The organism is Sporosarcina sp. BI001-red, from assembly GCF_003384035.1.
Lineage (GTDB): Bacteria > Bacillota > Bacilli > Bacillales_A > Planococcaceae > Sporosarcina.
Genome location: NZ_QQAK01000011.1, coordinates 57,672 through 115,342, shown reverse-complemented (window position 1 = coordinate 115,342; position 57,671 = coordinate 57,672). Strand labels below are relative to the sequence as shown.

General features: G+C 43.6%; 51 protein-coding genes and 1 pseudogene (2 of these 52 cut by a window edge). 36 read left to right on the top strand and 16 right to left on the bottom strand.

Annotated elements, in window-relative coordinates; genetic code table 11:
• The 8 genes from DVB69_RS07620 to DVB69_RS07585 form a co-directional block, all read left to right on the top strand.
• Window positions 1–412, top strand: partial view of an NAD(P)H-dependent flavin oxidoreductase gene (locus DVB69_RS07620; RefSeq protein WP_116018226.1) — the 3' portion only. It extends 605 nt beyond the left edge of the window; the window shows 412 of its 1,017 coding nt (coding positions 606–1,017); its start codon lies beyond the left edge, outside the window; the stop codon is at window positions 410–412.
• An 88-nt stretch (window positions 413–500) separates the two neighbouring features.
• Window positions 501–2,249, top strand: a complete 1,749-nt coding sequence (locus DVB69_RS07615; RefSeq protein WP_116018835.1) for a sensor histidine kinase — start codon at window positions 501–503, stop codon at window positions 2,247–2,249.
• Entirely contained in the window at window positions 2,239–2,970 is a 732-nt protein-coding gene (locus DVB69_RS07610) for a LytR/AlgR family response regulator transcription factor (RefSeq protein WP_116018224.1), read from the top strand. The genes DVB69_RS07615 and DVB69_RS07610 overlap by 11 nt, the downstream gene beginning before the upstream one ends.
• A gap of 132 nt (window positions 2,971–3,102) precedes the next feature.
• Window positions 3,103–4,590: a carbon starvation CstA family protein gene (locus DVB69_RS07605; RefSeq protein ID WP_116018222.1), complete on the top strand. Its 1,488-nt coding sequence runs from the start codon at window positions 3,103–3,105 to the stop codon at window positions 4,588–4,590.
• Window positions 4,591–4,690: 100 nt separating this feature from the next.
• Window positions 4,691–5,575 carry a DMT family transporter gene (locus DVB69_RS07600; protein ID WP_116018220.1) on the top strand — a complete coding sequence of 295 codons (885 nt, stop codon included), beginning with the start codon at window positions 4,691–4,693 and terminating at the stop codon, window positions 5,573–5,575.
• A 293-nt stretch (window positions 5,576–5,868) separates the two neighbouring features.
• A complete protein-coding gene (locus tag DVB69_RS07595) occupies window positions 5,869–7,062 on the top strand; it encodes a class I SAM-dependent rRNA methyltransferase (RefSeq protein ID WP_116018218.1) in 1,194 nt (397 codons plus the stop codon).
• Window positions 7,063–7,329: 267 nt separating this feature from the next.
• On the top strand, window positions 7,330–7,713 hold the full coding sequence (locus DVB69_RS07590; protein ID WP_116018216.1) for a hypothetical protein: 384 nt from the start codon (window positions 7,330–7,332) through the stop codon (window positions 7,711–7,713).
• A gap of 71 nt (window positions 7,714–7,784) precedes the next feature.
• Entirely contained in the window at window positions 7,785–8,339 is a 555-nt protein-coding gene (locus DVB69_RS07585) for a superoxide dismutase family protein (RefSeq protein WP_116018214.1), read from the top strand.
• 44 nt (window positions 8,340–8,383) lie between these two features.
• Here DVB69_RS07585 and DVB69_RS07580 read toward each other — a convergent pair whose 3' ends face one another.
• A complete protein-coding gene (locus DVB69_RS07580; RefSeq protein ID WP_233505353.1) occupies window positions 8,384–9,511 on the bottom strand; it encodes a CAP domain-containing protein in 1,128 nt (375 codons plus the stop codon).
• 283 nt (window positions 9,512–9,794) lie between these two features.
• Between DVB69_RS07580 and DVB69_RS07575 the strand changes: the two genes are divergently transcribed.
• Genes DVB69_RS07575 through DVB69_RS17555 form a run of 3 tightly spaced genes read left to right on the top strand, consistent with a single transcriptional unit; the run spans window position 9,795 to window position 11,122 of the window.
• Window positions 9,795–10,442, top strand: a complete 648-nt coding sequence (locus tag DVB69_RS07575; protein ID WP_116018212.1) for a pentapeptide repeat-containing protein — start codon at window positions 9,795–9,797, stop codon at window positions 10,440–10,442.
• Between the two features lie 39 nt (window positions 10,443–10,481).
• The gene (locus DVB69_RS07570) at window positions 10,482–10,958 is read left to right on the top strand and encodes a hypothetical protein (RefSeq protein ID WP_116018210.1); all 477 of its coding nucleotides are present in this window, start codon (window positions 10,482–10,484) and stop codon (window positions 10,956–10,958) included.
• On the top strand, window positions 10,955–11,122 hold the full coding sequence (locus DVB69_RS17555; protein ID WP_158541062.1) for a hypothetical protein: 168 nt from the start codon (window positions 10,955–10,957) through the stop codon (window positions 11,120–11,122). Before DVB69_RS07570 ends, DVB69_RS17555 begins: the two co-directional genes overlap by 4 nt.
• A 50-nt stretch (window positions 11,123–11,172) precedes the next feature.
• Here DVB69_RS17555 and DVB69_RS07565 read toward each other — a convergent pair whose 3' ends face one another.
• The 4 genes from DVB69_RS07565 to DVB69_RS07550 form a co-directional block, all read right to left on the bottom strand.
• Window positions 11,173–13,281 carry an MMPL family transporter gene (locus DVB69_RS07565; protein WP_116018208.1) on the bottom strand — a complete coding sequence of 703 codons (2,109 nt, stop codon included), beginning with the start codon at window positions 13,279–13,281 and terminating at the stop codon, window positions 11,173–11,175.
• 265 nt (window positions 13,282–13,546) lie between these two features.
• A complete protein-coding gene (locus DVB69_RS07560; RefSeq protein ID WP_116018206.1) occupies window positions 13,547–13,747 on the bottom strand; it encodes a cold-shock protein in 201 nt (66 codons plus the stop codon).
• A 159-nt stretch (window positions 13,748–13,906) separates the two neighbouring features.
• Window positions 13,907–14,905 (bottom strand): inorganic phosphate transporter, encoded by a 999-nt coding sequence (locus DVB69_RS07555; RefSeq protein ID WP_116018204.1) that lies wholly within the window; start codon window positions 14,903–14,905, stop codon window positions 13,907–13,909.
• Window positions 14,906–14,917: 12 nt separating this feature from the next.
• Complete coding sequence (locus DVB69_RS07550; RefSeq protein WP_116018202.1) at window positions 14,918–15,538, bottom strand: DUF47 domain-containing protein; 621 nt, start codon at window positions 15,536–15,538, stop codon at window positions 14,918–14,920.
• A 238-nt stretch (window positions 15,539–15,776) separates the two neighbouring features.
• Between DVB69_RS07550 and DVB69_RS07545 the strand changes: the two genes are divergently transcribed.
• The 9 genes from DVB69_RS07545 to DVB69_RS07505 all read left to right on the top strand — a co-directional run bounded on the left by DVB69_RS07545 (window position 15,777) and on the right by DVB69_RS07505 (window position 24,652).
• Window positions 15,777–16,310, top strand: a complete 534-nt coding sequence (locus DVB69_RS07545) for an NfeD family membrane protein (RefSeq protein WP_233505352.1) — start codon at window positions 15,777–15,779, stop codon at window positions 16,308–16,310.
• A gap of 26 nt (window positions 16,311–16,336) precedes the next feature.
• Window positions 16,337–17,911 (top strand): flotillin lipid rafts scaffold protein FloT, encoded by a 1,575-nt coding sequence (locus DVB69_RS07540; RefSeq protein ID WP_158541061.1) that lies wholly within the window; start codon window positions 16,337–16,339, stop codon window positions 17,909–17,911.
• 445 nt (window positions 17,912–18,356) lie between these two features.
• Window positions 18,357–19,055 (top strand): ABC transporter ATP-binding protein, encoded by a 699-nt coding sequence (locus DVB69_RS07535; protein WP_116018200.1) that lies wholly within the window; start codon window positions 18,357–18,359, stop codon window positions 19,053–19,055.
• Complete coding sequence (locus DVB69_RS07530) at window positions 19,045–20,367, top strand: ABC transporter permease (RefSeq protein WP_116018198.1); 1,323 nt, start codon at window positions 19,045–19,047, stop codon at window positions 20,365–20,367. Before DVB69_RS07535 ends, DVB69_RS07530 begins: the two co-directional genes overlap by 11 nt.
• Window positions 20,368–20,497: 130 nt before the next feature.
• Complete coding sequence (gene fumC / locus DVB69_RS07525) at window positions 20,498–21,880, top strand: class II fumarate hydratase (RefSeq protein WP_116018196.1); 1,383 nt, start codon at window positions 20,498–20,500, stop codon at window positions 21,878–21,880.
• Between the two features lie 84 nt (window positions 21,881–21,964).
• Window positions 21,965–22,474, top strand: coding sequence for a PCYCGC motif-containing (lipo)protein (locus DVB69_RS07520; RefSeq protein WP_116018194.1), 510 nt, complete (start codon window positions 21,965–21,967; stop codon window positions 22,472–22,474).
• Window positions 22,475–22,757: 283 nt separating this feature from the next.
• Window positions 22,758–23,264, top strand: a complete 507-nt coding sequence (locus DVB69_RS07515; protein WP_116018192.1) for a DinB family protein — start codon at window positions 22,758–22,760, stop codon at window positions 23,262–23,264.
• 131 nt (window positions 23,265–23,395) lie between these two features.
• Complete coding sequence (locus tag DVB69_RS07510; RefSeq protein ID WP_116018190.1) at window positions 23,396–24,052, top strand: Dph6-related ATP pyrophosphatase; 657 nt, start codon at window positions 23,396–23,398, stop codon at window positions 24,050–24,052.
• Between the two features lie 24 nt (window positions 24,053–24,076).
• Window positions 24,077–24,652 (top strand): hypothetical protein, encoded by a 576-nt coding sequence (locus DVB69_RS07505; RefSeq protein ID WP_116018188.1) that lies wholly within the window; start codon window positions 24,077–24,079, stop codon window positions 24,650–24,652.
• A gap of 82 nt (window positions 24,653–24,734) precedes the next feature.
• On the opposite strand, the gene DVB69_RS07500 is transcribed toward DVB69_RS07505, so the two are convergent.
• Window positions 24,735–26,357 carry an MFS transporter gene (locus tag DVB69_RS07500; RefSeq protein ID WP_116018186.1) on the bottom strand — a complete coding sequence of 541 codons (1,623 nt, stop codon included), beginning with the start codon at window positions 26,355–26,357 and terminating at the stop codon, window positions 24,735–24,737.
• A 266-nt stretch (window positions 26,358–26,623) separates the two neighbouring features.
• Window positions 26,624–27,163, bottom strand: coding sequence for a GNAT family N-acetyltransferase (locus tag DVB69_RS07495; RefSeq protein WP_116018184.1), 540 nt, complete (start codon window positions 27,161–27,163; stop codon window positions 26,624–26,626).
• Between the two features lie 218 nt (window positions 27,164–27,381).
• Here DVB69_RS07495 and DVB69_RS07490 point away from each other — a divergent pair, with 218 nt between their 5' ends.
• Window positions 27,382–28,776 (top strand): L-cystine transporter, encoded by a 1,395-nt coding sequence (locus tag DVB69_RS07490; RefSeq protein WP_116018182.1) that lies wholly within the window; start codon window positions 27,382–27,384, stop codon window positions 28,774–28,776.
• 455 nt (window positions 28,777–29,231) lie between these two features.
• On the opposite strand, the gene DVB69_RS07485 is transcribed toward DVB69_RS07490, so the two are convergent.
• Complete coding sequence (locus DVB69_RS07485) at window positions 29,232–30,407, bottom strand: class I SAM-dependent methyltransferase (RefSeq protein ID WP_116018180.1); 1,176 nt, start codon at window positions 30,405–30,407, stop codon at window positions 29,232–29,234.
• 45 nt (window positions 30,408–30,452) lie between these two features.
• The gene (gene nfsA, locus DVB69_RS07480; protein WP_147300765.1) at window positions 30,453–31,184 is read right to left on the bottom strand and encodes an oxygen-insensitive NADPH nitroreductase; all 732 of its coding nucleotides are present in this window, start codon (window positions 31,182–31,184) and stop codon (window positions 30,453–30,455) included.
• 73 nt (window positions 31,185–31,257) lie between these two features.
• Between nfsA and DVB69_RS07475 the strand changes: the two genes are divergently transcribed.
• Together DVB69_RS07475 and DVB69_RS07470 are read left to right on the top strand one after the other, a co-directional pair.
• Window positions 31,258–32,817 (top strand): FMN-binding glutamate synthase family protein, encoded by a 1,560-nt coding sequence (locus tag DVB69_RS07475; RefSeq protein WP_116018176.1) that lies wholly within the window; start codon window positions 31,258–31,260, stop codon window positions 32,815–32,817.
• A 153-nt stretch (window positions 32,818–32,970) separates the two neighbouring features.
• Window positions 32,971–34,608, top strand: coding sequence for an AMP-binding protein (locus DVB69_RS07470; protein WP_116018174.1), 1,638 nt, complete (start codon window positions 32,971–32,973; stop codon window positions 34,606–34,608).
• A gap of 152 nt (window positions 34,609–34,760) precedes the next feature.
• On the opposite strand, the gene DVB69_RS07465 is transcribed toward DVB69_RS07470, so the two are convergent.
• Window positions 34,761–35,237 carry a nucleoside deaminase gene (locus tag DVB69_RS07465; RefSeq protein ID WP_158541060.1) on the bottom strand — a complete coding sequence of 159 codons (477 nt, stop codon included), beginning with the start codon at window positions 35,235–35,237 and terminating at the stop codon, window positions 34,761–34,763.
• Between the two features lie 168 nt (window positions 35,238–35,405).
• On the opposite strand from DVB69_RS07465, the gene putP reads away from it, so the two are divergent.
• The 3 genes from putP (at window position 35,406) to hflX (ending at window position 38,981) form a co-directional block, all read left to right on the top strand.
• The gene (gene putP / locus DVB69_RS07460; RefSeq protein ID WP_116018170.1) at window positions 35,406–36,890 is read left to right on the top strand and encodes a sodium/proline symporter PutP; all 1,485 of its coding nucleotides are present in this window, start codon (window positions 35,406–35,408) and stop codon (window positions 36,888–36,890) included.
• Window positions 36,891–36,980: 90 nt separating this feature from the next.
• Complete coding sequence (locus DVB69_RS07455; RefSeq protein WP_158541059.1) at window positions 36,981–37,667, top strand: VOC family protein; 687 nt, start codon at window positions 36,981–36,983, stop codon at window positions 37,665–37,667.
• A gap of 39 nt (window positions 37,668–37,706) precedes the next feature.
• The gene (hflX, locus tag DVB69_RS07450; RefSeq protein ID WP_370452939.1) at window positions 37,707–38,981 is read left to right on the top strand and encodes a GTPase HflX; all 1,275 of its coding nucleotides are present in this window, start codon (window positions 37,707–37,709) and stop codon (window positions 38,979–38,981) included.
• A 99-nt stretch (window positions 38,982–39,080) separates the two neighbouring features.
• On the opposite strand, the gene DVB69_RS07445 is transcribed toward hflX, so the two are convergent.
• Window positions 39,081–40,799 (bottom strand): ABC transporter ATP-binding protein, encoded by a 1,719-nt coding sequence (locus DVB69_RS07445; RefSeq protein WP_116018164.1) that lies wholly within the window; start codon window positions 40,797–40,799, stop codon window positions 39,081–39,083.
• A gap of 219 nt (window positions 40,800–41,018) precedes the next feature.
• Here DVB69_RS07445 and DVB69_RS07440 point away from each other — a divergent pair, with 219 nt between their 5' ends.
• From DVB69_RS07440 to DVB69_RS07425, 4 genes and pseudogenes are all read left to right on the top strand, one after another.
• Window positions 41,019–41,948, top strand: coding sequence for a DUF6612 family protein (locus tag DVB69_RS07440; protein ID WP_116018162.1), 930 nt, complete (start codon window positions 41,019–41,021; stop codon window positions 41,946–41,948).
• Between the two features lie 166 nt (window positions 41,949–42,114).
• Window positions 42,115–42,342 (top strand): annotated as a pseudogene (locus DVB69_RS17795) (ABC transporter); the annotation flags it as partial.
• Window positions 42,343–42,643: 301 nt separating this feature from the next.
• Window positions 42,644–44,590, top strand: a complete 1,947-nt coding sequence (locus tag DVB69_RS07430) for a flagellar assembly protein A (protein WP_116018160.1) — start codon at window positions 42,644–42,646, stop codon at window positions 44,588–44,590.
• A gap of 93 nt (window positions 44,591–44,683) precedes the next feature.
• Complete coding sequence (locus DVB69_RS07425; RefSeq protein WP_199562823.1) at window positions 44,684–45,919, top strand: MFS transporter; 1,236 nt, start codon at window positions 44,684–44,686, stop codon at window positions 45,917–45,919.
• A 30-nt stretch (window positions 45,920–45,949) separates the two neighbouring features.
• Here DVB69_RS07425 and DVB69_RS07420 read toward each other — a convergent pair whose 3' ends face one another.
• The 5 genes from DVB69_RS07420 to DVB69_RS07400 are packed head-to-tail and all read right to left on the bottom strand — an operon-like array spanning window position 45,950 to window position 51,596.
• A complete protein-coding gene (locus DVB69_RS07420) occupies window positions 45,950–46,462 on the bottom strand; it encodes a glycosyl-4,4'-diaponeurosporenoate acyltransferase CrtO family protein (protein WP_116018158.1) in 513 nt (170 codons plus the stop codon).
• 24 nt (window positions 46,463–46,486) lie between these two features.
• Complete coding sequence (locus DVB69_RS07415) at window positions 46,487–47,614, bottom strand: glycosyltransferase family 2 protein (RefSeq protein ID WP_233505351.1); 1,128 nt, start codon at window positions 47,612–47,614, stop codon at window positions 46,487–46,489.
• 52 nt (window positions 47,615–47,666) lie between these two features.
• Window positions 47,667–49,172: a phytoene desaturase family protein gene (locus DVB69_RS07410; protein WP_116018156.1), complete on the bottom strand. Its 1,506-nt coding sequence runs from the start codon at window positions 49,170–49,172 to the stop codon at window positions 47,667–47,669.
• Window positions 49,173–49,203: 31 nt separating this feature from the next.
• On the bottom strand, window positions 49,204–50,061 hold the full coding sequence (locus tag DVB69_RS07405) for a phytoene/squalene synthase family protein (RefSeq protein ID WP_116018154.1): 858 nt from the start codon (window positions 50,059–50,061) through the stop codon (window positions 49,204–49,206).
• A gap of 14 nt (window positions 50,062–50,075) precedes the next feature.
• Entirely contained in the window at window positions 50,076–51,596 is a 1,521-nt protein-coding gene (locus DVB69_RS07400; RefSeq protein ID WP_116018152.1) for a phytoene desaturase family protein, read from the bottom strand.
• Window positions 51,597–51,828: 232 nt separating this feature from the next.
• Here DVB69_RS07400 and DVB69_RS07395 point away from each other — a divergent pair, with 232 nt between their 5' ends.
• The 6 genes from DVB69_RS07395 to DVB69_RS07370 all read left to right on the top strand — a co-directional run.
• On the top strand, window positions 51,829–52,704 hold the full coding sequence (locus DVB69_RS07395; protein ID WP_116018150.1) for a MerR family transcriptional regulator: 876 nt from the start codon (window positions 51,829–51,831) through the stop codon (window positions 52,702–52,704).
• A gap of 96 nt (window positions 52,705–52,800) precedes the next feature.
• The gene (locus tag DVB69_RS07390; RefSeq protein WP_116018148.1) at window positions 52,801–53,496 is read left to right on the top strand and encodes a uracil-DNA glycosylase; all 696 of its coding nucleotides are present in this window, start codon (window positions 52,801–52,803) and stop codon (window positions 53,494–53,496) included.
• A gap of 18 nt (window positions 53,497–53,514) precedes the next feature.
• Window positions 53,515–55,284 carry an ABC transporter ATP-binding protein gene (locus DVB69_RS07385; RefSeq protein ID WP_116018146.1) on the top strand — a complete coding sequence of 590 codons (1,770 nt, stop codon included), beginning with the start codon at window positions 53,515–53,517 and terminating at the stop codon, window positions 55,282–55,284.
• 172 nt (window positions 55,285–55,456) lie between these two features.
• A complete protein-coding gene (locus DVB69_RS07380) occupies window positions 55,457–56,050 on the top strand; it encodes a DNA-3-methyladenine glycosylase (RefSeq protein WP_116018144.1) in 594 nt (197 codons plus the stop codon).
• 75 nt (window positions 56,051–56,125) lie between these two features.
• Window positions 56,126–56,641 carry a type 1 glutamine amidotransferase domain-containing protein gene (locus DVB69_RS07375; RefSeq protein ID WP_116018142.1) on the top strand — a complete coding sequence of 172 codons (516 nt, stop codon included), beginning with the start codon at window positions 56,126–56,128 and terminating at the stop codon, window positions 56,639–56,641.
• A gap of 360 nt (window positions 56,642–57,001) precedes the next feature.
• Window positions 57,002–57,671, top strand: the 5' portion of a protein-coding gene (locus DVB69_RS07370; protein WP_116018829.1) for a YkvI family membrane protein. The gene runs 377 nt beyond the window's last position; the window shows 670 of its 1,047 coding nt (coding positions 1–670); it begins with the start codon at window positions 57,002–57,004; its stop codon lies off the right edge, out of view.

Sequence of the window (57,671 nt, the reverse complement as noted above, 5' to 3'; positions counted from 1 at the left end):
AATTCCGATGATTGCAGCTGGCGGAATTGCAACCAATTCACGCATGAAAGAACTGCTGAATAGCGGTGCGTCTGCTGTTCAAATTGGAACGGCTTTTCTTGCGACAGAAGAAAGTGGCGCAGCGGATTCGTATAAACAAGCAGTTTTGAATGCAAATTCGGACAATACGGTGATTACAGAGGCGTTCTCAGGCAGACCGGCTCGGGGTATTCACAATCGATTCATTGAACAGATGAACGGATCACCTATTGCACCCTATCCCTATCAAAACGACTTGACGAAACGCATTAGAAAAGAAGCAGCTGTCCAAAACAATGCGGAACTTTTGTCATTATGGGCAGGGACAGCTGTTCAACTTACCCAAGTAGGCACTGTGGAAAGTATTGTAGCAAAGTTGTTAACTAAAGATTAAGTGAGGAGGATGTATTCGTACATTCTCCTCTTTTGAGATGACGGAAAATACAGTATACTCAAGTGAGCAGAGGATGAAGGGAGGAATCATGTTGGATTTATTAATAATCATGTTGGAGCGAGTTGGTACGATTGTTGCGGTTGCATTCATACTAACAAGGTTTCGTTTCTTCAAACAGCTCGTTCATCATGATACCCTCGATCGTCGTCAAACAGTAAGTGCCATTGTGTTCTTTGGGTTTTTCGGTATTATCGGGACGTATTTAGGCGTTGCTTTTAATACAGAAACCTTCCATTTCAATAGTGTGACGATGAATTTAGCTGGAGAGGATGCCATTGCCAATTCACGAGTTATTGGTATTGTGGTCGCTGGTTTACTCGGGGGCTATCGCTTCGGTATCGGTGCTGGTTTAATCGCTGGTATTCATCGGATGACCCTAGGTGGATTTACTGCATTTTCATGCGGTCTATCGACAATATTGTCCGGGATTCTAGCGAGCTATTTTTATAAAAAAGGGAAAACTGTTAAACCGCTCACAGCTTTTGCAATCGGTGCGCTTGCGGAGTCCATTCAAATGGGGCTGATTCTCGTGCTCTCGAAGCCGTTCACTGAAGCATGGGCACTCGTTCAAGCAATTGGACTGCCGATGATTATCGCGAATGGTGTGGGAACCGCTATTTTTCTTCTTATCGTTTATAACGTGATGAGTGAGCAGGATAGAGCAACGGCGCTTCAAGCGCAAAAAACGTTACGCATCGCAAACCAAACACTCGCTCATTTAAGAAAAGGCATGACACCTGAAACGTGCAACGAAGTATGTCAGATCCTCTTCAACGAGCTCTCCCCGAGTGCTGTCGCGATGACGAATAGAAACGAAATTCTCGCACACGTCGGTGTAGCTAGTGATCATCACCGTTCCTACAGTCCGATCCAAACGCATATAACGAAAGAAGTACTTCGTCATGGAAATCGAGTTGTGGCAAATGACCGAGCTATCCATTGTGTTCAATCTGATTGTCCGTTAGGTGCTGCAGTTATTGCCCCTCTAAAGCAGCGGGATAAAGTGGTCGGAACTCTTAAACTGTATTATCCTTCTGAAAAAGCGATTACAGATGTCACGATAGAACTCATTGATGGATTAAGTTCGTTGCTTAGTGATCAGTTGGAAATCGCAGCTGCGGACCAAGCGCATGAACTGGCGAAGGATGCGGAGATAAAAGCATTGCAAGCACAGATCAGTCCGCACTTCTTCTTCAACTCTCTGAATGTGATCATTTCCCTTATTCGAACGGATCCCGATCAGGCTCGTCAACTTTTGACATCGTTATCAAAATTTCTCCGGCAAAATGTTGAAGGAACAACTGCTGCTCGGGTTACGCTCGAACAAGAGCTATCTCACGTACGTGCGTACCTTCAAATTGAAGAAGCTCGTTTTGTCGACAAACTTACGATTGACTTTGATGTAGATCCTACTGTGCTTTCACAACTCATACCGCCACTAACACTCCAGCCGATTGTCGAAAATGCGGTTAAACATGGAATCGCTGATATGGCACGAGGGAGTGTCGTGAAAGTGAGGATTGCTGCACGGGATGGAGAAACGGAAATTACAGTTCAAGATAACGGCAAAGGGATAACATCAGAGCGGTTGAAAATGTTAGGGGAACACCCTGTTGAATCGGAATCGGGAACTGGAATGGGGTTGTTTAATGTACATCGTCGATTAATGATGACGTTTGGCGACCAAGCGGGTCTTCAATTTACAACAGCAAGCGGAGAAGGGACCATCGTGCGCTTTGCAATTCCAAAAGAGGAGGCGATTCACCATGCCATCTAATATTCAAGCACTCGTCGTGGATGATGAACGCTATGCGCGTGAAGAACTCATATTTCTACTTGGACGGCATACGAATGTGGAAATTGTGGGAGAAGCGGATTCAGGGGACACTGCCATTATGCAGGCGATTCGATTGCAGCCTGACGTTGTGTTTTTGGACGTTGAAATGCCGAAGATGAACGGAATCGAAGTTGCGGCGGTACTGAAAGAATTGAAGAATCCACCCCAAATTGTATTTGCAACCGCTTATCCTCAATTTGCAGCCGATGCATTCCGTGTGAATGCAATCGATTACTTATTAAAACCTTATGAAGAAGAACAGCTCGCACAAACGATGAACCGGATTAGCGTCAAGGAATCACTTAAGGCTACTCCAGATTCTAACCATCAACTAGGTAAGTTGGCTATTGAGCGGGATGGAGAAATTATCTATCTGCCTATCAGTAGTATTTTATACATTTGTCGTGAGGACAGTGTGACCCGAATCGTAACAAAGACGGGAGAGTATGAAGTGAAGCTTACGTTAAAAGAGTTGGAGACGCGGCTGACTCCATTTTCTTTTTATCGTATTCATAAAAGCTACCTGGTCAATCTGTTGCACGTCAGTCGCTTGTCGCCTTGGTTCAATGGTGCCTATCAGCTAGAAATAGATGGATGCTCGGAAAAATTGTCTGTGAGCCGCAACTATGTGAAAGGGTTACGGACAAAGCTAGAACACTAGCACTGCATGTTAACCTCCCAGACGGGCATCTTAATCTAGAAAAACGACATGTTAACTCAAAACCTGCCTATTGTTAGAATAATTCATCTAAACTAATAACAGAATATATAAAGACAAAGGGGTGGGAAGTGCATGTATACATTTCTATTTGGGGTAGTGTTACTCGTTGTCGGCTATTTCACGTATGGGAAATTCGTGGAACGCGTTTTCGGAGTGAAAGAAGAACGTCAGACACCTGCTTATGCAAACGCTGATGGCATTGACTATGTACCTATGAACACAAAGAAGAACTCTCTGATTCAGTTGCTGAATATTGCAGGGGTTGGGCCAATCTTCGGTCCGATCATGGGAGCACTTTACGGACCTGTTGCATTCCTATGGATTGTACTCGGAGCGATTTTTGCCGGTGCGGTTCATGACTATTTAACAGGTATGATTTCCATTCGAAACCGCGGTGCCCATTTGCCAGAACTTGCTGGTAAGTTCCTCGGTAAATTTATGAAGCATCTTGTAAACGCTTTCGCAATTCTTCTATTACTACTTGTAGGAACGGTATTTGTTTCTGCGCCTGCAGGCTTACTTTATAATTTAATGAACGGATGGGTCGCAATGGGCTTCATCATTGCAGCGATCTTCATCTATTACATTCTTGCAACGTTGCTACCAATCGATAAGATCATTGGCCGTTTTTATCCAATCTTCGGTTTGTTGCTCATCATCAGTGCACTTGGCGTTGGTGGCGGGATGCTCTTTACCGGCGCTCCTATTCCGGAATTGACACTTGCAAACTTGCATCCGGATAATATTCCAATCTTTCCACTTCTATTCTTGACGATTTCATGTGGAGCATTGTCTGGATTCCATGCGACACAGACACCAATTATTTCACGTACGACACAAGGTGAGAAGCAAGGTCGTAAGATTTTCTACGGTATGATGATTGCTGAAGGAGTTATCGCGATGATCTGGGCAGCTGCTGGTATGGCGTTGTTCAATGGTCCAGTTGGATTGAACGAATTGCTTGCAGCAGGGGGTCCTGCAATGATTGTTAGTGAAGCTTCCGTGTTAATGCTTGGTGCTGTTGGTGGAACACTAGCAATCCTTGGAGTTATCATCTTACCGATCACTTCAGGTGATACAGCATTCCGTAGTGCTCGCATGATTATTGCAGACTACTTCAAGTTACCACAAGTGAAAATCTTGAGCCGTCTTTGGATTGCACTACCGTTGTTCGTAATCTCTGTTGCACTAACGTTCGTAGACTTCAACATTCTGTGGAGATATTTCTCATGGGCGAATCAGTCGACTGCGGTTATTGCGCTCTTTGTGGGGGCAATGTACTTGTTCATCGCTAAAAAGAATTACTGGATTGCACTTATACCCGGGATATTCATGCTCATGGCAACAACAACGTATATCTTAAATGCACAAATTGGTTTCAGATTACCAATGGATGTGGCATTGATAGGTGCGACAGTGATTTCGATTTTCCTAGTGGTCTTGTTCTTTTTCGCAGCGCTCAAGGCGCGAAGAGAGAATATCCCGTTGGAAGTCGAAGCACCGAATTGGGATGATGCATTAGCGGGAGCCGCGACTGCAGCAACGACACCACAAGAATAATAGACGGGACCTCTGGGGAAACATTCCGGAGGTCTTTTTTATTCCTCTATACGGCACTCCTAATTCCCTTGTATACTAATCACAGACAGGGGGATGCTGGATGCGTAAATACATGGGTGAAATCGGCCTGCTCGTGACGGCCGTAATTTGGGGGACGGGATTTCCTGTTAGCGCGATTGCGTTAGACTATTTTAGTCCATATCAAATTCTTGCAGGACGGTTTATCATTGGGGCCGTCTTGCTTGGAGTTGTGTTTTATAAAAAACTGTTGAAGGTTTCCATTGCTGTTATTCTAAAGGGCGGGTTGTTAGGTGTGTTTTTGTATAGTGCATTCGCTTTTCAGACGGTCGGCCTGCAATTTACCACGCCGTCCAATAATGCTTTTTTAACTGCGGTGAATGTGCTGATCGTTCCGTTCATTGCGTTTGTTCTTTATCGTAGAAAAGTAAGTCCTTTTGAACTCGTGGGTGCTGTTCTTGCGATGGGTGGAATTGCACTTTTATCATTAAATGGATCACTATCCGTTAATCCAGGAGATGTATTATCGCTATTATGTGCAATATTTTTCGCATTCCATATTTTTTACACGGGACAGTTTGTCCGTAAAGAAGACGCAATTACATTGACAATTGTTCAAATGGCGGTAGCTGCGAGCATTGCCTGGATAGTTGTCGGAATTAAAGGAGAGGCATCACTTCCCATCACGACTACTTCTGCGACTTCATTACTCTATTTAGGTATATTTTCAACCACTCTCGCATTTTTGCTTCAGACCGTTGCACAAAAGCACGTTTCAGAAACAAAAGCGGCAATTCTTCTATCAATGGAATCACTATGGGGAATGATTTTCTCCATTATCATGCTTCGCGAAATCGTCACAGGGCAAATGATCATAGGAGCTGTACTCATCTTACTAGCAATCGTACTTGCAGAAACAAAGCCTTCTTTTTTACTAAAACGAAAAATCCGCAAATCAATTTTGTGAATTCTTGTATTATCAATTTGGGGTTTTATGTTAGCCTGTTACGATAGTTGTTTGAAGAGAAAGGTGGCGACTCCAGAGGGACAAGCCCAGATTGAAGACCCCACAGGAGCAAAGCAACGAGGAGGCTGAAATCAAGCCCCTCGGAAAGCGTCCACCTGTAGCGGAAAACAACGGTGACAAAATGTATATTCTTGTGAATGTTTGTTAACAAGGAATCGCAATTCAACGCCAAACGTGCGATAATAAAGAAAATGTGCGAACGGACATAAATATCCGTAGAAAAGGATGAAAACATGAAAACAATTGATGTACTCGTAAACGATAAAAGTGGGATCGCTTTAAAGAAAGGCTATCCACTCATCTTAAAAGATGCTGTCATGAACCCGGAAGTCTTAAAAGAAGAAGGCGACTTGCTTCGTCTGATCGACCGAAACCGTCGATTCATTGCAAAAGGTTATTACGGTAACCAGAACAAAGGGATTGGCTGGGTATTAACGAGAAAAGAAGAAGAGGCAATCGACTTCACATTTTTCGAATCCCGCATAAGCGCGGCAATTGAACGTCGTAGTAACTTTAAGTTGAATACCCAAACGACTGCATACCGTCTATTTAACGGAGAAGGCGACGGAATTGGCGGCCTATCAATTGACTACTTCGATGGTTATTATATGGTGAGCTGGTACAGTGAAGGAATTTATTCAATGAAGCATCACGTGTACGGCGTACTTGATAAAATTGTTAATGCGAAAGCGATTTATGAGAAAAAGCGCTTTGATACAAAAGGGCAGTATATCGATCAGGATGATTACGTATCAGGTACACCTGGCGACTTCCCAATCATTGTTAAAGAAAATGGCATGAACTTTGCCGTTGATTTGAATGACGGAGCGATGACTGGCGTATTCCTTGACCAGCGTGATGTCCGTGAGGCACTTCGAGATAAATATTCTGAAGGCAATCATGTTTTGAATACGTTTTCTTACACAGGTGCGTTTTCAGTCGCTGCATTAAGTGGTGGTGCTGTGAAGACAACTAGTGTCGATTTAGCAAAACGCAGCTTTGCGAAAACGATTGAACAGTTCAGTGTGAACGGTATCGACTATGAAGCACAAGATATTAAAGTAATGGATGTCTTTGATTACTTCCGTTATGCAAAGCGTCACGAGCTGAAGTTCGATGTAGTGGTACTAGACCCACCTAGCTTTGCGCGTTCTAAAAAGTACACGTTCAGTTCAGCAAAAGACTATACGACCTTACTGCAGGATGCAATTGCAATTACTGAGAAAAAAGGGTTTATCGTTGCATCTACAAATAACGCAAGCTTCAGTATGAAGAAGTTCAAAACGTTCATCGATGAAGCATTTAAAGCGACAGGTACAAAGTATAAAATTTTAGAAGAATCATCTTTGCCAAAAGACTTCCGCACAAACCGGGATTATCCGGAATTCAACTACTTGAAAGTCTGCATCATCCAGAAGTTGAAATAAGGATTTAGTTTTGTTGAACTATAACTTGATCCGATACGAACTGTTGCGTATGGGAGATTTGTTGATTGAGGTGGAAAGCGTCCGCCTTTAACGTAAATCAACACCATATGCTAGATGGCTAACGATTACGAAAACTAGGAAGGGAAGTTATAAAAGGTCAACACGACTTTTTATAACTTCCCTTCCTTTTGTCACAAATACGTTAAAGACATGTCCCAACTTATGAAGTATTCTTGAAGTAACAGAACAATTCGGGAGGTTGGTAGAATGAAACGGGTTGTCGGAATACTCATCGTAGGCGTATGGTTGCTGTCTGGCTGTTCTTATACATTTGCTCACGAAGACGGTTACCGGATGGCGGTCATTAACGAAGGATTCCCTGTACCAAACAATGCGTACGAAGTAAAACCGGAAGACTGCACGACAGAAATTGCGAAGTCTGCCAAATACAAAATGAACGATATTGGGGACGAAGAAGGCACACCGCCTCCTGAATATTTGGCGGAAATTGAAAAATGGGGGTGGACGGAGATGCTCGAAGCGCGAGTCGGAAATGTCCATTACTTTAAAAAGAACGGGAAAATTATGTCGCTGATCATCCAGCATGATGTTTTTGACGTGTTAGAAATGAGCGATGAAGTGAGACTCTAAAAAAACGTTCATAAAGACACATAATTTACCGGTTTTCAGCCATCCTTATCGTAAGGAGGTTTGAAAATTTTATGAAACGTCTAGTTGAGGGAATTCTTATTGCGACACTGATGATTGTCTTAAGTGGTTGCGGGGATGAGAAAGAAAAAGTGCCCGTGAACGCGGAGGCAACAAAAACAATTGAAACGAATTTAATAAACACCGATGGCAAAAAAATTGGAGAAGCACATGTTTCAGAAGTAGATGGAATTCTTACGATTAGCTTAAGAGCTGATGGGCTAAAGCCAGGCATACATGGCATTCATCTTCATGAGAAGGCAGTTTGTACACCACCAGATTTCAAATCTGCAGGAGGTCATTTTAACCCGACGGATAAACAACATGGCTTTGACAATCCGAAAGGGTATCATCTTGGGGACTTGCCTAATTTGGAAGTAGGAGAAGATGGGAAAGTGTCGGTTAAAGTGACCATGCATAATCTCACCCTGCAGCCTGGAAAGCCCAACTCCTTGATAGATGGGGATGGTAGTGCTCTCGTCATTCACGAAGATGAAGATGATTATAAAACAGACCCTTCCGGGAATTCTGGAGACCGGATTGCCTGTGCGGAACTCAAGACGAAGTGAAAAAACAGCCAGACAGTGAGAACGAAGCACTGTCTGGCTGTTTTTTATCGGAGTAGAAACTCCTCTGAATAATAGGGTTGCATCTCTTTGTTGAAGTCGACGCCGATACCGAGGCTACTATAATCTTTTAGAAGAATATTTTCGCGGTGGCCTTTCGAATTCATCAAGCCTTCGTGTGCAAATATGCTACTGGACTGTCCGTAAGCAAGGTTTTCACCCGCACGTTTAAATCCTATACCATCTTCTTTGATGCGGTCGAAGGGGGAGAGTCCTTGCAAATTATCGTGGCTAAAATAGTTATTGACAGCCATATCCACACTATGTTTTCTTGCAGTTCCTGACACGGTGCTGTCCCAAGTAAGGATGGAGCGCCCGTGACGGACCCGAGCTGCATTCGTAAGATCAAACAACTGGCGCTCAAATCCATTTCGGAGTGCTTCACTGCGCTCAGCATAAAGTGACTTTTTGTTGTTTTCCAGCGCAACAGATACGAGTTCAACAGCGGTCACTGTTGTTTCTTGATGAATGTCATAAAATACATACGCATAGACATCACCGAGTTTGAAAAGGTCCATGCCTTCATCATCTTGAAGGACAAACACGTTCATTCCTTTACGCATCTTAGTCAGTGGTTGGCCGAGTGCTTTTCTGACATCTGCTTTAGAGGCTCCATACGTAACGCCGACTGTCGATGCGATGAGGTCGTCATTCGTGTAAAGGGCAGCGACTCGGTTGGATTCATCAAGAGAGACCATGACGAAGTTTTGATAATCTGTGTGATACGTGCGCCATTCGGCTCCGTATTCATTGAGGGATTGGCCCTTTGGTTCTCCGAGTGTAGCTGTAACTTGTTCAGCCGATGCACCAATTTCAAGGTTGTTGATTGAAATAGGGGTGCCTGTAGGTTTTGCGAGCGCAGGTTTGTCAACAGACTGTTTCGCATCTCGTAATCCATCTGTTTTGTCCGAGATGATGCCTGCAAGGTCTTGAGTCGCAGTCCGCAATGTATCGATTGTCGTATCAATCGTGTCTTTGTTGATGACGTCTTCAAGTTTTTCATCTATAGAATCTAAAAAGGATAGATCGACATACTTAGAGACCGGTTCTTCCCAGTAAGATTTTGAGAGAAAGAGGGCAACTAGAAATAGCATGAATAGGAAAAGTCGTTTCAAATAATTCGCCTCCTATTCCTAGTATACCTTGCTGGAGTCGATTGAATACAGTGTGAACCCTTTAATTTTTACCGGTGATTGTTTCCAGAAGAGTAGATTGCAGGTATACTTTTAGAAAGAAGCGAAATGAGGACGGGAAGTCGAAGGATTCCTATATAATGAGGAGCTGGTGGAATGTTTGGTGGGTTAAGTACAATCCCCAATTGGTTTTATATTGTCGCATTTTCCGTCGTCATCGTAATTGTTTTAATTACAGAATGGAAAACGAGATAGGAGTGGTGATGTGAAGAAAGTGGTATTACAGAAACCTAAGTTGTCAGCGCATAGAGAACAGTTACTTTCTGAGCAAGTCCCGTCAGACCCAGGAACGCTTCGTGGAGTGGAAATGGAAAATGGAGACTTACGTTTTACGAGTGGGATGCAGCTCTCTACAGATGATGCAGTGTTCACCGATTGTACGTTTGCAAATATGGATTTATCAGGCGCCTCATTTGTCGATACCGTATTTGAAAGATGTGATTTCTCAAATGTGGCGGCTGGACATGCAGATGTATTGCGTTGTGAATTCAGAAATTGCAAATTGACGGGAGCGAACTTCGATCATTCAGGGGTCAAACATGTACGATTTGAGGAATGTGACGCACGCTACAGCGGCTTTAGCTTCAGTAAGTTGCAGTCAGTTCAGCTCGCTGATTCCCAGTTTTCGGAGTCGGACTTTTTTGAGTGTATATTAAAGGATATGAAGTTTACCCGTAGTCAATTGGAGAATGCGAATTTTAGAGAGACGGATCTTGCAGGAGTGAATCTGGCTGAATGTACATTCGAACGTCTGGAAGTGACCCCTTCCAAAATTGCAGCATGCACGGTTTCCAAGGAACAAGCAATCGGATTCGCACGGATGTTCGGGTTATTGATACACGAAGAATCATGATATACTAAAACGAACAATATGAGGAGTGTGTAAACACCAATGCTTACATTTGAAGAAAAACAAACCATTATTGAATCTTTCCCGGAACTGTCCCGTAAAGACGTTTCAATGAAGCGAGTTAATTATCATTACGCAGCTAGTAAATTTGATAAGACGGTTGTCGTTCAGCATTTACATCCGAATGGCAATGCGTTCATTTACGTTGCGGACGTGCCTGGTTATGAGCCGGATAGCCGCGGTCTCGTGAATGTGCGAGAGGCATCTGAAACAGAATTACGTAAGACGATTGAAGATGCGATTGCAGGATTGGCTGAAGAGAAGACGGATTCGGAGCCGGTTGAAGAAGTCTGGTTAGACGGGCACAATTCGAAACTTGAGCTAAAAGAAGAGATTGGTGCTTGGAATATCTATCACGGGTTGAATTTGGAAGACAGCTTCGGGGATTACCAAGAAGCTGCGGACTATTTGAGAGAAGAAGGATTTAAGAAAGTGGAGGACGGAGGGATCGTCCGATGAAAGGCAAACCAATCGCGATAGCAGTGATTGTCCTGACAATTGTGGCGGTAGCAGCCATCTACTTTCTAGTAATGGCGACGTTCAAACACGACCAACACGATGTGGATTCATCAATGGGTGTATCAGTTTCGTTGGAGTGGACGGATCAGTCCGCCATAAGTTGATAGTAAGAGACGCACACTCCTAGATGGAGCGTGCGTCTCTTTGCTGTAAATTATTTTTTCTTGCGGAACGGCAACCACCAGTTCCAGTCTCCGAACAGTTTCATAAGGCTTGGAACGAGCAACAAACGGATGATAGTCGCGTCAATCGCTACTGCGATGGCGATGCCAACACCGATTTGTTTTACAGGCATCACATCCGTAAATGCGAAGGCACCTGTCAGTACAATCATAATGAGCGCAGCGGAAGTAATGACTTTACTTGTCGATGCAAGGCCTTCAACCGTCGACTTATCATTGTCACCCGTTTCTAAATACGATTCCTGCATACGAGAGATCAGGAATACTTCATAATCCATGCTCAGTCCGAACACGAGACTGAATACGATGACCGGAATAATCAGTGCAATAGTTCCGGGGTGAAGGCCGAAGTGGCCATATTGAAAAATGTAGACAAGCAATCCAAATGATGCTGACAATCCGATGATGTTCATCAGAATCGCTTTAACTGGAATGAGAAGCGAACGGAATGCAATCTTTAAGATGATAAACGTCGATATGATAATTATGAGTAGGGCGAAGACGATGTTGTCGGTAATTTCGTCAAAGATTTCTTGGTTGAATTTTGCTTCTCCTCCGATTTGCAAATTCCATGGAGTCTTTTTCTCAGACCAATTCCGTGCCCATTCTTGTGCTTGACTGGATGCGCCGTCTGATTCCAGTGTTACGGGAATCATGAGCAAGTCTTTTGAGATGAATGCATCGAGCAATGGCTGCAATTGCGCAGACTGCTCTGGTAGCTGCAGGGCCTGAGTGAAATCTTTTGGTTGCTCGATACCGCTTTCAGAGAAAACAGTCGTCACTTTACCTGTGAGTGGATCTTTTTCTAGTGCTTCTTGTACTTCTTTCAGTGCATTCAATCCGTCTTCATCTTTCCAGCCGCCTTTGCGCTCCGCGATGACAAACGCAGTAGATTCATCGCGCATCCCGAAGGCATCTTCCATATTTTCATATGCAGAACGAGTGTCATAGGAAAGAGGTAATGAGTCGATCTGAGGAATCGTTAGCGTCATGTTACGAACCGGTATAAGCGCAATTCCGAGTATGACAAGTGCACCGATTGTAATAAGAACCGGACGTTTAATGACACTTTCTGCAAATGTTCGCCAGCGATCTGTACCGGTTTTAACCCGAAGGACTTTCCACTTGTCAATCCGTTCTTTAAGAACAAGTAGTACAGCTGGCAGGAGAGTGATGGATGCAAGAACAGCCATCGAAACGACAATCATGCCACCGAGCGCTATATTTTGGAAGATGTCCACGCGAATGAGCAACATCGCTCCGAGTCCAATAAATACACAAAACGCTGAGAAAATGATCGATCGTCCTGCTGTTTCAATCGTTGTGCGAACGGCGCCAGGAATTGGCTGCAGTTTACGTTCTTCCCGATATCGACTGATGAACAGGAGTGCAAAATCGATACTGAGCGCGAGTCCAAGCATAGGAATGATATTTAAGACGAAGATGGACAGGTCCATCTGTTGACCGAACAGCGCGAGTATCCCGAACGAAGTAACGATGGTAGCAACCCCAATAAGTAGGGGGATTATGGAAGCTACAACAGTACCGAATGCGAAAAGTAGCACAATGAGTGCAATTGGTAGTCCGATTGCTTCGGCGACCATTAAATCTTTTTGACTTGCAGCGTTAATATCTTTCGTAATCGGTGATTGTCCAGTAAGTGTGATGCCATTATTCGTTCCCACCGTTTCACGGATATCAGAGACAAACTGAGATTTATCGCTCTCGCTCTCGTCAAACTGAAGCAACGCATAGGAAATATCACCTGTATACTGATCTGATTCATCCAGAGGGGAAAGGATTCCTTTCGTGATTTTGAGCTTTTCAATGGCAGTTAAGGCATCTGAAATTTCATTATCTGTTTTCCCTTCGAAAACGAGAAACATGGTCTCATCGGGTTGATCAAAGTCTCGCGTTAATGTATTGGAAACATCTTCTTGTTCGCCGTCCATACGGAATCCATCGCCTTCAAGAAGGCTAGGGAGACGAATTGCAAAAATGGCAAATCCGATGAGTAGGAGGAGCCAAAAGGCGATTATCCATTTATGTCGGGCGGCAACGAAGCCGGAAAATGCTTTCATGTCGTGTCCCTCTTTCTTATGTAAATTTCACTATGTTCATCATATCGGGTAGTGGTGGAGAATGGAACTGTTTCGTTGGAAGAATTCGTATTTTTAGGAAGAAGCGAAGCAGTATAGAATAATCGGCAACGAGACGCAATTTGCAGTGGGACGGTAGAGAACCAACGGCTATACAGATAACTAGTTCTTAAAAGGCCGCGGAAGACAAAACAGCATAAAAAAACCGTTCCCATAGGAGGAAACGGTTTTGAAAGGTTAAAGTTAATTAGTTCTTTTCAACGTTTGTAGCTTGAAGACCGCGTTGGCCTTGCTCGATTTCGAAAGTTACATCCTGGCCTTCTTCAAGAGTCTTGAAGCCGTCGCCTTGGATTGCTGAGAAGTGAACGAATACGTCGTCGCCATCTTCACGTTCGATGAAACCATAACCTTTTTCTGCGTTAAACCATTTTACTTTACCATGTTCCATGTTTGTTTCCTCCTCGTATGCGGAATTTCGCATACATTGTGTTACTATCCTTGCTCAAGTCTTGAAAGGGTCAAGAGAACTCAACCATCGCGCCGAACAAAAATAATTCTTCTTTATCATAACAGACGGCTGTTGGCAAAGCAACCCATTTGTTTCGGATTAAAATAACAAGTTGAGCAATTGGTACAATATCGCAGCTACCATTGCGGAGATGGGCATCGTGATTACCCAGGTGATGACGATCTTCTTAGCCGTCCCCCATTTAACGCCTTTTACACGTTGTGCAGAGCCAACTCCCATGATAGAAGAAGAGATGACATGTGTTGTAGATACAGGCAAATGAAGAAGGGTTGCCCCAAAGATGATGGCAGCAGAGTTCAAATCGGCAGCAGCCCCGTGAATCGGTCGGATTTTCATAATCTTACCACCGACAGTTTTAATGATTTTATAACCACCGATCGATGTCCCAATTCCCATTGAAGTTGCAGCGGCAATTCGTACCCACATTTGAATATCATCACCTGTTTGGAGGTTCGCGGCTATAAGAGCCATCGTAATAATCCCCATTGCTTTTTGAGCATCGTTTGTTCCGTGTGTGAAAGACTGGATAGCTGCTGTGAGAATCTGTAAATACCGGATGCGTTTGTTTGCTTTAAATAGATTACGATTTTTCAGTACAGCTCGAAGGAGCGTCATGACGATGAATCCGCCGACAATTGCAATGACCGGTGAAATGAGAAGTGCCTCCATAATCTTTATGAAACCACTATAGTTCAAAATTCCAAATCCTGCCGCTGAAATTGCAGCTCCTGCAATCGAACCGATTAGAGCATGTGAAGAACTGGACGGAATACCGAAATACCACGTTACCAAGTTCCAGATAATTGCTGACAGAAGAGCAGCTAAAATGACGAGCGAACCGTTTTCTAGTGTAAATGGATCTACAATATCTTTTGAAATGGTTTTTGCTACGCCTGTGAACGTCAAAGCACCAGCAAAGTTCATCGTGGCAGCGAGTAAAATAGCTACACGTGGCTTGAGGGCGCGAGTCGAAACGGAAGTGGCAATCGCATTCGCAGTATCATGAAACCCGTTGATGAAATCGAATACGAGCGCACAAACTACTATCAGAAGCGTGAAAAGCAATACTGTATCCATCAGTTTGTCCCCTTAAGCATTACGCATGATAATCGTCTCAATCGTGTTGGCGACATCCTGGCAGTAATCTGCGATATCTTCTAGCAATTCGTATATATCTTTAAATTGGATAATTCGGATTGGATCTGTTTCTCGGATGAACAATTGCTTGATGGAAGTACGTAGCACTTCATCACAAATCCGCTCATATTCCTTGATAGTGACAGCATGATCTCTCATTTCTACGAGTTTTCTGCGTTCTAACAACTTCATCGCTTTTACGATTTCGTCCGAACTTTTCACAATATTGTCCATGAATGTCTGCACGTACACATCGATTTCAATCAACGAAAACATTTCCAAGTTCGCAGCAAAATGTTCTACTCCATCTAAAATATCATCCATTTTAATGGCGAGTTGTAAAATATCTTCACGCTCGATTGGTGTCATGAATGATGTGTTCAGTTTTGAGATAAGCTCGTGGATTAGGTCGTCGCCTTCCGTTTCGTATTTCTTTAAACGAATGCTGACTTCTTTTAAATCAGCAACGGACGTAACTTTATAATCATTTGCATAGTGCATCGCTTCTTGCACATGTTCTGCAATCGTTAGCAAAGCAGCAAAAAAGGGGTCTGTTTTTCTTGGACTGAACATGATTGGCCTCCATCCGATTAACGGAAAGTGTATTGTTTAATAACTTACCTATCATAGCAAATTCAAACGTGTAAGACGAACATAATCTGCGTTTTTTCGACAAAAAATTTAACACACTACAAATTGTTCACAAACTAAGCAGAAACTAACCCAATTTAAATATTGGTAACGAAATATTCATTCAAATGAATCCTTTCTTATTCTCTTACGTATAGAATAGGCAAAGGGGGTGTTTGAAATGGAACTGTTCGGCATGACGATGCAAGAACTGTATTTACCGATATTGATTATCGCAGGAATTGCAACGTTGATCTACTTATTCTTCAGTGATTTAACGGATGGTGCCGGTGACTTGTTTCCTTTACTAGATCCGGCTGTCATCTTACCATTCATTACTTTGTCAGCGACATGGGGCTACGTACTAGAATTAGTTACGGGACTTGGAAGCGAACTCGTTCTAATTATCTCACTTGCTGCCGGCGCAATACTTGACTTTTTACTATACTTCTTCATTTTGTTGCCACTCAAGTCAGCAGAAGTCTCTATCGCATACACCAACGAATCGCTCGCAGGGAAAGTCGCGAAAGTCATTGTTCCGATTCCTGCTGATGGGTTTGGCGAAATTGTGATTGAAACTGTCAATGGCCTATTGTCGAAGCGAGCGTCTGGTTATGAGAATCACCCGATCGACTATGGAAAAGAAGTGCTCATTATTGAAGTCAATTCAGGGACGTTCATCGTCAAAGAATACGAACCTTTCCGTTTCAAATAATCTTACTAGCTTAAGGGGGAAACAAAATGCCAATAGAAATACCTGGAATGTGGATTGCCATTGCGATCGCCGCATTTGTTGTGTTAGCTGTCATTCTTGTATACGTTACAAAATACCGTACTGTCGGTCCAGATGAGGCCTTGATTGTTACTGGTAGTTATATCGGGACTAAAAATGTCCATACCGATGACTCAGGCAACAAAGTAAAGATCATTCGCGGAGGCGGAACGTTCGTCTTACCAGTGTTCCAACAAGCTGCACCACTCAGTTTGCTATCTAGCAAGCTCGAAGTGACAACGCCTGAAGTGTATACAGAACAAGGGGTTCCGGTGATGGCAGATGGAACGGCAATCATCAAGATTGGCGGATCGATTTCAGAAATCGCCACAGCTGCTGAGCAGTTCCTAGGAAAGTCTAAGGATGATCGAGAGAACGAAGCGAAAGAAGTACTGGAAGGTCATCTCCGTTCCATCTTAGGCTCGATGACAGTTGAAGAAATTTATAAAAATCGAGACAAATTCTCTCAAGAAGTTCAACGTGTCGCTTCACAAGATTTAGCGAAAATGGGATTAGTGATCGTATCATTCACGATTAAAGACGTTCGAGATAAAAACGGATACCTCGATTCACTCGGTAAGCCACGTATCGCACAAGTAAAACGAGATGCCGATATTGCAACTGCAATTTCTGTGAAAGAAACGCGTATCAAGAATGCAGAGGCTTCAAAAGAAGCACAAAAAGCTGAAATTGAGCGTGCAACTGAAATTGCAGAAGCCGAAAAAGAGAACCAATTGAAAGTTGCGGAGTATCGTTTGGAACAAGATGCAGCTCGTGCACGTGCTGACCAAGCGTACGAATTGCAAACAGCTCGCTCTAAACAGGAAGTTATGGAGCAAGAGATGCAAATCCGCATCATAGAACGTCAGAAACAAATTGAACTTGAAGGAAAAGAGATTCAACGTCGTGAACTACAATACGACTCTGAAGTTAAGAAAAAAGCAGATGCGGACCGTTATGCAATTGAGCAAAATGCAGCGGCTGAGAAGTCCCGCCAACTTGCTGAAGCGGATGCTGAGAAATATAGAATTGAAGCGCGTGCATCAGCAGACGCTGAAAAGGTTCGTTTGGATGGTACAGCTCGTGCCGATTCCCAGCGTGCTCAAGGTGAATCTGAAGCAGATATTATCCGTTTGAAAGGTCTTGCAGAAGCAGAAGCGAAGCGTAAAATTGCAGAAGCATTCGAACACTACGGTCAGGCTGCGATGCTCGATATGATCGTTGGCATGCTACCGGAATACGCGAAACAAGTTGCGAGCCCACTTGCTAACATTGATAAGATTACAGTGGTCGACACAGGTAGCGGAGAAGGTGGCGGTGCCAACAAAATCACCGGCTACGCAACGGACCTTATGGCTACGATGCAGGAATCATTAGGAGCGACAACAGGTCTTAACATTAAAGAAATGCTAGAAAGTTATGCAGGTAAAGGGACATTGCGCCCAAGCCTTGATAACTTAGCAGATGAACTCAAGAAACCTCGTTCACCACTCGCTGCGTCAACAGAAGGAGCAGCTACAGACGAAGGTTCGGATAAAGAGTAATCTCATTGCATGCATATAGCTGATGTCCCCAGATAACTGGGGACATCAGCTTTTTTGTATAGGGTTTTGAGTAAATGATCATAAACTAGGAAATGTGCTCATAAAAGTTTCGAAACGCTCATAAAAACATAAATGTGATCATAAATGTGCAAAACCGCTCATAACTCCCGAAAAGTGATCATAAGCCAGGAAAACCGCTCATAAAACTCAAAAAGTGATCATAACAGCATCAGCCACGGACCGGCCCCCAGACTAACAGCACACCCACTCGCGTAAAAGTGCCCTTTACCAATGAAAACTAAGAACAAAAGGCACGCTTCGCCATGAGAAGCATTCCATTTTAAAAAACTCAACATCTTAAGAAACTCTTCATATTTCCATACACTTCTTCTAAAGATTTGGCTGTCATACTCAACTTATCAGCAAATTAGAGGAGGACGTTACAATGATTCACGTTGAACATATTCAGCATTCATTCAAAATCGGTAAAAAAGGAAAAGAACGCCCCGTGCCTGTCCTGAAAGACCTTTCATTCGAAGTGAAAAAAGGATCCATTATCTCGATCGTCGGTAGAAGTGGGTCAGGGAAGTCAACACTGCTGCATATTATGGCCGGATTCTTGAAGCCTGAGAGCGGGCAGATTACGGTCAATGGGACAGTAACTTCTAAATTCACTGAAACCCAAAGTGCAGAATTCCGACTCGAGCAATTCGGATTCATCTTCCAAAACTTTCAACTCATGCCTGGACTGACGACATTCGAAAACATTGAACTCCCTTTAAAACTGAAAGGTGTTACGAAAGCAGAACGTACGAAACAAGTGGAGCAACTCGTCCAGCACGTCGGTTTGAAAGAAGTTCAAGACCATTACCCAAATGAGCTATCAGGAGGTCAGCAGCAACGCGTCAGTATCGCCCGGGCACTCATTACGAATCCACCAATCATTTTTGCGGATGAACCTACAGGAAGTCTGGACTCAGAGACGGAACAAGAGATCCTTGCGCTCATCCGTTCACTGAACGAATCACGTGGAATTACATTCGTCATTATTACGCATGACGATGAAGTAGCTTCGATTGCAGACGAGATCTATCAAATGCATGACGGCGTTTTGAAAGCAGGAGGTATACATCATGCAATTTAAAGATCAGCTAAACTTTGTGAGCCAGCACATTAAAAAGAATAAGCTTCGCGTCTTCATGACGATTTTAGCCGCAACGATGGGAACTGCATTCCTCATCATCCTGGCTTCTGTCGGTTTCGGTATTCAAGATACGTTGAAAAAGGAAATTCTCGATAACCGCCTCGTGACCCAAGTGGAAGTGCATAGCGCGGATTTAGATAAAGAGAAAGCGGACAAGATGAAAAAACTCGACCATGTGAAAGCCGTAGTTCTTAGACAAGAAGTGAATGCTTTCCAGACAACCACGCTAGATAAGTATACTAGTCCGAGCAGTCTTCTCATTTCAGACTTTAGTGAGGAAAAGAAAGCAGGATTCGCTCTAGAAAAAGGACGATTACCAAAGGGGAAATATGAAGTCGTCGTCGGACATGATTTTGCTGAGAATTTAATGAATGAAGAAGAAGTTGAAAAGTTTCAAAGTCAACAACAAGCCAATGAATCGAATGAAGAAGAACAAATAGTACCAGAATTGCCTCACTATGAAGGGGAATTACTAGGGAAGGAGATTACCTATGAAATCGGAAGCTTCGAAACGGGTGAATCATACAAAGAGCCGATCAAACTGACGATTGTCGGAATTGCAAAGGCCCCTTCGAAAGATTTTATCTCTGACGGTAATCTATATGCAGATGCTTCGTTAATTCCAGAGATGGAAGCCATTTACGACCGACATAAGCCGGAAGAAAGTGAAGCCTCACTATTCTATTCGAATCTGAACGTTTACGCTGATGAACTGCAAAATGTAAAGGGCATCACGACTACGTTAAAAGATGACGGATATTCTGTCTATTCCATATCTGAGGAATTGGAGCAGATTGATGTCTTCTTCCTAGCCCTAAAAGCAGGTCTCATTTTCGTAGGAACCATTGCCATCTTGATTTCATCCATCGGTATTTTCAATACGATGACGATGGCAGTGACGGAGCGCACACGTGAAATCGGTGTGATGAAAGCACTCGGTGCGAAGCCGAAATTGATTCAACGCCTATTTTTACTGGAAAGTGCATGGATTGGCATCATTGGAACCCTAATCGCAGTCATCCTATCTTATGCAATCAGTATCCTTGCAAACTACATCTTGCCACTCGTAGTAGGAGCCGCGCTTGGAGAAGAAAATTTCGGTGAGCTGAACGTAACGTTCTCTATCATTCCGTGGCAACTCGTTGTCATTGCATCTGCCATCAGTATAGGAGTGGCCATGATTTCAGGATGGCGCCCCGCACGTAAAGCGACACAAATCGATGTCATCGATGCACTACGTCGCGAATTATAAAAGGAAGACTCGCTCACTGTGGCGGGTCTTTTTCTCATTCTATCGATTCAAATATCTTTGATTTTACAGAAGAATTCCGGCATGATAGATAAGAAGAGAGTGAATTTAATTGCGAAAAGGGGTTTTCAGGATGGAATACCGCATTGAGCACGATACGTTTGGTGAAATTCAAGTCCCAGCGGACAAGCTTTGGGGCGCACAAACACAGCGCAGTAAACAAAACTTTAAAATTGGTGGAGAGCGCATTCCGACTGGCGTCATCCAAGCCTTTGCACATTTGAAAAAATCTGCAGCGATTGCAAGTCACTCGTTCGGAAACCTTTCTGAAGTGAAGATGAAAGCGATCGCAGCTGCAGCCAATGAAGTATTAGAAGGCAAATGGGACGAACACTTCCCACTCGTCGTTTGGCAGACAGGTAGTGGAACGCAATCCAACATGAATATGAACGAAGTGCTCGCGAACCGCGGGAACCAGTTGTTGGAAGAATGGGGCGAGGAAGAACGTTTGCACCCGAATGATGACGTGAACAAGTCGCAAAGTTCGAACGACACATTCCCGACAGCACTTCACGTGTCCGGAGTGATCGCAGTGGAGCGTGAACTCCTACCAGCACTTGAAAAGTTAAAAAAGACGCTAGGCGATAAGTCTGAAGCGTTCATGGATATTATTAAAATTGGTCGTACACACTTGCAGGATGCGACACCTCTAACACTCGGTCAAGAGATGAGCGGTTGGCACCATATGCTCGTAAAGACAGAGAAAATGTTGAAGGAAAGCGTTGAATCGATGAAAGAACTTGCAATCGGTGGTACAGCAGTCGGTACGGGCCTGAACGCACCAAAAGGATTCGGAGACAAAGTGGCGGAAGAAATTTCGAAGTCTGTCGGTATCGAATTCACGTCGGCTGAAAACAAATTCCACGCATTGACAAGCTATGACGAAGTCGTTTACACACACGGGGCGATGAAGGCACTCGCTGCAGATCTTATGAAGATTGCGAATGACGTTCGCTGGTTAGCGAGTGGTCCGCGTTCAGGTATTGGTGAAATTACGATTCCTGAAAACGAGCCAGGTAGTTCGATCATGCCAGGTAAAGTGAACCCGACACAAAGTGAAGCGTTGACGATGGTCGTTGCACAAGTCATGGGGAATGACGCAACAATCGGGTTTGCAGCGAGCCAAGGAAACTTCGAGCTCAACGTATTTAAGCCGGTCATCATCTTCAACTTCTTGCAAACGGCAAAGCTGTTAGCAGAAGGTATGGTCAGCTTCAACGACAATTGTGCAGTGGGCATTGAACCGAATCGTGAGGAAATCGATAACAAAGTGAAAAACTCGCTTATGCTTGTAACGGCTCTTAACCCGCACATTGGGTATGAAAATGCAGCGAAAATCGCGAAAGCGGCTCACAAAGAAGGCACAACTTTGAAAGAAGCTGCACTTAAAACAGGACTTCTAACTGAAGATCAGTTCAATGAGTGGGTAGATCCTTCTAAAATGACCGGCTTGTAAGTTGCCACAATATTGTAACGGCATGAGTATGTATAATCCTGTATGCTGGGAGGACAACCTTCAAGAAAAGGAGTCGACATGTCCATGAAAAAGCGTCTCATGCCGATCTTAGCAATACTTGTGATTGTTCTCTCCGCATGTGGTGGGAAAATGGCAACTGAGCAACATCACAAAGAAACGCCAGCACTAGCCATAGGCGAGGAAAAACAACTTCCCAATGGTGACTTACAGCAAGTCACTGCCTCTGCAGAACAACTGCCTGAATTTCTAGATGACAAATCCGAGAATCTACAACTTGTTTATCAAGTAGCAGGAAACGCAGAAGATATTCTAAAATATATGCCTTGCTATTGTGGATGTGCAGATAGTGCAGGTCACGGCAGCAACTTGAACTGTTTTGTGGATGAAATCCGTAAAGACGGTTCTGTCGTATGGGATGACCATGGCACGCGTTGTGACGTTTGTGTAGAAATCGCAATCAAGTCTGTCACGATGGCGCAAGAAGGTAAATCATTAAAAGAGATTCGTAAGACAATTGATTCAAATTATAAAACAGGGTACGCGCGTCCAACCGATACGCCAATGCCATCATAAAATGATGAAAACAGGTTCTCTTAGGAGAGCCTGTTTTTTGAATAAATCCTTTCATTATTTTTGCATAAAAAACCTCTGGAAACCCTTTCACAAAAGGAAAAACTCATAAAGGTTGTATTCTTTCGAAAGGTGGTCTATGATCGGTGTCAGATGAGCTATAAAAGGTAGGGGAATTTACTATTCTGACAGTTAGATTTGGGGTTCCTTTTTCAAGAATATGGGCGTATGATTCTAATATATTTCAGAGAGAATGCAGACGTGAAAACTGCGTAGGAGGGGTACCATGGTTTTTGAAGGCAATAACAAAATACGCAAAAAGATCTGGCAAGCAGTCCAAGGACTGACGAATGAGGAACTCAATCGGAAACCTGCCAATGGTGGCTGGTCACCGAAACAAATCCTCGAGCATCTCTCGCTCATGGAAGCGCTCATCGCCTCAAATGTGGCTAAGGAATTAAAGAATCCAGAGAGCCCGAAAGCGATGAAGAAGCCGATTTCCATTTCAACCAACCGCATCATTAAAGTAGAAGCTCCAGGACGTACAGTTCCTTCGGATACATTTAAGACGCTATGCGAGATGAAACAAGAGTTGCACAATTCCCGATTATATTTACTCGACGTGTATGACAGTAGCAACAAAGAGTCACTTATGAAAAAGTCATGCAAGCATCCGATTTTTGGACAGATTCCATTGTGTCAATGGTTCCCGTTTGTAGGATTGCATGAAAAGCGTCATTTGAAACAATTACGCGATACCATCGAATCACTACAGCTTAAAAAAGTAATCTAACTAATCTTTTCTGATTGAAAGATGGTTGGAATAGTAGTCACCCCCTATGCGCATGTGCATAGGGGGTTTTTGTTGGCTGTAACCTACATGCTATACTGTCTGCAAGTCTATGAAAAAGGGGAGTGGATAGGATGAACCAAAAGTTTACAGCCTCCTGGAGCGGTGGGAAAGACTCCGCAATGGCAGTCTACAAAGCTGTACAGAGCGGTGCTAGACTTGCGCGAGTATGGACGATGTTTGAAGAAGAGGCGGATCGCTCTCGATCACATGCATTGCCGGAATCCGTAATTCGTGCTCAAGCAGAGAGAATGGGTGCACCTTTCATGAAAAGGCAAGCATCGTGGGAAACATATGAACAAGAATTTATCGGGGCCATGAAAGCGTGTGCAGATGCAGGTATCGAAAATGGTGTCTTCGGAGATATCGATTTAGAAGATCATCGGAAGTGGGTCCAACAAGCGTGTGGAAAAGCAGGCATGATTCCATGGCATCCACTATGGCTTATCCCGAGACGTCAATTGTTGGAAGAATTCATTGCAGCTGGATTTGAAGCGTATATTATTGTAGTCGACACAAGTCGGATGCCGGAACGCTTTCTTGGACAACGTTTTACAATTGAATTGATGGATGAACTCGACGCGCTAGCAATCGATAGTTGTGGAGAGTCTGGAGAATTTCATACAGTCGTTGCAGATGGACCGATTTTCAGTGAACGGGTACCACTCGTATTCGGCGAACGGATAGAAAAAGGAAACTACGTCTTTTTACCGACAGACTGTGCCGAGTAACGCTGACAAACAAAGGGGATGCGTGTGAAACGGATTGGTGTGGCTATAATTTTGTTAGTAGCAACATTGTTGTTATCTGGGTGCTTTGGAGGCAAGTCCATCACATTGACACAAAGATTGTTGACGGACGATGAACAACGGTTAATCTACAGTGCGGGTGGAATGGATGCCCTGCATTTTACGTCAAAAGACACACTGGCTGAGGGGAAAAGCATTCAATTTACGATTGAGCAATACGAACATGGGGAATACGTAGGAACTCTTGCTGAAATTCCGTGGAATGGTTCCTCAGACCAGCAGGCACCACTTATCGGATTTGGTGTCGAGCAGACAGAAGAACAAGCTATTGAACAAATCCTATTCAGTTCTCCCGGAGGACGGTTACAACCAGAACTGGAAGGGATACCGGGAGGATCCACGCTAATGCCAGCCTTTGAAAGTGAGCTTACATTGAAGCAAGGAGAAGTCGCTTATCTTGCGTACTACATTGTCTCCGCAAGCGGCAGGGTACAAACATTTAACATGAGTGATGAAAAATCGTTGGAACAGCTACAAGCCTATGATCGTTGCCTTCTCTTAAAAGCAGAATGGACAGAATAACCCGGAGCCTAGATCGTGTTTCGGGTTTTATTGTGCCAAAAACCGCTCAGAAAGTATCCTGAACGGTTTTTAGCAACATGTATTATTCGCTCTTTGAAGCAGTTTGTTGGTTTTCCTGTACTTCCAGCATGTCACTTTCAATCGCGTCATGTTTAAATTGTTTGCTGAACACAAGTGAAATCACGATAATGAGAAAGGCCATGACAGCAGTCGTTAAATAGATCGGTTCATACGCAGAATGCGCGGCTTGTTGGAAAGCTTCCTGAAGCGCATCTCGCACTTCAGGAGATGGAATCTTATCGATTTTAGTTTGTAAATCCCCGTAGCTGGTCCCAACTAAATCCTCCATAGAGCCTTCTGGAAGTTGACTAGGATCAATCCCATGTTCTTTCAGTTTCTGAGGAATCAGGTCTCCGAATTTACTGAATCCACTTTGGATGAACGCAGCAAACATTGCCGGAGAGATCGTAAGTCCGACTTGACGGGCTACTGAAAGGGTACCAATCGCAGAACCTTTTTGTGTTCCGGCCGCATTTGAAGTAAGAATGGTCAAAGGAGCACCAAGTACAAATCCGAATCCAGCACCTGCAATAACAGAGAAAATGATGAACAACAATTTAGTATCTACAAAGTAACCGAGACCACCAAAACCGATGATTCCGATGACTCCTGCAAAAATCAGCGTCTTCACGGGCCCTTTTTTATCGACGAAATAGCCACCACCACCAGCTCCTATGCCTGATGCGAGCGCGAGTGGTGTCATCCAGTACCCGGACTTCGCGGCTGAAATACCAAGGATTTGCTGGGCGAAGGACGGAATGAAAATAATCGCACCGATGAATGTCCCTGACAATAACCCCATCACCATTGTCATCGCATAAGTGGGCTTGCGAAGAAGGCTGTATGGAAGAATAGGGTCGATAGTATCCCCTTGTTCGTTGCGCTTTTCAACAAAGATCAATGTTGCGAAAGTCAGGACGCCGAGAATAAGAAGTCCGAGAACGCTCCACTTGATGAATACATCGGCGAAGGAACCGCCTCGACCAATGTTATTGATGGCAAACATGACACTGAGAATAGAGAAGGATAACAATGATATCCCGAGAAAGTCAATTTTAGACATGACATAGGATTTTGTCTCTTTCAGTGAGAAGAAACCGACTATGACGAGTGCAATCCCGATAGGTACGTTAATTATAAATAACCAATGCCAGTTTCCAGTCAAATCGATAAGAAAACTTCCAATGCTTGGTCCGACAACAGAGGCGATCCCGTTCATCCCACCTAGAAGTCCAAGCATGCGGCCTTGTTTTTCTTTCGTAAACGTACTTAATACATGGGAGCTAGCGATAATGAATATACCACCGCCACCAAATGATTGGAACAAACGCGCTGCGAGGAATAGCGTAAAGTTAGGACTCAGCGCTACCCCGAGTGATCCAACTGTGAAAATCACAATTTCGATGAGGAAGAGTTTTTTTCGTCCATACCTGTCAGCAAGTTTCCCTACAATAGGTGTCATCACAGCAAGGCCTAGCGTGTATAAAGTTATTCCCCACGATCCTTGCGTGGCACTTACATCGAATGAGGTGTTAATGGTTGTAAGTGCAGCACTGATAATCCCGTTATCCAGTGCTGCCATGAATACACCCACCAACAAAATAATAAAGCCCGTGTTCACTTTAGATGTTTTTGCTACTGCCATTGTTTGACCCCCTTTAAAGAATGCTCGGTCTTACAAATCATTTAAACAGTGTACCCCTAGTAGATGAACTTTATATAAACTGTAGATTACAAAAAAAGTATGTGATTCGTAAAATGGCTGTATGAAGCATCTCAATTTGCGAATCTCGCAAAATCTTTTATATTATTTTAAGTACCCGAGTCCGTTGAGGATGACCTTGATTTAGCGACACAGTCATATAAAAAACAGCTATTCTCTTTACAGGAGAAGTAGCTGGTGGATAGGGCTTAGTTCCAATCACGTGCGAGGATGCTATATACGGCTAAATCATGGAAATGATCGTACAAAAACTCCCCATCGCGTTGAATCCCCTCAAGTTGAAAACCGAGGCGCTCAGGGATTGCTCGACTTTTTACGTTTTCGACTCCGCAACGAATCTCGATGCGATTTAACTTATATGTAGTAAACGCATAGTTAATCATTGCACGAACTGAATCCGTCATAATTCCATGCCCTTGAAAACGATCCCCAATCCAATAACCTAAACTCGTCGTTTTGTTTATCCAATCAATCTTATGGAATCCGATCATTCCTGCAAGTTCCCCTTTGTACAAAATCCCAACTTGAAAGCCATTATGCTCCGCAAACTGTTTCAGCCACATTTCTACTACAGGACGATAGCTTTCAGGAGAGAGTGCGCCGTCTACCCAAGGAAGCCATTCTCGCAAATGATCCCGTGAGTCATTTACTAAAAAGAAAATTTTTGCGGCATCTTCTTGCTCAAGTAACTTCAGTGAAACCGTTTCTGAAACAGGTAGTGTAAACATATGAATCCTCCATTTACATAGTAGATTTTGTTCATTGTAGCAAAGTTTGGAGTGACTTGGAACTTATATTGGATTAAAGGAATCTACTTTTTAATCGCTTCTACCTATTTAGAATTAAATTTAAAAAACTCTCAATCCCTAGTTGACATATCGGAATTAGATACATAAGATAAAGTGTATTAGAAAATCATAGATTATTCACAAAGGGGGACGTTGGGATGGAGACAGGATTTGTCTTGTTGAATGTGGCGGGATTGCTTCTATTGGCGGGTATATTGTTTTGGATGAATCGTAAGCACGTTTCGTTTTCAAAGCGGGTGTTTACAGGGTTAGGTCTGGGGATTATATATGGAGTTATTTTGCATGTTAGTTATGGCGTAGATTCGAGCGCACTTCAACAATCGGTTCCGTGGTTCAATATTATAGGAACTGGCTATATTAAACTCTTGCAAATGATTGTCGTACCACTCGTGTTCATCTCAATTTTAACTGCTTTTACCAAAGTGGTAGCAGGGAAGAACTTCGGAAAACAGGCGGCCTTGATTTTAGGTTTGCTCATAGGAACGACAGCAATTGCGGCACTTATTGGAATCGGGTCTGCACTCTTGTTCGGATTGGATGCAGAGCAAATCGTACAAGGAGATGCGGAAATTTCTCGAGGGGTATCGCTGGAAGAAACAGCAGCAGGCGTTTCGGACAAAGTGCTACCTGAACAGTTATTGGATTTATTGCCAGCAAACCCGTTTCTCGATTTCACAGGGGCTCGTCCTACCTCCACTATCGGCGTTGTAATCTTTGCGGCATTTTTAGGATTCGCGTTTTTGACAATTCGAAGAAAAGAACCTGAACAAGCGGCAGTCGTACGAAAAGGGATCGATGCAGTGTATTCATTGGTAATGGCCGTCGTGAAAATTGTATTACGACTCACACCTTATGGGATTCTCGCAATCATGGCGCGGACAGTTGCAATGTCTGATTACGGGGCAATTGTGAATCTCGGTAAGTTCGTAGCAGCTTCCTATGTTGCGTTGATTGTCATGTTTTTAGTGCACTTAGTGATTCTTGCGGCTTCAGGATTGAACCCAATCACATATGTGAAAAAAGCAGGAGATACGCTATTGTTCGCATTCTCTTCTAGATCGAGTGCGGGAACATTACCATTGACACTCAATACACAGACCACGCGACTTGGAGTACCTGACGGGATAGCGAACTTCGCAGGGTCATTTGGATTATCGATTGGTCAAAACGGGTGTGCTGGAATTTATCCAGCGATGCTCGCGGTCATGATTGCGCCAACGGTCGGTCAATCCATTGATGCTCAATTCATTTTGACACTCATTGCAATTGTCGCGATCAGTTCGTTTGGCGTCGCAGGTGTTGGAGGAGGCGCAACCTTTGCTGCAATCCTCGTATTGTCTGCACTGAATCTCCCAATAGCGCTCGCAGGGATTCTAATTTCCGTCGAACCACTCATTGATATGGGGCGCACGGCGTTAAACGTCAGTGGTTCCATGACAGCTGGAGTCACAACAGCACGAGCGACAGGAGAACTTGATGTTGCACAATATGATGAAGTGATGGCGCGAGAAACATCGGTGTCTGAATTATAAACAACCATCCACCTCTCAACTTGAGAGGTGGATGGTTTTTGTATGTTAACGAGTACCGGGGGACCCGCATTTGAGAGGTGGGAGTGATCAAGCGATAGGGAATCCGCTCAAGCGAGGGTGAAAGTGATCAAGCAAGTGATGAATCCGCTCAAGCCCTCGTGAAAGTGATCAAGCAAGTAGCGAATCCGCTCAAGCGAGGGGTGAAAGTGATCAAGCGGGTGGAGGAAGTGATCAAGCGAGTAGGGGTGATCAAGCAAGTGATGAATCCGCTCAAGCCCGCGTGAAAGTGATCAAGCAAGTGGCAAATCCGCTCAAGCCCGCGTGAAAGTGATCAAGCGAGAGCTGAATCTGCTCAAGTAAGCCTAAAAGTGATCAAGCCAGTAACAAATCCGCTCAAGCACCACCACCACAATCCACACAAAAAAAGAGCACCCGCAATAGCAGGTGCTCTCCACTTACTTTCCTTCACACAATACATCCAACTTCAGTTCATTCTCCAAAAACGGTCTTGCATTCAACAAATCACGGAAAGCCTTATAGCGCTCAATGGATTCTGAAGAAGGTTGTTTCCCTGAATGGTACGCACGAATCAAAATGTTCTTCGGCGTATGGCTCATGTCGATGAACTCCAGTAATTGTGTCTCATATCCAGATAACGTCAATAACTCTGCACGCATCGAATCTGTCGCCAGTGCAGAAAAACGTTCTTTCACGAGTCCGTGCTGTAACATCACATCCAACATAGGGGATTGGATTTGACTAAACAATTCATGTTGACAGCACGGAACGCTTAATATTACACTCGCTCCCCAACGGACCGCGCGTGCCAGAGCCATATCCGTCGCAGTGTCACACGCATGCAACGTGACCACCATGTCGACCGAGGTTTCATCCTCATAATCATTAATATCCCCGACTAAAAACTCCAAGCGATCGTATTCAAGATCGCGCGCGATCTCCGCGCATTCTTCAATGACCTCTTTCTTCAAGTCGAGACCTGTCACATGGATATCAAGTCCTTTTTCAATATGAAGATAATGGTATAACGCGAACGTCAAATATGATTTGCCAGAACCGAAATCCAGAATTCGTACAGTTCGATTTTTCGGAAGATGCATCAGTGCATCATCGATATATTCGATGAATCGATTAGTTTGTCTGAACTTATCGTGCTTCTGTTTCTTGACCTGTCCATCTGCCGATTGAACACCAAGTCGTATTAAAAATGGATAGGGGGTGCCTTCTTCAAGCAAATAATTCTTCTTGCGATTGTGCGACAAATCAGCAGTTTTTGACGTTTCTGTCACACTCGACTTCCAAGAAACTTTAAACTTTTTGGTCAGTTGTATTTGAATGGTTTCACCTGTGAATTCGGCCTGTACTTGTTTGAAACGCATTAATACATTCGTCAAAAACAGCTCGACACCGTTAGCGGAAATATTATGGTGATTCAGCACACGCTCAAACTGTTCTTCAAACTGTATGTGCAACTCACCTTTCAACTCAATAGGTTTCGCTTTAATGCGCAACAATCCATCCGCTTTAGTGCGCGGTTGACTGAACGTTGCGCGGACAAATGTTCCGTCCGTTAGACGCGCCGCTAAGTCGGTAATCAATTTTTCAAACTCCATGAGGTTTGACTCCTTTATAAGAGAGGTAGGGAAGAAAGAATAGACTTACTCGAACTTAAATCCTTGATCTCTCAAAAATTCCTTCATATATGGGCGTTGAGGAGATTCCAAAAAGTCAGCCATCTGTTCGGTCCATCCAGCAAGCTTCTGATTTGAGCTTCTCGTTTCATAGTAAGTGGTCATAGTGGTGTCGTACTCACGGAGAACTTCTTCAAAGTTGCTCGCATCGTACATATTTTCGTGAAGTACTGCATCCACTGGTAGTCGTGGTTTCACTTCATTTACTTTGGCAGGGACACCGATCGTCATCCCAAACATTGGAACAACGCCATCCGGTAGTTTTAGAAGTTTGCTGATATCAGCAGGGTTATTCCGAACGCCACCGATATAGCAAATGCCATATCCTTTCGATTCGGCTGCGATGGCAATATTTTGTGCAAAGAGTGCGACATCAATTGTACCAACAAGCAAGGCTTCTGCATGAGTGAAATCAATTGAACGGTCATGCATGGCAGCTGCAGCTTGCAATCGATGGAAATCTGCACAAAAAATCAAAGCAGCTCCTGCGCCATTAAATTGATGAGGGTTTTTGGAAAACTCACCTAGTTTTTCACGAACTGCTTCATCGGTAGCGTGGATGACTGAATAGGCCTGGACAAAATGGGAACTTGCAGCATGTTGTCCAGCTGAAACAAGTTCTCGGACCGTTTCTATTGATAAACGCTCATCTGTATAGGAACGGACAGATGCATGAGATTTAAGTAAGTCAATAACCATTATGAATCGCCTCCAATGAGTAATTGTTTTTAATGGTACACCAGATTGAGCCTATAGAAAAGGAGTGGAGCTTATGAACATTTTTGAAGGGCTTTCGCTAACCACCATGCTGATAATAATTGCAATTATCGTCATTCCTATTTTAGCGATTTCTTATCTGTATATATTTGATAGGAAGCAGAAACAACATGCGATTTTACGTAATTATCCTATACTCGGTAGAATCCGCTACATGATCGAAAAAGTGGGGCCGGAATTCAGGCAATACTTATTCGACAACGATAACGAAGGTAAACCGTTCAGTCGAGAAGATTACTTGCACATGGTTTTACCAGGTAAATACTTGAAGAGTGTAATTGGATTCGGTTCAAAGCGTGATTTCGATTCTCCAGGTTACTATTTGCGCAACGCGATGTTTACGAAACAAAACGAGGAAATGCGCGTTGATAACAACCGTAAAGTCGATTCGATGCGGTACGTTATGGATGGTGAAGGACTGTTTTCCCGTAGAGAGCACCGTGAGGAAGTGGCAGCACAGCCGTGGTTACTTCCTGATGAAGATGCGATTGTAATCGGTCCCACCTGTACACATCCATTCCGTGTTCATAGTTTACTTGGACAATCGGGGATGAGTTATGGAGCACTTGGTGAAAATGCAATAACGGCACTTTCTAAAGGGATCGGGATGGCAACTGGAGCCTGGATGAATACAGGAGAAGGGGGTCTATCCCCACACCATCTAGCAGGCGATGCAGATATTATCGCTCAAATCGGTTCCGGATTATTTGGCTTCCGCACGAATGAAGGCGAATTCGATTGGAATCTACTCACAGAAAAAGCGAAAAACCCAAAAGTCCGAGCATTTGAATTGAAACTTGCTCAAGGTGCTAAAATGCGTGGCGGGCACGTAGAAGGATCAAAAGTGACGGAAGAGATTGCTTCCATTCGGAATGTAACTCCTTTTAAAACAATTAACAGCCCGAACCGTTTCCATCAGTTCGATGATTTCCCGTCCATGTTTTCATTTATCGAACAGATTCGGAATCATTCAGGGAAACCTGTCGGCATTAAAATCGTGATTGGTGGGCAATCGGATGCAGAAGAGTTAGCATCGTTTATGAAAGAGACTGGAATGGGACCAGACTTTATTTCTTTAGATGGATCAGAAGGTGGTTCCGGTGCGACGTATCAAGATTTAGCAGATTCAGTAGGTCTTCCGATTCGATCTGCATTAATCATACTGGACGATGCATTAAGAAAGTTCGAAGTACGTGATCGAGTGAAAATCATTGCTTCGGGAAAGATGACAACCCCAGACAAAGCAGCAATTGCCCTCGCAATGGGAGCGGATCTTGTCCAAATTGCCCGAGGATTCATGATTTCAGTCGGGTGTATTATGGCGCAACGCTGTCATACTAATGAATGCCCGGCAGGAGTCGCTACGACAGATAAACATTTACAGCGTGGACTCGTTGTTGAAGAGAAAAAGTATCGGGTGACCAATTATATTTTAACAATGCGTGAAGGGCTTTTCAGAATTGCCGCAGCAGCAGGACTGGACTCACCGACAAAATTAGAGAGACACCACGTATTCTATAAAGACGAACGTGGTCGAGTGAGCCCCATCGAGTAAAAAAAATCCATTGAAGTGTGCAAGCAGGGGCAGTTACACCCTGCTTGTTTTTTATGTCGAATAATTGTTGTTGATAAATATAATAATTATTCTTACAATCAGAAAACTATGATAGTATAGAAGGAACTAAGAATTAGATAGGGGGATGGAGAAATGGAGCTGATGAACAAGACTGTCGGAGAGGTTCTAAGTGAGCAAGCAATTCGGTTCCCGGAAAACGAAGCGTATGTGTATCCGGAGCGAGTATTGAGAAAAACGTATGCCGAATTCGACAAAGAAACTGATCAATTGGCAAAAGCTTTTATGGGAATGGGCATTCAAAAAGGGGAAAACGTTGCGATTTGGTCAGATAACAAACCACAATGGCTACTGAGTCAATTTGCGACTGGAAAGATGGGCGCTGTTCTCGTAACGGTGAATACGAATTATCAAGCAACTGAATTGAAGTATTTAATGCAACAATCTGAGGCCACGACTCTCATTTTGGACGAGGGATTTAAGACTACTAGTTATTTAGAAATCTTGCGATCCATTTGTCCGTCCCAACAGGAATGTGATGGTGGACATATTAACTGCCCAACGCTGCCAAATTTGAAACGTGTGATCCTGATGACCGAGAAAAGTGAAGCGGGAATTTATAAATGGTCTGAGTTTTTGAAACACGCAGAAATGGTGTTGGATGAAGAACTGGAAAAACGCAAAAGATCTCTCAGTCCGGATGACGTGATCAACATTCAGTATACATCCGGGACGACAGGGTTTCCTAAAGGTGTCATGCTCACTCATAATAATGTTGTCAACAATGGCAATATGATTGGAGAAACGATGAACCTATCTAGTGAGGATCGTTTATGCATCCCAGTTCCATTTTTCCATTGTTTCGGTTGTGTACTAGGCACCTTAGCGGCGGTTACTCATGCAACAACGATGGTTATTGTTGAACAATTCGAAGCTGCCCGTGTACTACGTGCAGTTCAAGATGAGAAATGTACCGCGTTGCACGGAGTCCCGACGATGTTCATAGCAGAATTGAATCATCCGGATTTCAAGAGCTTTGATACGTCTAAGTTGAGAACTGGTATTATGGCGGGGTCTACGTGTCCGATTGAAGTGATGAAGCAAGTCATTGAAGTGATGGGAGCAGATGAAATTACAATCTGTTATGGATTAACAGAGGCTTCACCTGTCATCTCTCAAACGAAGACTGATGATCCACTTGAAAAGCGCGTGTCTACAGTCGGTAAACCACACCCTCATGTAGAAGTTAAAATCATCGATCCAGCTACTGGCCAAGAACTGCCTATAGGAGAGTCAGGGGAACTTTGTACACGAGGGTATCATGTGATGAAAGGCTACTACAATAACCCTGATGCAACTCGCGAAGCGATTGATGAAGAAGGTTGGTTGCATACAGGGGATATTGCTAGATTGGATGACGATGGCTATCTGGACATAACAGGCCGTATGAAAGACATGGTCATTCGCGGGGGAGAAAATATTTATCCTCGTGAAGTGGAAGAGTTCTTGTACACGTATCCCGGGGTTTCTGACGTTCAAGTAGTAGGGGTGCCAGACGAGAGATACGGTGAGGAACTGATGGCATGGGTCATTCCGAAAGACGGGGTGGAACTGGATGAGAAAGAGATTCGGGCATTTTGCAAGGGAGCTATATCTCATCACAAAATTCCGCGTTATATCGAATTCACGGATGCCTATCCAATGACGGCTTCAGGAAAAATTCAAAAGTACAAGTTGCGTGAAATGTCCCAAGGAAAAGCGATACACTCATAAAAAATGACGCATGCCAGCTAGGGCATGCGTCTCTGTTATTCATACAACGTCTAATCCTTTTTCCCGTCAGCATGGCAAACCCTTAACACGATGTCATGATTCGGAACATAGAACTTTGCTTTATCATAAGGTTGACTAGGTTGGGAACGGGTTTAGTTTGGGCTATTGGATTGTTGGTTGGAAGCCGCTATGAAAGGCTCCAATTTATGAGTGGTTTCTAGATGGATAAAGGGAACGTCCCGCATTGCCCCAGCCTTATCCTGATCGCTGTAGAAATGTTTCACTTTATCGGGTTTCGGGAGGACTTCCATCGCTTCTTTCTTACTACAAGCGTAATAGATTTCCCCTACACGGGCTTGATAGGCAGCAGCTAAACACATCGGGCAAGGTTCTCCACTCGCATAAAGAATCGTGTCTGAGAGATCCGTTGAAGCAATGATTCGACATGCTTCTCTAATTGCAACCAATTCTGCATGCGCAGAAGGGTCGTGATCCACATCTACCGAATTGACGCCACTCGCAATGATTTCTCCATCACGTACGATGATAGCACCATAAGGGCCACCACCTTGAAAGACACTATCTGTTGCTAGATGGATGGCATCATTTAAAAAACGTTCGTGATCCAATTGAATTCCTCCTGTCGAATAGTAGCAATTTCCCGGGAAATAAATCGAAATAGGTATGGCACATCGCCACTAACTTGCCTATAATGAATTTGACCGGGCTTGCATAAGATAATGGAAACGTTTACGGTCATCTACAAAATAACAAAAGATAAAAGGGGGATATGAACTATGTCAGCTGATGGTTACAAACTGATTTCGATTGTGCTTTATATGGCGGCAATGGTATTCATAGGTTGGTACGCGTTCCGCCGTACATCTAACTTAACAGACTACATGCTCGGTGGTCGTTCACTCGGACCGGCAGTTACCGCGCTCAGTGCCGGAGCTGCTGATATGTCAGGATGGCTACTACTCGGATTGCCGGGTGCAATCTTTGACAAAGGATTGCCAGAGATTTGGATTGCAATCGGTTTAACAACCGGAGCTTACCTGAACTGGTACTTTGTAGCACCACGTCTACGTGTATATACCCAAGTCACAAACGATTCAATCACGATTCCAAGTTTTCTTGAAAACCGATTGAAGGATAAATCGAGACTATTGAGAATTGCTTCCGGACTAATTATTCTAATTTTCTTTACATTTTACGTATCTTCTGGAATGGTTGCAGGCGGTAAGTTCTTCCTCAGCTCATTCGGATTGGATTATCACGTTGGACTGATCATTGTATCTGTCGTCGTTGTAGGATACACATTGTTCGGAGGGTTCCTCGCTGTAAGTTATACAGACTTCGTACAGGGTCTGATCATGTTCTTGGCACTCATTCTAGTTCCAGTAGTTGCAGTGTTTGTAACAGGTGGAATTCCTGAAACTGCTGAGTCAATCCGTGCAGTCAATCCGGATATGCTCAGTCTTGTAAAAGGAGCCACTCTTCTCGGTGTCATATCATCGGTTGCATGGGGACTCGGATATTTCGGTCAACCGCATATTATCGTACGTTTCATGGCGATTAAATCGGTGAAAGAAACGAAAAGCGCTCGACGCATCGGGATTAGCTGGATGATTTTAAGCTTACTTGGTGCAGTCGCAACAGCACTCGTCGGGATTGCTTATTACCAACAGAATCCTGGAGCAGAGTTAGTAGACTCAGAAACAATTTTCATTGCACTGGGTCAAATTATTTTCCACCCATTCATTGCAGGAATCATGCTTGCGGCAGTTCTTGCAGCAGTTATGAGTACAATTTCGTCACAACTTATCGTTACGTCTTCAGCGTTGATTGAAGACTTATATAAGACGGTTTACAAGACAGATGGTACGGATAAGCAATACGTATTCCTAGGGCGTATGGCAGTTCTAGTCGTATCACTTATTGCGATGTTGCTTGCTTGGCCGAATAATGAGTCCATCTTAAAACTAGTTTCATTCGCTTGGGCTGGTTTCGGTGGGGCATTCGGACCGATTATTCTCTTGTCTCTTTACTGGCGCAAACTGACTGCTAAAGGCGCGCTATTTGGAATGGTTGCAGGTGCAATCGTTGTCGGCGTATGGGGGAACATTCCAGCACTATCAAACACTTTGTATGAAATCATCCCTGGTTTCATAGTTTGTTTACTTGTCACGTATTTTGTTAGTCTTGCAACATATAAAGAAAACAAAGAAATCGAACGAGAATTTGCAGAGTCACTGGAAGTTTTGAAGCGCGATCGATAATAAGTAAGCCGTCCCTCGTCTAGAGTGGGCGGCTTTTTCATGGATTCTTTTTGTTGGTGCGGTATGATAGCTAGTAAAGGAGGAGTGGTTATGAAACTCGATCATGCAGTTTGGTTCACTGAGCGTACGCCTGATGAAATCGCTGCTCAAAATGCAGGTGCATTCGTAGGTGGCAGACACGAAAATTGGGGGACGTACAATGCGCTGAAGTATCTACAAAATGCCTATATCGAATGGCTGGCGATTGAACAGGATGATGTGGCAGAGGATTCATCGCACCCTCTAGTTATTCAGTTGAAACACGACTTAAGTGCTTCTGGAGAGGGATGGGGTACATTATGTGTATCAACTGAAGATATTCAGGCACTTAACAGAAAACTAGAAAAAGCGGGAATGCAAACTTCTGGTGTACTCGATGCCTCTCGTCTTACCTCTTCGGGAACACTAAAGAAATGGAAAATGCTGTTTATTCATGATGAGGATCTAACTGATCTTCCTTTCCCGTTTTTTATTCAATGGGAAGAAAGTGAAGAGAGCCGTCGAGATGTATTACGTAAAGAAGGTACAATCACAGACGAAAGTGAGACTGAACGAATCTCCGAATGTGTTTTGGTTACTGAAAGTCCTAAAAGGACGCTTGAGCGTTGGACTAGAATTCTCGGCGTACAACCCGAAAACGCGGAAAGTCTTATGCTGAATGATGTAAGATTGCGTTTTGTTAAAAATCCGGATGAACCGAACCGTATGCTTGCTGTTGTGACGGGGCAAGCTGAATAATAAGGTAAATGATTGGGAGAAGGTGTTTGAATGGATGAAATGGAACTACTAAAAGAAACCGCGATACTTGTTGGGGTAGAAGAGCAAAATGATAATCATTTTGAATACGAGCTAGAGGAACTTGGCAATCTGGCATCTGCTGTAGGGGTGAAAGTTGTCGGAAGTGTCGTTCAAAAATTAGAGCGTAAGCATCCGACAGGCTATATCGGAAAAGGAAAGATTGATGAAGTAAGACTATTTGCAGATGAAGCAGGAGCAAACTTAATCATTTTTAACGATGAGCTGTCTCCTTCACAGTTACGGAACCTGGAACGCGATCTAGAAGTGAAAATCATTGACCGGACGATGCTTATCTTGGACATATTCGCACGAAGAGCCCGAACCCACGAAGCACGCATGCAAGTTGAACTTGCAGAACTTCAATATACATTGCCAAGGCTTGTCGGATTACGGGCATCCCTTGGTCGCCAAGGTGGGGGCACTGGCGGAGGCTTCCAAAACAAAGGTGCCGGTGAGACGAAATTAGAGCTCGACCGTCGTAAAATTGAAGAACAGATTGCGAAGTTACGGAAAGAATTAGAAGGAATGAAGCAACAGCGGGATGTTCAGCGAAAACAAAGAAAACGGAGTGGAACACCAGTTGTTTCAATTGTAGGCTATACGAATGCTGGTAAATCCACGTTGATGAACAGAATTCTTTCTGAAGCCAATGGTGACGATGCGAAGACTGTGATGGAGAAAGATATGTTATTTGCGACACTCGACACGTCAGTCCGAAACGTGACATTGGTTGACCGTAAGCCGTTCATCCTAACTGACACTGTTGGTTTTGTTGCCAAACTTCCTCACCATCTTGTGAAAGCGTTCCGTTCTACATTGGAGGAAGCTCGTGAAGCAGATTTGTTATTGCATGTGGTAGACGTTTCAAATCCAGAGTACCGCCATATGATTGACATCACGAACAAAACACTTCAAGAAGTCGGTGTGGAAGATATCCCAACGCTATACGTATACAACAAAGCGGATCTGGCAAATGAGGTGGAGTTTCCACGCGTACAAGATGACCAGATTTGGCTTTCAGCAAAGACTGGTTCAGGAATTGATGAGTTAGTGACCCTCATCGAGCAAAAAGTCTATCAAAAACATATTACGTGTAAACTACTCATACCATTTGACCGTGGAGATTTGGTTTCCTATTTGAACGAGGAGACGCAAGTGAAATCGACAGAGTACGAAGAAGATGGTACTTTGATGGTTGTAGAGATGGACGAGCGTGAACGGAAGAAACTTGAGGAATTCATAGTCAGTCATTAACCGAAAAAGAACGGCACCGCCAGTATTGGCAGTGCCGTTCTTTAATTTCTATAAGAGAAAGGGGGTGGGATAGTAATAGTATGCCCGCTCACAACTTTTTTAAACCTGTTGAAACTGATTTGCGTGTAACTTCGAAAAAATGCCATTCTGCGCAACGAGTTCAGCATACCCGCCATCTTCAGCAATCCCTTCGGTTGTCACAACAACGACACGATCTGCATCGCGTATGGTTGCAAGTCTATGGGCGATGACGAGCGTCGTTCGATTCTCAGAGAGCTCTGTAAGGGATTCTTGAATAATACGCTCTGTCTCAGTATCGAGAGCAGAAGTGGCTTCATCCAAAATTAGAATCGGTGGATTTTTTAAGAACATCCGTGCAATGGCAAGACGTTGTTTTTGTCCACCAGACAATTTCAACCCACGTTCACCAATTTGTGTTTCGTAGCCATCAGGAAGATTAGCGATGAAGTCTTCTAAATGAGCACGCTTGGCGGCTTCATAGATCGCTTCATCTGGAGCATTCAGATCTCCGTAAGCAATGTTTTCTTTAACAGTACCTGTGAATAGGAAAACATCTTGTTGGACGATACCGATTTGACGGCGCAACGAACGTTGACTCATATTGCGAATATCCATTCCATCGATTGTGATTTGACCTTCATCCACATCGTAAAAACGAGGGATCAATGAACAAATCGTCGTTTTCCCAGCGCCTGAAGGTCCTACAAACGCAATGGTTTGTCCAGATTGTATCGACAAGCTCAGATTGTTGAGTACCGGCTTTCCTCCGTCGTAACCAAACGTGACGTCGGAAAGTGTGATGTCTCCATTTAAGTGCGCGACGTCAATCGCATCGGGGGTATCGATGATTTCAGGATCTTGGTTGAGTAAGTCCTGGAAACGGCTGAATCCAGCCATCCCTTTTGGATAAAGTTCTAGCAATGCACTAATTTTATCAATCGGTTTAATGAGGATATTGACGAACAATATGAAACTGACCAGTTCACCAATAGAAAGCTTATCTTGGATGGTGAACCAAGCGCCAACGACTAAAATAACAAGTGTCACAAGACGTGTCATCATGTAAATAGAAGAAGTCGTCCAAGCCATTACGTTATATGCAACTAATTTGGCAAGTCGGAAGTTACCGTTGTCTTTCTGAAAACGTGCCAATTCGAAGTTTTCATTTGTAAATGATTTTACGACACGTGATCCTGAGACTGAGTCTTCTACGCGTCCATTCACTTCTGCAATTTTCCCGTACATATTGAGCCAAGCGGAATTCATGGCTTTGTTACAGAAAGCAACGAGGACAATCAGGAAAGGGACCATAACGATTGCAATAAGAGCGAGTTCTGGATTGATGGAGTACATCAGAATGAATGCTCCTACAATGGTCATAACTGCAATGAACGCATCTTCAGGTCCGTGGTGGGCAAGCTCTCCGATGTCAAAAAGATCCGTCGTGATCCGCGTCATGATATGCCCAGTTTTCGTATTGTCAAAAAATCGGAAAGACTGTTTTTGGACATGATTGAATAGTTTTTCGCGCATGTCCGTTTCAATATTAATGCCGAGTTTGTGCCCAAGGTAACTAACGATGTATTGAAGGAACGTACTAAATAGATAAATGACGAGTAACAGAATACTAATAGTAGTAATCTGTCCCCATTCGCCACTAGGCAAGAGTTTGTCAATGAACCCCCGGACGGCGAGTGGAAATGCTAGTTCGAGTAAGGCCACAAATACAGCACTGGAGAAGTCAATCATGAACAGTCTTTTATGCGGTTTATAATAGGAGAAAAATTGCTTTAGCATCATACCCGTCCTTTTTACAAGTTTAGTGATAGTATACACGGTTTAATCAGAAAGTTCGACATAACTCTTGGAATATTCTACAATGCAGGACTTTTGTTAGGAATATAGGGTATAGACAAAAAGGAGGATTTTCAGATTTTTTAGAAATATAGTGGAACCAAACGTATTTGCTGTCGTAGACTAATATGAAATAAAGTTTCATAAAAAGGAGAAGATTTCATGAAAAAGTGGACAAAAGGGATTGCAGCAGGCTTACTCGTGCTAGCACTTGGAGCGTGTGGGTCAGGTGAAGAACCGAATGCAGAGGCGGATACAAATACAGACACAGGGGCAGGCACAGACACTACAGACACTAAAGGTAACGGAAAAGAAGGAAGTAAAGAAGTAGAAAAAACAGAACTTACCGCTCAAGATGTTTATCAAAAGTCGTTGGAAACCTCGGAATCCATTAAAAGTATGCATGCGGATTTTGCAATTCAACAAAACATGCAGACAACTGGCGAAGAGAATTTGAGTATGAAAAATGATATTGATATGACGATGGATATGGTAACAGAGCCGATGTCTCTTCATCAGCGGATGACAGTAAAAGGGGATGCTGAGGGCGCAATGGATATGGAGATGTATGGAGAAGGAGACGAACTGTACATTCAGACGCAGGAATTAGAAGGCGACTGGATTCTTGTTCCTGCTGAAATGCACGATGAAGTTCTAGCTGGAATGGACAGTTCCAATGCAATGATGGACTTGGAAGTGTTCAAAGACTTTACGCAAGAATTTACACTTGAAGAACAAGGAGACGAATATATTTTGAACTTGTCCGCCTCAGGTGATAAATTTGGTGAACTCTTGAAAGAACTCATGGACCAAACTGCAATGGGTAATCAAGAATTGGAAGATGAAGAGGCGATGGAAAATGTTGAAGTGAAAAAAATTGAGCTCACACTTCACATTAACAAAGAAACCTACTATACGAATTCGTTTGACATGAAACTGGATGCGATCATGGACATAGCGGGCTACCGCACAGTCGTCATCCAAAGTATCAATGCGAAAATGAGCCAAATAAATGAATTAGAAAAAATTGTTATCCCAGATGAAGTGAGGAACAACGCGTATGATATGTCTGGTAATAAAGTGGGTGAATAAGAATAGCGAGATGAATCGGAAAAATTGTTAGCGTCTACTCTAAAAAAGGTGAGGGGAAGCATATGCTTCCCCTCACCTTTTTTGTTTCGTTTTCTCTTATGTATTTTCTGGATACCCAATCATTCTCGCTACAAAGTCATTCCAGTCAAGTAAATAAACAACTGATGAAAGTATTCTAGAAACCAATCCTACTATTCTTTTCGTAGTTGACCGCGATGCAGCAATTGGTAAAGGCGCAAATGCTAAGAAGACAATTGAAAACGATGTTGTGAAGAAAACAAATGCATTCAAAAATGATAAAATTGTTTATCTTGACGGAGAATATTGGTACCTTTCTGGCGGCGGATTGAAGTCGATGAAAGAAATGATTAAAGAGGTTGAAGCAGGACTATAATTACATGAAAAAGACCGATTCCACACGTGGAATCGGTCTTTTGTGTCTGCCCGAGCAGTCTACGCTATGCTACACTTTAAGCATCGGTTAAACGGTGTTGATTTGCGCTGCAGGCGGACGTTTTCCGAGGGGCTAGATTTCAGCCTCCTCGCTCGCTTCGCTCGCTTCGCTCTCTGCGGGGTCTTCAAACTTCGCTAATCCCTCCGGAGTCGCCGCCTTCCGCTCCAATCAACGGATAATCCTGTGAAAGAGTAATTGAGATTAGAGCGTAAGCACTAGAACAAAGAGAGTGGGAAATGGTATGGGAAAAGCGATTACAGTGCGGGGAAAGTCGGTTGAACAAGCTGTTGAGACAGCACTTAATATCTTATGCCTTGATTTATCAGATGTACATATCCAAGTGAATAAAACTGCGGAGTCCAGCGGGTTTACAGGGGCGTCTAGATTTGCGGAAGTGACAGTGACTCCTGTTCGTTTCAATGGTCCTGCTTCAGATTTACATGCAGAGGAAACTGGACAAGCAGGCCTTAGGATTAGAGACGGACATATAGAGATGCATGAGGCATCTGCAAAATCATACCCGACAATTGAAGCGGGCAATGGTGTATCTGTAATTATAAATGGCGAGAAACTAGACGGGAGACGCCGAATTTCGGAATCGGATATTGTACATATACGAACGATTGACGAACTGACGCGTGCACAATTGTCCATTACGGTACGAGAACAGGGAGCGCTTGCGCTGTTAACGGTATCGCCTGGTAAAAAAGTAACAAGAACTGTAAAAAATACGGAGTATGAGCGCAATTTGACGGTTGTGGCTGAAGAAATTCATGAGATTGTAAATGATTGTTCTCAACGAATGATTCGAGATGCCTGCACACAATTGGGTATCAGTGCACCTTTAGACAAACGGGTGCTGTGGGAAGCGTGTGAGACGGTTGTACCCTATGAAGCGATTGTAGCACGAGGGATTTTCCCGAAACCTGGACTTGATGGAGACGTTGAAGTTCAAATCGATGTAGATGGCAGTACACTCGCGGATGAGGGGAAAGTGAATTACAGAGAACAAACCTCGGTACAACTGGTTCAGAATGGTCAACTTGTGGCAGCTGTCCTTCCTCCGATTCCTGGTCAATCGGGGGAAGACGTGTTCGGTAATGAAATTATTGCAGAAGACGGGCAAACAGCTACCATTCGTCTTGGTAGGAACGTTACGCAAACGGGAAACCATATCTTTGCAAATTGTTCGGGAAATCTTATTTTAGAACGTACAGACAATGTAATTTTTATAGATATCGCGGATTCATTAGAAATGGAAGAAGTGAATTTTTCAAGCGGAAATATCCATTTTGATGGTGATGTTACGGTGAAAGGAAGTGTTAGCCACGGCTGTCTTTTAGAAGCGACGGGTGCTGTTGAAATTGGAGGAGAGGTACGTAAGGCTGAAGTATACGCGCAGAAAGCGGTGTATGCAAATGGCCACGTTTCTTCCTCGACGATTGAAGTTGGGCAACAGTTAACAACGGATGCGAAGTATGCAGCTGAATTGGAAACCTTGCTTCCTATACTCAGCAAGCTTGGGTCGTTCATCCAAGATATTGGAGCATTCCGTGAGGTGGAATTGTCAGCGTTAGATGGACAAGAACTAAAAAAGCTGTTCCGGATCGGGTTTGGTGAAAAGTACTCATCTTTTCAAGAACAGCTTCAAACATTCACCCAGCGCAGAGAGCCGATTGCAACAGATCCTGACTGGAGTGAGTTACAAACAACGCTGTACAGTATTTTTGTAAATACGATGAATCCAGGTGTGAGAGATGGAGTAGAGTTCCTAGAGCTAATTTCCAAAGCAGAAGAGATGGCAGCGCGTCATCTTCCAAAAGCAGCAATAACCACTGGACGTTTACGTATTCCGTATGCAGTAAACAGCACATTGAATTGTGCGGGAACAATTGAAATCACTGGGAATGGCCTTGCTCAATGTAATGTCCATGCCCAGTTGGATCTGCTGGCGGAAGGCGTTTGTCGAGGTGGAGAGCTTGCTGCTGACCGTCATGTATCTATTCGTGAATGCGGTTCGAAACGAGGCGGCCAAACGATTGTCCGCACAAAAGAAGAAGGATCCATTGTTATCGGAATTGCATATCCAGGAACGGTGCTCATTGTGGGAGACCAATCGTATCATTTATCGGAAACACTCATCGGCGTCACGGCTAAGTTGCATAATGGGTTGCTGACTGTTCGTTAAAGCGGATTCTAAATTGCTCTTTACCATAACTCTAACTAATTGTATAATGACATGTGTCATGACAGTAATTTAGGCAGAATGGGAGAAAAGACAATGGCAAAATCTATGGAGCGTGCAGCTTCAAAACCTCAGAAGACGCAGACAATTTCTCGTAACAAATTACTAGTAATATCAGGAACGGGCTGGATGTTTGATGCAATGGATGTAGGAATCCTATCATTCGTGATTGCTGCAATTGCAGTGGAGTGGAATCTGGCGCCCGCAGCGATTGGGTGGGTTGGAAGTATCAACTCATTAGGAATGATGTTCGGTGCGATTGGATTTGGACTATTAGCTGACAGGATCGGAAGAAAACAAGTGTTTATGTTAACACTCGTATTATTCTCGGTGGCAAGCGGTTTATCTGCATTTACAACGACTCTTGCAGCATTTCTCATACTAAGATTTTTCGTTGGGGCTGGACTCGGGGGAGAGCTACCGGTTGCATCTACATTAGTTTCAGAAAGTGTAGAAGCAAAGGAACGGGGACGAATCGTTGTGCTATTGGAGAGCTTCTGGGCAGCGGGTTGGCTCATCGCTGCATTGATTGCATATTTCGTCATTCCAACGTTCGGCTGGAGAGCGGCACTCGTCATCACGGCATTACCTGCATTTTACGCGATTTATTTACGCCGCAACTTACCAGACTCGCCGAAGTTTGTAGAAGCTAGTGTCAAGAAACAATCGATCGGTGAAAAGTTGGCGGCTCTATGGGCAAAGCCTTATAGAAGACGCACATTAATGCTTTGGATTGTTTGGTTTACAGTGGTTTTCTCTTATTATGGAATGTTTTTATGGTTACCTAGCGTTATGGTCATTAAAGGCTTCGCAATGATCAAAACTTTTGGCTACGTCTTGCTGATGACACTTGCTCAGCTGCCTGGCTATTTCTCAGCAGCCTGGCTAATTGAACGAACTGGACGAAAGTTTGTCCTCTCGACCTACTTAGTTGGGACAGCGCTAAGTGCGTTTGCATTTGGAAATGCAGACACGCTAGCGATGCTGCTATTGTTTGGTGCACTGCTATCGTTCTTCAACTTAGGTGCATGGGGTGCGCTATACGCGTATTCACCTGAACAATATCCTACTTCAATTCGAGGGACGGGGACTGGGATGGCTGCAGGGATTGGTCGTATCGGAGGAATCTTTGGTCCGCTATTAGTGGGATCCATGCTAACAGCTGGTTACGGATTCGGACAGATATTCGGTATTTTCTGCGGTGCTATTTTAATAGGTGTCCTTGCAGTTGTATTTTTAGGGACAGAAACGAAACAAATGGAACTTGAATAACACCTCGGTTGAGGATTAAAAAAAAGCCCCTTAGCGGATGAATGATTCCGCTTGGGGCTTGTTTCGTTTTCTGGCAACCAACCGTTCAAGACGCGGGCGATTATACCGTTGAGCAATAATAATCGGCCCGTTGAATAGAACCGCATACGCAACATTCAACCAGCTTGCCCACAAAGGGTTCCAAAGAAAGAAAAGTGCTGCAGGAATAATCGACAGCCAATGAGTCAATTCAGCTCTTCTGGATTCAATGATGAATTCATCCAAAGACGATAGGTCATTCCCGTGAAGCGACTGTTTGTTATATCCATTTTTGATGAACATCGTACCGTCTGGAATGAGCTGTTTCCATCGTTTTACTCGAAAGAATTGTTGCCACAAATCACCTTGTCGCTCAAAACGAAAAGTATGGAATAGACGTTCGTGACGGACGAACCAGTTGAAAGAGATTCGAACGGTCCAGAATGAAATTGCAAGATGAAAAAATGTCCATGCAACAGCATCTAACAGGACAACCCAAACGATTGGTAATTCAATAAAAGGCATTTCTGAATCACCTCGACAGTCTGATTATACTTGTACGTCACGTCCGCGCCATTTGACCGTTTTGCGAATATGAGTTAAATAGAGGGAATACATAAAAATAACGGTGAAGAAGAGTAATAAAACAGGATATAACGGGAAAACCCACCATGAGAAATTACCGGTCCTTCGTGCCAGCCACGCCATCACTATAACATTCAGCAGATAAAGTATCCCGGAAATCCAAATCCACCCAGCAGAACCGAATAGGCTGGAAAGTGCGAGCAGAGCAGGAGTCACAAATCCGCCTGTAATCCATAGGTTAACGAGCGTCATTACGAATGGATGGGTAGATTTTGAAGCGGTCCCAAAGTTCTTTGTCCACCCTTCGAGCAACTGATGGAAGCCTTCCGGATACATGCGGAAATGTATAAGTCCGCGTCCTGCGTAGCAACGTACAGGAAGACCTTGAACTTGGAAGGCTTCACCGAGTGCTAAGTCATCCATGACTGCCCCGCGAATCCCCTCGTGACCACCAGAGACATCATAGTCAGTACGATTACACAGAATGCTTGGCCCAAATGATCCTGCACTTTTAAGCCGTTCACCCAATGGCGTGAATACATTCATGCCCGCCATGACAATAATATTGAAAATGGTTGAAGCGTTTTCGTAAACTTGTTTAATCTGATGGTACGGTTGAAGGGATAGAATGCCTGTGCCCCCCATTTTTTCATAGGCGTTCACATAACGCAGTAAGCTATACGAATCCTCGAATGCTGTATCTGCATCCATAAACAGGAGAAGCTTTCCTTTTGCTGCCTGAGCGCCTGCCCAACATGCGGCTGATTTACCGATCCAGCCATCTTCCGGTTCAGTATTTCGAATGACACGTGCATTGAACGAGCGGGCTACCTCGCTTGTCCGGTCTTCACTATCATCGTCAATTACAATCGTTTCAAACGAAACACCTTGTTGACTATATAAAGACTCTAGTAATGGAACGATCCGTTGTTCTTCATTACGGGCTGGGATTATAATGGAGACGATAGATGGATATTGCATGTTGCGAGAACCCTCAGAAGAGGGAACCGGATATCTCCAAAACATGAGCATTCCGCTTAAAAGACCGAGTACTGAAATCACTGAGGCAAGTACGAAAAGTACGACTAACACCAGAAATCCCCCTCCCTAAAGCGCACTGTTGCTATCGCTAACCTTTTTTCTATCATCTTTTCCGAGACCTGTCGCGATTCACAATTTTATGGCTCACCTGTTGTCCGCTCAGTGTTACCATTGGCATGCCCCCCCCAGGATTCACGGTACCTCCCACAAAGTAAAGGTTGTCGTATAGTTCGCTCTGTTTTTTGTGTTTAAACCCGTTGTTTTTCTTTTTATCAGAAACTGTGCCATAAATTGCTCCACGATCAGATCCATAAGTACGCTCGATATCATGCGGAGTCCATACATCACGTGTCACGATGTTTTCACGTAATCCATGTAAGCCCATCCGTTCCAACTTATTAAGAACGCGTGCTTCTAATTTTAAGTAGTCATCCTTTGTAAATGGATTGTCCTGTATATAAGGGATATGAGGTAAAATCTTTAAGTTTTCGTGACCAGGAGGCGCTTGAGATGGATCGGTTTTGTTCGTGTTGACAACGTAAAGCGTTGGATCATCCGGTAACTCATGTTTCTTGAAAACTTTATCCATTTGTTCATGCAAATTCTCCGAAAAGAAGAAGTTATGGTGATTTAAGAAGGGATACGTCTTGCTCACTCCTAGATGTACCACGAGACCAGAGCTAGATGGTTCAAACTTCTTTTCCAACTTACGAACAAATTTTTTATCTACGTCCACCATATTTTTATAAAATGGAATCACTTCCATATTCGATACATAGTAGTCGGCCGACTTCAAAGAGCCATCTTCTAGTTCAACACCAGTGATTTGCTTATCCTTACTAGTGTGTGCACGGATGACACCCATACCTGTATGTAATTGAACCCCAGCCTCAACAGCGAGTTTTGTTAATCCTTCAGCTAATTTATGCATACCGCCCGGGACGTACCAACAGCCTTGAACGTGCTGCATGTAGATCATCATATTGAGAACTGCGGGAGCCTCGTAAGGGGAAGAACCTACGTATTTGATAAAATAAGAAAGCATATCTCGTAAATGCGGGTCGCTGATTCGTTTTGAAATCGCTTCATACATTGTCGACGTAAGGTCAAATCCTTTTAAAGAAGATAGGACCCCATGATGCGCTAGCACTTCTTTTGTCGTATCAAGCCCTTCGGCGAAATAGCCATCTTCCGTCGTGTCATAGAGTCGCTTTGCGTACGTCAAAAATGAATAATACTCTTTAATATCATCACGAGTAAGTGATGGGTTTCCTCTTTCCATTAAACGGAGATCTCCATACAAATCTAAAACTGTACCGTCTGGAAAGAAAGAGCGCCACTCACGACTGAGACGAGTCATAGGGACATAATCCATCATGCGCTTTTTGCTACCACGGAATAATCTTTCGAAAATATGTGGCATCGTTAAAATGGACGGTCCGAGATCAAAGCCGAAGCCGTCCTGCTCAAGACGGTTCAGTTTTCCGCCTAAATGCGTATTTTTTTCATATAAAGAAACAGAGTATCCGTTTTGTGCGAGGGAAATAGCGGCAGATAAGCCTCCAAGGCCTCCACCGATAACGATTACGGATTTGTTAGGAGTCGTCATACGCGTATCTTCCTTCTTTCCAAGATTCTTTTCATACAATCGAATCAGCTAAAATTCGGATCATTTCCCGTTTAGTTACGAAGTTTTTCCGAGCGAAGCAATCATAGTTATTTTGCCGGACACTCGTTAAAATCCCACGATAAACCTGTGCGGAAGCGAGAACGGCAAATTGACTGTCTTTGTCAAACTCTGATATAAGCCCAAGAAACTCTTCGTATAGGTGTTCAGCACGATTGGCCAATAGCTCCCACACTTGAATGAAACTATCTGTAATCTGAGCACTCGCCAACTGGTCCGCGTGGTATCCTACTCGCTGAAGTTCATCTGCTGGAAGATAGATCCTACCTTTCTCGCGATAGTCTTCTCCTATATCTCTTAAAATATTCGTCAATTGCATAGCAACACCTAGACTGACTGCGGCATCGGTACAATCTCGAGTAGAATCTGAAGCGATGATAGGTAAGAGCATTCTACCAACTGAACCCGCTACGTAATAGCTATACGTTTCAACATCATCAAGCGTTTGAGGAGTGGAAAAAGAGATGTCCATACGTTGACCTTTGATTTGGTCATAAAATGGTTCAAGATCCATGTCATACGTGTTAAAGACAACTCGTAAAGCACGCCACAAGGGATGATCGATTTCTTGTCTTCGGGTAAAGCGGTTAAGTTCGTCTGTTAAGTTATCCAACGCTATTAATTGGGCGATCCCTTCGCGGTTTTCATCGACGCTGTCATCTGCCGTCCTGCAAAATGCATAAATTGCATAGACAGCTTGGGCTTTCTCCTCGGGAAGTCTTGAAAATGCGTAGTAAAAACTTTTCGAGTGTCGTTTAATAATCTGTTCACAATACGCAAAATCGTCTTGGACAGACAGGTGAGTAGTCATGAAAAGTCCCCCTTTCAGCGGGTGTGGAATAGGATTCCTTTGTCGTCATGCAATAGTTCTTCCGTGGCAATGCGTGCGGACAATAAGACGATTGGAACACCAGCCCCAGGGTGTGTACTGCTTCCTGTGAAGTAAAGGTTTTCACAATGAGTAGCTTTACTTTGCGGGCGCATATGATTACTTTGGGAGAGCGTCGGTTGAAGACCGAAAGTAGCACCGTTATATGCGTTAAAACGTTGTTCAAAATCAGGTGGTGTCATATACGATTCAGACACGATTTCCTGTTTAACGTTTTCAAAGCCTTTGATTTTTTCCAGTGCATCTAATATATAACCCCGATAGTGCTGGATGGTTTCATCATTCCATTCATACTGTGAACAAGATTTGTCTGACACGGGAACGAGTATGTAGAGTCCATCTTTTCCTTCAGGTGCAAGACTTGGATCGAGCTTAGAACCGATGTAGACATAGAATGAGGCAGTGTCGAGACGCTTCCCAGAAAAGATATCGCTCAAGTTACGTTCAAGCTCTTCGTTGAAGATGAAGTTATGGGCATTTGGGACTTCTTCATATTTTTTGTTCATTCCGAGATACATCAGGAAACAGGAACATGAATATTTCATATTATCAATCTTCTTATCGGTGTATTTGCCTTTTGCCTTTGGTTCTTTGACAAGATTTTTCATGGCATAAGGGAAATCCGCATTACACATCACATAGTCTGATGAGATGATTTTGCCGTTCAAACGAATACCTGACGCTTGACCGTTTTCAATCACGATCTCGTCAACGGGTGAATTATAATGGATACTGCCACCTAATTCTTTAAATAACCGCTCAAGGGATTGAGCCATAGTGTGCATCCCGCCTTCAATGAACCAGACGCCATAGAGGAACTCAATCATTGGAATCATTGTATAGAGTGATGGGCCACTGTAAGGGGAAACGCCGATGTACAACGTCTGAAAACTAATCATTTGTTTAAGCCGTTCGTTTTTAATGTATTTACTGATGAATGTATCTGCGTTATCAAAGGTCTTTAATTTAAGTCCTTGTCTCAACATTGCAGGGTTATAGAAGTCCGAAGGTTTACGGAAAGGTTTTTGAAGAAAATGTTCTTTAGCAACAAGGAAACGCTTATAGATTACTTGTAAGTATTCTAGGAAGCCTTGCGCATCCTCATCCCCGAAAGACTCTAGTGTTTTTGTCAATTCTATTAAGTCGGAGCTAATTTCATAATGGTCTTCCGGCTGATCACCGAAGAATACGCTATACATCGGATCTAGGCGCCGCATCGGTATGTAATTATCTGGATCAACACCACACACTTGAAATACTTCGCGATAGAGTTCAGGCATCATTACAATGGTTGGACCTAAGTCGAACTGATAACCGTCCTGTTGAATTCTATGCATCTTTCCTCCAGGTAAGGATTCTTTTTCGTACAGTGTGACATCGTACCCGGCATGCTGTAATCGACATGCACTCGCTAGTCCAGCTACACCAGCTCCTATGACAATAACGCTTTTTTTCAAATGGATCTCCCCAATTCTCTTTAAAATAACAAATCGTTTACTTGTATAAGGTTTTGTGATAAGATTGTACAATACATTCTAGGAATATCTTAAATTAAGTATTTTATTCCCATTATACATGATTTTAAACATTGTACACGCGTTATGTTTGTACAACGTTTGGGGATCGAAAGGATAATGTCAGAGATATAGAAAGTCCTGATGATCTCCTTAAGGAAAGAGGCACTGAACAATGAAAACAAAACAAGAACAAGGTCTTCTTGTAAAAGAAGTGTCTGAGATGACCGGTTTGTCCCGACAAGTTATTCGTAAATGGGAAGATCGATACGGAATTATATGCCCGAGACGTCACGAAAATGGCTATAGATTGTACACATTTGAAGATGTTGCCACACTAATGAAAATCTGTGGTTTAAAAGACAAAGGTCATTCATTGAAAGAAGCTCTTCTCATACTCCGCTCACAACAGACGCTGGAAGCGGTACCTAAACAGCCTCTAAGCGAATACGTAATAGAGCTTTTAGAGAAAGGGTCTAATTATGATGAATCAGGTCTATTACTACTGTTGAAGCAAGCCCATCACCGTTATGGATTGGAGAATTTTTTAAGCAATACCATTCAGCCATTGATGTTGGAAATCGGAGAACTGTGGGAAAGAGGAGAGTGGGACGAGAGCCAAGAAACCATCACTAGTCTAGTAATTCGTGATTTCTTAGTTCAGATTCGCAGAAACTTTGATCTAGCAGAAGGGGCACCAATCATACTTGGGAGCTGTTTGCCTAACGAAACACATGAAATCCCGTTGCATATCATTTTGTTGCAAGCGATGATGCACGGGTGGCAAACGATTGCAGCTGGACCTTCCCCTAAGTTGTCGTCCATTGAATACTTAGTGCAACGATTAAAACCAGATAAGCTCCTTTTATCAGCGACTACGACACTCCCATTCGAACAGGATCCCCAACTTTTCGAAAAGTTGGAGGGGATTGCAGAAAGAAATGAATCTACAGAGTTTTTTATAGGGGGACAAGGTGTCTTCAATCACGAAATCTTTCTTACACCGAAAAGAATCCGAATTGCTTACTCTATGGAGGAAGTTTTGAACTGAAACTTGAAACGTTCTCGTATTCAAACCGTATAACAAAGAGAGAATTGCTTAGGCTCCATGAACTAAGTAAATTAAGCAAAGGTCGAGGTGAAGCACATGAATGAGGTTCGTCCATTCAGAATTCCTGAGTTTGTTGCAGACATAGGGAAAAAACGGATTGAAGGGTTTCCTGTGGAAGGATTTGTGTATGGTGAAGGACCCCGTCATCCTAAATTGATGTTAATTGGCGAAGCGCCTGGAGAGACGGAAGCACAAGGTGGTATTCCGTTTACAGGAAGAGCGGGAAAAGAGCTTATGAAATCACTTGCTTCCATTGGGCTCACTAGGGAAGATGTCTATATAACAAGTGCAGTAAGAAGCCGACCATACCGCTATGGACATAGAAAAGAAAGGGACGGAACGTTGACGGAGCGTAAATACAATCGTCCTCCAACAAAGCATGAAATTCTTGCGCATGCACCTGTTCTCGATTTTGAAATTGCGAATGTTCAACCGGAACTGATCGTTACGCTTGGTAACGTGAGTTTACAGAGGTTAGTCGGCAAACATGCGAAAGTGACGGAACTTCATGGGGAACCGTTGAATCAGCCTGTGCGTTTTTTACGTGAATTGGAGGATGTAGATTACGGATGGACGGAAGAGTCGTATACAATCATCCCCACTTTTCATCCGGCGTCCATCTTTTATCGTCCCTCTCATCGTCCAGCGTTAGAATCGGATTGGCTTGAAATCGGTCGGCTGCTTCAGGAGCGAAACGAACAAAAATCCGGTGGCGAACCAACCCCACTATAATTGAAAGCGGGAATTTAAATGGGACTTAGCGTGGATACGGGTCAAGAAACGAAACAAACGAAAGGGTCGTTGAAAGAGTTTGTCAGCTTGTTAAAACAATTGGAGTGGCCGAAAGGGGTTACGGTAGCAGCCCTAGTATTAGCGCTTTTTTCAACGTTAGCAAGTCTTGCAATCCCTTTAGTGACCAAACAACTTGTCGACTCGTTGACAAGTGATTTATTCAACTGGAAAACTGCTATATTTCTATTTGCAGTATTTGTAATCCAGGCACTGCTCGGTGGAGTGTCTTACTACATGCTTGCCTATATTGGAGAAACGATTGTTGCTGACTTGAGAACGCGTCTCTGGGGTAAAGTGCTCCGTTTACCGGTTCCGTATTACGATGAAACCGAAACAGGAGAAACGATGAGTCGAATTACACAAGATACTACTATTTTGAAGCAACTGGTTGCCGACCATTTGGTATCGCTTATTACGGGTATCATTTCCATCATTGGAGCAATAGCAATTCTCTTGTACCTCGACTGGAAGATGACACTCATTATGCTTATTAGCATCCCAATCAGTATGGCGATCATCTTTCCTTTAGGGCGAGTCATGCATAAAATTGCTAAAGCAACTCAAGCTGAAATGGCAAAATTCTCAGGGCTCTTAGGTCGAGTACTTGGGGACATTCGTCTTGTGAAAGCATACCGTGCAGAACCGTATGAACAGGAAAAGGGCTCAGTTGCCATTCGTTCGTTGTTCGGTTTTGGACTTCGTGAAGCGAAAATCCAAGCCGTGATTTCGCCAGTCATGACGCTTATCATGATGGGGATTTTAGTCGCGATTCTAGGATATGGCGGTGCCCAAGTTTCTAAAGGGGCACTATCTGCTGGAACACTTGTCGCGATAATTTTTCTCATGTTCCAGATTATTGTCCCATTTGCACAGATGGCTCAAGTGTTTACAGTATTCCAAAAAGCAGTCGGAGCGACAGAGCGCATTCAACAGATCTTAGGAATGGACAGTGAACGGACTGAAGGAGTAACAGGACATTCTGAATCGGCACTTGCCTTTCAGGAGGTATCGTTCTCTTATAAAAGTGAGAAGCCCGTTTTGAAAAACGTGACGTTCCGTGCTGTACCAGGAACTGTGACAGCATTTGTAGGTCCAAGTGGTGGGGGTAAAACAACGCTGTTTTCTCTAATTGAGCGATTTTACAAACCCGTATCCGGTACGATTTTCCTTGGAGATCGACCTGTTGAAGAGATTGAGCTATCGGATTGGCGAGGAAGAATTGGGTATGTCTCGCAGGAGAGTCCTTTACTGAGTGGAACCATTGTGGACAACATCGCCTATGGATTGGCAGAGCGCCCTTCGCTTGAAAGAATTCGAAACGCTGCGTCGGCGGCTAACGCGCTTGGATTCATCGAAGAGATGGAAGATGGATTCGACACGTTAGTCGGAGAACGTGGCATGAAACTTTCGGGTGGTCAACGACAGCGGATTGCAATTGCCCGTGCATTGTTGCATAATCCGTCCATCCTTTTACTGGACGAAGCGACGTCGAACTTGGATAGTGGTTCACAAACACATGTCCAGGAAGCGCTCCAGAGACTGATGGTAGGTCGTACGACGCTGATTATTGCACACAGGTTATCGACTGTAATAGACGCGGACCAATTGATCTTTTTAGAGAAGGGTACTATTACGGGAATAGGAACGCACCAGGAGCTATTGCAATCGCATAAGATGTATGAAGAATTTGCTGCGGGTCAAGGGCTCTCGGTCAATCGCCTTGTGTAACTAGAAAGGACCTTTCGTTTTAGGAAGGTCCTTTTTCAATTGTCCCATTTGTAACCGAAGATAGATTGTAAACAATGAAAGTTGGGTAGACCTTAAAATACATAGCACAACTTCAACCGGCAGATTATTTCTTTGGGAATTCGGAACTGTTGAAAAAAAGGAGGAATGCACTATTTATCAGCCAGTTGAGAAAAGCTTCTTTGATAAACCGGTACTGGAACTTGCCCAAGACTTGATCGGTCAGCTCATTATCCATGAACTCCCTACAGGACCTGTCATCGCAAGGATTGTAGAAACAGAGGCCTATCACGGAGCAGAGGATCAGGCTGCACATAGCTTTAAAAATCGTAGAACAAAAAGAACGGAAGTGATGTTTGGAGAAGCGGGCAGTGTGTATACTTATCAAATGCACACGCACACGTTGATGAATGTTGTCAGTGGACCTGTTGGAACTCCACACGCAATTCTGATCCGTGCAGGAGAACCCGTGGAAGGATTGGAATTCATGCGCCAACGTAGGGGAGAAAATCTCGCTATGAAAAACTGGACGAATGGACCAGGGAAACTGACAAAAGCGCTCGGAATTACAATGGATTACTATGGTCATCATTGGACGGATCGTCCGTTGTTCATTGCAAAATCGGATGCGGTAGGTGAAGTTGTCACTAGTCCTCGCATCGGCATTTCAAATGCAGGTGAAGCAGTGCACTATCCATGGCGCTTTTATGAAAAAGACAATGCATTTGTTTCTAAATTCAGGCCATAGGTTTAGTTTTGGAAGATACGTGGAAAATAATGAAAGTGAGACAAAATTAATTAATTAAAAGGAGTGCATGTGAAAATGGCTAAGATTGCAACTGTACTTACTAATATGTTTGAGGACTCAGAGTACGCAGATCCAGCGAAGGCTTTCCAAGATGCGGGTCATGAAGTAGTGACCATTGAAAACGAAGCAGGCACTATCGTTAAAGGTATGAAAAAAGGTACGCCCGTTAGGATTGACAAAGGAATTAACGAAGTGAAGCCGGAAGATTTCGATGCATTGTTCATCCCTGGAGGTTTTTCTCCAGATCAGCTCCGTGCAGATGATCGTTTCGTCAACTTCGCCAAAGCGTTCATGGATGCGGATAAGCCTGTATTTGCAATTTGTCACGGACCACAGCTGCTGATTACTGCAAAAGCATTGGAAGGTCGTGACGCTACAGGGTATAAGTCGATTCGCGTTGACATGGAGTATGCGGGTACTAAATTCCATGACAAGGAAGTCGTTGTTTGTCATAACCAACTTGTTACAAGTCGTCAGCCTGAAGATATCCCTGCGTTTAACCGAGAAGCCCTTAAGTTACTAGAAGTATAATTAGGGAAAATAGACGTAGTTCTGAGTCGACCCCTTTGTGGGTCTTCTTTTTGGTGAGTTGAAAACGCTTTAAAGGAGTGGTAAATTAAACAAAGCAACATACATAGCCAGAATAGCCTGGAAAGTGGCAAGATTGGAAGTGAATTTTTGGGGAGCATGGTTGCGGGTGCTCGTTTTCGTCTTCGTTCTGTTTTCGTTTATGCGTTACTTGGTTATACGAAATGCAATTGACAATTCAGCTAGACTGAAAAGATTGGAAGGACTGCTCTCAGAGAATTCAGAAAATTTAAAGAGAAAGCAATAAATCGTTTGCACCAATGTGGTCACGAATTAGGGGGAAAATGCTTGAAAGTTTTAAAGATGGGTAGCGCTTTTATTGGGATTATTGTCGGAGCTGGATTTGCTTCGGGGAAAGAAATTGTTCAATACTTTACAAGCTTCGGGTTACTCGGCATTATTGGAGCCATCATTTCTACGGTCTTGTTTGCATACTTCGGAATGCTCCTTACGCGGATAGGAAGTCGGATGCAAACGACCTCGCATAAAGAAGCTGTCTATACAATAAGCGGGAAATACCTCGGTATAATAGTCGATGGAGTTATTGTCATCACGTTATTTTCTGTAGGCGTCGTCATGATTGCAGGCGCGGGTTCAAACTTGAATCAGCAATTTGGACTTCCTCCCTACATAGGAAGTTTGCTCATGATTATCTTGGTGTTTTTAACGTTATTATTAAATGTAGACCGTGTCGTGGCTGTTATCGGTAGTATCACCCCGTTCCTTATACTCGCGGTCATCATCGTTTCAGTCTATTGTCTGACCAATATGTCGGATTCGTTCTCAAGCCTGAACAGTGTGGCAACATCCATTCAAACACCTTTGCCGAATTGGTGGTTCTCAGCGATTAACTATGTTTCCTTCAATATTGCAGTGGGTGCTTCCATGGCGCTCGTAATGGGTGGAGCTGAAAAAGATGAAAAAGCAGCAACTCTCGGTGGACTCGTTGGTGGGCTTGGGCTAGGTATTATGA

Bases quoted from the DNA above. Each gene is read 5' to 3' on its own strand.
- fumC (WP_116018196.1), top strand. From the start codon at position 20,498: ATGGAATACCGCATTGAGCACGATACGTTTGGTGAAATTCAAGTCCCA.
- DVB69_RS07600 (WP_116018220.1), top strand. From the start codon at position 4,691: ATGCGTAAATACATGGGTGAAATCGGCCTGCTCGTGACGGCCGTAATT.
- DVB69_RS07440 (WP_116018162.1), top strand. From the start codon at position 41,019: ATGAAAAAGTGGACAAAAGGGATTGCAGCAGGCTTACTCGTGCTAGCA.
- DVB69_RS07560 (WP_116018206.1), bottom strand. From the start codon at position 13,747: ATGGAACATGGTAAAGTAAAATGGTTTAACGCAGAAAAAGGTTATGGT.
- DVB69_RS07375 (WP_116018142.1), top strand. From the start codon at position 56,126: ATGGCTAAGATTGCAACTGTACTTACTAATATGTTTGAGGACTCAGAG.
- DVB69_RS07405 (WP_116018154.1), bottom strand. From the start codon at position 50,061: ATGACTACTCACCTGTCTGTCCAAGACGATTTTGCGTATTGTGAACAG.
- DVB69_RS07535 (WP_116018200.1), top strand. From the start codon at position 18,357: ATGATTCACGTTGAACATATTCAGCATTCATTCAAAATCGGTAAAAAA.
- DVB69_RS07540 (WP_158541061.1), top strand. From the start codon at position 16,337: ATGCCAATAGAAATACCTGGAATGTGGATTGCCATTGCGATCGCCGCA.
- DVB69_RS07570 (WP_116018210.1), top strand. From the start codon at position 10,482: ATGCTTACATTTGAAGAAAAACAAACCATTATTGAATCTTTCCCGGAA.
- DVB69_RS07590 (WP_116018216.1), top strand. From the start codon at position 7,330: ATGAAACGGGTTGTCGGAATACTCATCGTAGGCGTATGGTTGCTGTCT.
- DVB69_RS07495 (WP_116018184.1), bottom strand. From the start codon at position 27,163: ATGTTTACACTACCTGTTTCAGAAACGGTTTCACTGAAGTTACTTGAG.
- DVB69_RS07520 (WP_116018194.1), top strand. From the start codon at position 21,965: ATGAAAAAGCGTCTCATGCCGATCTTAGCAATACTTGTGATTGTTCTC.
- hflX (WP_370452939.1), top strand. From the start codon at position 37,707: ATGGAACTACTAAAAGAAACCGCGATACTTGTTGGGGTAGAAGAGCAA.
- DVB69_RS07385 (WP_116018146.1), top strand. From the start codon at position 53,515: ATGGGACTTAGCGTGGATACGGGTCAAGAAACGAAACAAACGAAAGGG.
- DVB69_RS07430 (WP_116018160.1), top strand. From the start codon at position 42,644: ATGGGAAAAGCGATTACAGTGCGGGGAAAGTCGGTTGAACAAGCTGTT.
- DVB69_RS07490 (WP_116018182.1), top strand. From the start codon at position 27,382: ATGGAGACAGGATTTGTCTTGTTGAATGTGGCGGGATTGCTTCTATTG.
- DVB69_RS07605 (WP_116018222.1), top strand. From the start codon at position 3,103: ATGTATACATTTCTATTTGGGGTAGTGTTACTCGTTGTCGGCTATTTC.
- DVB69_RS07455 (WP_158541059.1), top strand. From the start codon at position 36,981: ATGAAACTCGATCATGCAGTTTGGTTCACTGAGCGTACGCCTGATGAA.
- DVB69_RS07545 (WP_233505352.1), top strand. From the start codon at position 15,777: ATGGAACTGTTCGGCATGACGATGCAAGAACTGTATTTACCGATATTG.
- DVB69_RS07475 (WP_116018176.1), top strand. From the start codon at position 31,258: ATGAACATTTTTGAAGGGCTTTCGCTAACCACCATGCTGATAATAATT.
- DVB69_RS07485 (WP_116018180.1), bottom strand. From the start codon at position 30,407: ATGGAGTTTGAAAAATTGATTACCGACTTAGCGGCGCGTCTAACGGAC.
- DVB69_RS07500 (WP_116018186.1), bottom strand. From the start codon at position 26,357: ATGGCAGTAGCAAAAACATCTAAAGTGAACACGGGCTTTATTATTTTG.
- DVB69_RS07515 (WP_116018192.1), top strand. From the start codon at position 22,758: ATGGTTTTTGAAGGCAATAACAAAATACGCAAAAAGATCTGGCAAGCA.
- DVB69_RS07510 (WP_116018190.1), top strand. From the start codon at position 23,396: ATGAACCAAAAGTTTACAGCCTCCTGGAGCGGTGGGAAAGACTCCGCA.
- DVB69_RS07595 (WP_116018218.1), top strand. From the start codon at position 5,869: ATGAAAACAATTGATGTACTCGTAAACGATAAAAGTGGGATCGCTTTA.
- nfsA (WP_147300765.1), bottom strand. From the start codon at position 31,184: ATGGTTATTGACTTACTTAAATCTCATGCATCTGTCCGTTCCTATACA.
- DVB69_RS07585 (WP_116018214.1), top strand. From the start codon at position 7,785: ATGAAACGTCTAGTTGAGGGAATTCTTATTGCGACACTGATGATTGTC.
- DVB69_RS07610 (WP_116018224.1), top strand. From the start codon at position 2,239: ATGCCATCTAATATTCAAGCACTCGTCGTGGATGATGAACGCTATGCG.
- DVB69_RS07555 (WP_116018204.1), bottom strand. From the start codon at position 14,905: ATGGATACAGTATTGCTTTTCACGCTTCTGATAGTAGTTTGTGCGCTC.
- DVB69_RS07615 (WP_116018835.1), top strand. From the start codon at position 501: ATGTTGGATTTATTAATAATCATGTTGGAGCGAGTTGGTACGATTGTT.
- DVB69_RS07550 (WP_116018202.1), bottom strand. From the start codon at position 15,538: ATGTTCAGTCCAAGAAAAACAGACCCCTTTTTTGCTGCTTTGCTAACG.
- putP (WP_116018170.1), top strand. From the start codon at position 35,406: ATGTCAGCTGATGGTTACAAACTGATTTCGATTGTGCTTTATATGGCG.
- DVB69_RS07395 (WP_116018150.1), top strand. From the start codon at position 51,829: ATGAAAACAAAACAAGAACAAGGTCTTCTTGTAAAAGAAGTGTCTGAG.
- DVB69_RS07425 (WP_199562823.1), top strand. From the start codon at position 44,684: ATGGCAAAATCTATGGAGCGTGCAGCTTCAAAACCTCAGAAGACGCAG.
- DVB69_RS07565 (WP_116018208.1), bottom strand. From the start codon at position 13,281: ATGAAAGCATTTTCCGGCTTCGTTGCCGCCCGACATAAATGGATAATC.
- DVB69_RS07445 (WP_116018164.1), bottom strand. From the start codon at position 40,799: ATGCTAAAGCAATTTTTCTCCTATTATAAACCGCATAAAAGACTGTTC.
- DVB69_RS07530 (WP_116018198.1), top strand. From the start codon at position 19,045: ATGCAATTTAAAGATCAGCTAAACTTTGTGAGCCAGCACATTAAAAAG.
- DVB69_RS07390 (WP_116018148.1), top strand. From the start codon at position 52,801: ATGAATGAGGTTCGTCCATTCAGAATTCCTGAGTTTGTTGCAGACATA.
- DVB69_RS07470 (WP_116018174.1), top strand. From the start codon at position 32,971: ATGGAGCTGATGAACAAGACTGTCGGAGAGGTTCTAAGTGAGCAAGCA.
- DVB69_RS07410 (WP_116018156.1), bottom strand. From the start codon at position 49,172: ATGACGACTCCTAACAAATCCGTAATCGTTATCGGTGGAGGCCTTGGA.
- DVB69_RS07420 (WP_116018158.1), bottom strand. From the start codon at position 46,462: ATGCCTTTTATTGAATTACCAATCGTTTGGGTTGTCCTGTTAGATGCT.
- DVB69_RS17555 (WP_158541062.1), top strand. From the start codon at position 10,955: ATGAAAGGCAAACCAATCGCGATAGCAGTGATTGTCCTGACAATTGTG.